Source organism: Marinobacterium iners (assembly GCF_017310015.1).
Lineage (GTDB): Bacteria > Pseudomonadota > Gammaproteobacteria > Pseudomonadales > Balneatricaceae > Marinobacterium > Marinobacterium iners.
This window is the reverse complement of record NZ_CP022297.1, coordinates 3958454-4016124: the sequence shown is the minus strand read 5'-3', so window position 1 is coordinate 4016124 and position 57671 is coordinate 3958454. Positions and strand designations below refer to the sequence as shown.

The following is a 57671-nucleotide window of genomic DNA, read 5'->3' as shown; positions in this document are numbered from 1 at the left end:
ATGCGTGCAAGCAAGGAAGAGGCAGCCGCCATCATTGAACAGGCCAACAAGCGGGCTAACCAGATCATCGAAGAAGCCAAGGAGCAGGCACGTGTCGAAGCCGACCGTGTGAAAGCATCTGCTCAGGCTGAACTCGAACAGGAAGTCAACCGTGCACGCGAAACACTGCGCGCTCAGGTGGCTACACTGGCAATTGCCGGTGCTGAAAAGATTCTGGAAGCCTCTGTTGACGAAAAAGCGCACGCTAAGCTGGTTGAGAAACTGGCAGCTGAGCTTTAAGCGAGGTTTACGATGGCTGAACTCAATACAGTCGCCCGGCCCTACACCAAAGCCGCATTCGAATATGCGCGTGAGAAGGGCAACCTCGATCAATGGTCTCAGACACTGTCACTTGTCGCCATGGCGGCCAGTGACAGCCTGATGACCCGAGTGCTGAGCAATCCGTCCCTGAGCGGCGAGCAAAAAGCTGACGTTGTACTGTCAGTGCTCGATGCCAAGGCGGATGAAGCAGGCAAGAACTTTGTTCGTCTGTTGGCCGAAAACGGCCGGCTGAGCCTGCTGCCAGAGATCTCCGTGCAGTTCGAGCGCCTGAAAGCCAATCTGGAGAAAAAGGTCGATGTTGACCTGACCACGGCTTTCCCGCTCGAAGATGCACAGCAGGAGAAACTGGCCAAGGCCCTCAGCACCAAGTTGGGTCGTGAAGTGAAGCTTACATCCCAGGTGGATAAATCCATCATCGGGGGTGTGGTTGTTCGCTCTGATGACCTTGTGATCGACGGTTCCGTTCGCGCACGACTGGCGAAACTGGCCGAAGCGATGAATTCCTGAGTGTGAGGAATAACAATGCAGCAACTGAATCCATCTGAGATCAGCGAGATTCTCAAGAAGCGCATCGAGAAACTTGATGTGTCTTCTGAAGCCCGTAACGAGGGCACCATCGTCAGCGTATCCGATGGTATTATCCTGATCCACGGTCTTGCCGACGTTATGTACGGCGAGATGATCGAATTCCCGGGCGGTGTCTACGGTATGGCACTGAACCTGGAGCGCGACTCTGTCGGCGCCGTAGTACTGGGCGACTACCAGGGTCTGGTCGAAGGCATGACCGCACGTTGTACCGGTCGTATTCTTGAAGTGCCGGTTGGTCCGGAACTGCTTGGTCGCGTTGTTGACGCGCTGGGTAACCCGATCGATGGCAAGGGGCCGGTCAATACCAAGCTCACCGACGCGGTTGAGAAGGTAGCGCCGGGTGTAATTGCACGTCAGTCCGTAGATCAGCCGGTTCAGACCGGTCTGAAAGCGATTGACGCGATGGTACCGGTTGGCCGTGGCCAGCGTGAGCTGATCATCGGTGACCGTCAGATCGGTAAGACCGCAATTGCGATCGATGCGATCATCAACCAGAAAGGTACCGGCATCAAGTGTATCTACGTTGCGATCGGACAGAAGCAGTCCACCATCGCCAACGTGGTGCGCAAGCTGGAAGAGCACGGTGCGATGGATCACACCATCGTTGTCGCTGCAGGCGCTGCTGATCCGGCTGCCATGCAGTACCTGGCACCGTACGCCGGTGCGACCATGGGTGAATACTTCCGTGACCGCGGTGAAGACGCGCTGATCGTATTTGACGACCTGACCAAGCAGGCTTGGGCATACCGTCAGATCTCTCTGCTGCTGCGTCGTCCGCCGGGCCGTGAAGCATACCCGGGTGACGTATTCTACTTGCACTCCCGTCTGCTGGAGCGTGCGTCCCGTGTAAATGCTGACTACGTTGAACAGTTCACCAAGGGTGAAGTGAAAGGCCAGACCGGTTCTCTGACCGCGCTGCCGATCATCGAAACCCAGGGTGGTGACGTATCTGCGTTTGTACCGACCAACGTAATCTCCATCACCGATGGCCAGATCTTCCTGGAAGCCAGCCTGTTCAACTCTGGCGTACGTCCTGCGATCAACGCAGGTCTGTCCGTATCCCGAGTGGGTGGTTCTGCCCAGACCAAGATCATCAAGAAGCTGGGTGGCGGTGTGCGTCTGGCACTGGCTCAGTACCGTGAGCTGGCAGCGTTCGCGCAGTTCGCTTCCGACCTGGATGATGCTACTCGTAACCAGCTGGAACACGGCCAGGCCGTAACCGAGCTGATGAAGCAGAAACAGTACTCTCCGATGTCCGTCGCCGACATGGGTCTGAGCCTGTACGCTGCCAACGAAGGCTTCCTGAAAGGTGTCGAGCTGGACAAGATCGGTGCATTCGAAGCAGCCCTGGTCGCCTACTTCAACAGCGAACACGCTGATCTGATGGCGAAAGTGAACGAGAAAGGCGGTTACGACGACGAAATCGCGGCTCAGTTCAAGGCTGGCATCGAGAAGTTCAAGTCTACCCAAACTTGGTAATTGCTCGTCAGAGCTGGTGACCGGCCAGATACACCGGCCGGTCCAATACTGATTCAAGTTTAATAGGCGGAACTATGGCAGTCGGAAAAGAGATTAAGACGCAGATTGCGAGCATTGGCAGCACGCGCAAAATCACCAGCGCCATGGAAATGGTTGCTGCGTCGAAGATGCGTAAAGCCCAGGATCGCATGCAGTCTTCCCGTCCGTACGCCCAGAGCATCCGTGGTGTTATTCAGCATCTGGCGAAAGCCAACCCTGAATACAAGCACCTCTACATGCAGGAGCGTGAGGTCAAACGTGTCGGCTTCATTATTGTGGCATCCGACCGTGGCCTCTGTGGCGGTTTGAACGTGAATGCGTTCAAGGCAGCTGTAAGCAAGATGAAAGAGTTCCACGACAGGAATATCGAAGTCGATATCTGTGCACTGGGCTCTAAGGCAATCACCTTCTTCCGTAACTACGGCGGTAACGTCGTTGCTGCGAAGGGCGGTCTCGGCGATGCGCCGGAACTGGAACAGTTGATCGGTTCGGTCAAGGTGATGCTGGATAACTTCGACGAAGGCAAGCTGGATCAATTGTTCATCGTATCCAACGATTTCGTGAACACCATGACCCAGAAGCCTGGCGTAGAGCAGCTGCTGCCGCTGAAGGCGGAAGACGATGACAAGACGCTCAACCATCACTGGGACTATCTGTACGAACCGGACGCGAAGGAGCTGTTGAACGGCCTGCTGACGCGTTACATCGAGTCCCTGGTCTATCAGGCCGTGGTTGAGAACAACGCCTGTGAACAGGCAGCCCGAATGCTGGCGATGAAGAATGCAACCGACAACGCCGGCAACCTGATCGACGAGCTTCAACTGGTATACAACAAGGCTCGTCAGGCGGCGATTACTCAGGAAATTTCCGAGATCGTCGGTGGTGCTGCTGCTGTTTGATGCAGTGAACAGGTTTAAAAGTTAAGAGGATCCGAACATGAGTAGCGGACGTATTGTTCAGATTATCGGTGCGGTTGTAGACGTGGAATTCCCGCGTGACAACGTGCCGAAGGTTTACGACGCATTGACCGTCGAAAAAACCGGCCTGACACTGGAAGTTCAGCAGCAGCTGGGCGACGGTGTCGTACGTGCAATTGCCATGGGTCAGACTGAAGGTCTGAGCCGTGGTTTGGAAACGACCAACACTGGCGCTCCGGTATCTGTACCGGTCGGTACTGCCACCCTGGGTCGTATCATGAACGTTCTGGGTGAGCCGATCGACGAATGTGGTCCGATCGGTGAAGAAGAGCGTTACGCCATCCACCGTAAGGCGCCGTCTTACGCTGACCAGGCAGCTACTAACGAGTTGCTGGAAACCGGCATCAAGGTTATCGACCTGGTTTGCCCGTTCGCTAAGGGTGGTAAGGTCGGTCTGTTCGGTGGTGCCGGTGTAGGCAAGACCGTAAACATGATGGAGCTGATCAACAACATCGCAACTCAGCACTCTGGTCTGTCCGTATTTGCGGGCGTTGGTGAGCGTACTCGTGAGGGTAACGATTTCTACCATGAGATGCAGGAAGCTGGCGTTGTAAACGTTGAACAGTTCGACAAGTCCAAGGTGGCGATGGTCTACGGCCAGATGAACGAGCCGCCGGGTAACCGTCTGCGTGTAGCTCTGACCGGTCTGACCATGGCGGAAAAATTCCGTGATGAAGGCCGTGACGTACTGCTGTTCGTCGACAACATCTACCGTTACACCCTGGCGGGTACCGAAGTATCGGCACTGCTGGGTCGTATGCCTTCTGCGGTAGGTTACCAGCCGACTCTGGCGGAAGAGATGGGCGTTCTGCAGGAACGTATCACCTCTACCAAGACAGGTTCCATCACGTCTATCCAGGCGGTATACGTACCGGCGGATGACTTGACTGACCCGTCTCCGGCAACCACCTTCTCCCACCTTGATGCGACTGTAGTACTGTCTCGTCAAATCGCGGAGCTGGGTATCTACCCGGCGATCGACCCGCTGGACTCCACCTCTCGTCAGCTGGATCCGCTGGTTATCGGTCAGGAACACTACGAAATCGCTCGTGGCGTTCAGCAGACCCTGCAGCGCTACAAGGAGCTGAAGGATATCATCGCGATTCTGGGTATGGACGAGCTGTCTGAAGAAGACAAGCAGACTGTATCCCGTGCGCGTAAGATTCAGCGCTTCCTGTCTCAGCCGTTCTTCGTGGCCGAAGTATTTACCGGTTCTCCGGGTAAATACGTGTCTCTGAAGGAAACCATCCGTGGCTTCGACGGCATTCTGAAAGGTGAATATGATCACCTGCCGGAACAGGCGTTCTACATGGTTGGCACCATCGACGAAGCTGTTGAGAAAGCGAAGGGCCTGTAAGTTCCGCGCGGAACCTTTTAAGAGGTAATCAAGATGGCTATGACTGTTCATTGTGACATCGTAAGTGCCGAAGAGCAGATCTTCTCCGGCCTGATCGAGTTCGTCTCCGTGACAGGTAGCCTGGGTGACCTGGGTATCTATCCGGGTCACGCTCCGCTTCTGACGGAACTGAAACCAGGCCCTGTCGAGCTGCGCAAGCAGGGCGGTGAGGAAGATGTATTCTACGTCTCCGGTGGCTTTATCGAAGTACAGCCGCATAAAGTGACAGTGCTTGCTGATACTGCACTGCGTGCGGGTGACCTGAGTGAAGCTGCCGCGCTTGAAGCCCAGAAGCATGCTGAGCATGCCATGGCTGACAAGACCGGCGAGTTCGAATACTCACGTGCTGCGGCTCAGCTGGCTGAAGCAGCGGCTCAGCTTCGCACTCTGCAGCAGATTCGTCGCAAGATTGGTAAATAACCAACCTTTCGACTGCATGCAAAAAGCAGCCTCAGGGCTGCTTTTTTTTGTTTGCCCGGCGAAGCCGGCAAACCCGGCCACCTGAAAGAAGGTGGCGTCACCCTGACTGAGGGGAAGACAATCCGACTGGCAAGGGCATTGCTGGCCAACGGCAGGGTCTGAAGGAAGCCATAGGACGTTAACGGTACACAACGCAAGTGAACCTGCTTCGGCAGTGCAGGTGGGTAAGCGTGCAAAATAGCGCGAAGCCCGATACTCGGTCAGACCTGTGCTGTGCTTGAGGGTGGAATCGTTAACAGGGAGCCGGTGCAGTAACCGGGGAAGCCTGACACCCTATCCGGCTCGATCGGACGTTGAGGCTCAAGGCGAAAGCCAAGGCCACAGCGGGTGTGAGGTGGCAGATGAAGCCGTAGTAGTGATGAAGTTTCGGCCTGAGAAGCCTGGCAACAGTGTGGAGGATAAAACCGGAACGACCGCTGGCGGAGGTCCAGTGGGCCGGGCAAGGTCAAAAGCCTTGGCTCGGATGCGAAGGGCGGAAGTCATTAATGAGTATGACGCACAACGAAAGGACGGTGGACGCTGTGTTCACAAGCTACCCGACGGGGTGGGGACGTGAGTTGAGGCGCTGCAGGAATGCGGTTGCTTTGGCTTTCACCGAACACGGGAGTAGAACGAGACTGTGGCGGCAGATTGCCCATGTGCTAGTACCCGGACAGATCGCTCGAAACAGACCGGCAGCCAAACCAACCTCCGGAGTCGTCATCACAGAGATGAGCAGGTATGAGGAAATACTACAGTCTTTACGGACGGTTGCTGTCGATGCGGCGTCTGTATCAAGCCTTCAAACACGTCAAACGCAACCGAGGTGCGGCCGGAGTCGATGGGCAGAGCCTGGCTGCGTTCGAAGCGAATCTGGAGGTGGAGCTGTCATGCCTGTTATCTGAACTGAAGGAAAAGCGCTATCGAGCGCAGCCTGTCAGACGCGTTACCATCGCCAAGGACGATGGTGGAGAGCGTCAGCTGGGTATTCCAACGGTTCGAGACCGAGTCGTGCAACAAGCGGTGCGCAGCCTGATTGAACCGATCTTTGATCCGGACTTTCATCCGTCAAGCTACGGGTATCGTCCGGGACGCAGTGGCCATCACGCGATAGGCAAGGCGACGCTGTTTATTCGTCGCTATCGACGTGAGTGGGTCGTGGATATGGACCTGTCGAAATGCTTCGACACGCTAAATCACGATCTGATCATCCGCCAGTTCCGCCGACGGATTACGGACGGCAGTGTATTGTCACTGTTGCGTCAGTTCCTTGAGAGCGGGGTAATGGTGGGCCACCAGTTTGAAAAGACGGATCTGGGCAGCCCACAAGGCGGCGTAATCAGTCCCCTGATTGCGAACGTCTATCTGGAGGCGTTCGACCAGTTCATGAAGGCGCGGGGCCATCGGATCGTCCGCTATGCGGACGACATCCTGATCCTGTGCTGCTCAAAGGCTGGAGCGGAGAACGCGCTGAAAGTGGCTCAAGGGTATCTGGAAGAGGCATTGAAGCTGACAGTGAATGCCACCAAGACCCATATTGCACACAGCGATGATGGGATCAAGTTCCTGGGTGTCGTAATCCATACAGATTACACCCGCATTCAGGACAAGAAGGTGCTGAAACTGAAAGAGAAGTTGAAAGCGCTGACAAAGCGAAACCGTGGCACAGGACTTGCGGACACAATCCGTGAGTTGAATCCCGTGCTGCGGGGCTTCGCCAACTACTTCCGGGTCGCCCACTGTGCGCGCATACTGAAACAGGTAATGGGCTGGCTGAGGCGACGTTTACGCTGCCTTCAGCTCAAACAGTGGAAGAAACCGAGCCGGCTGCATCGTCGACTGAAACAGTTGGGCTATCGTCCGCCGTTCAAGTCGATCAAGATGAATAGCTGGCACAATGCGGCGTCTCCACTGGCCCACCAGTCGATCCCCAACGCTTATCTGCATCAAGAACTAGGGTTAATGGACTTGACCCAAGTGAGAACCGGCATCTCTGTCCCCATGCTCGGGGTCAATTACTGACATGAGCCGTATACGAGGCCCGTACGTACGGTTCTGTGAGAGGGATGAGGCGGCGACGCCTCACCCTACTCGATGTATCTGGATATTACGTGACGGCTATGAAGCGTTGCAGAAATCATGTTGCGTGCTTTCGCTAGAGTAAGCCCCACAGCGTGTTGAATATGATCTGCTGGGCAGCGGCAACTTCACGTGAGTCGATCACCACTGCGGTAGGGTAATTGTCAGAAGCCAACGAAATAATGGCGCAGCGTGGTGGGTAAATTGCAATGTATGCCGCATCAACTGAACCCTCTGTTCGTATCCATTTACGTTCCGAGTACTCGGCGCTCTCACCTCCATCACCGATCGCAATCACCCGCACGCGAATTTTGCGGGCGACCCGCTGAGCCGTGAAGTTGGGAAATGGACGGTACAACAGGGGTCGAATCGGCTTGGAGGAAAACACCGAGTAGACACGTTCATCCTGATCACCAACACGGTTGAGAATATCGCGCAGGACCTGCTCAATCCCGGCATCCCCTTCATAAAACTCCACATTGGCGACGCTGAATTCAGGTTTAAGGTGGTGCAGTTCGGGTATCACACTGCCTTTCAGCTGATTGATCGCCTGATCAAGTTGCTGGCGTCGCTCTTGTGCCAACTGGAGTAATACTTCTGGCTCTCGCGCTGAAAAATAGCGGCGTTTGCCCTTGGGCAGGTAGGTGACGACTCCACGCTGTTGCAGGCTTTTAAGACACTCATAGGTTGTCCCGCGATTGACACCTGCGCGTTCAGCAACGGTTCGTATTGCACTGGGTCCCAATGCAAGCAAGGCCTTGTAAATGCTGACATCACGTTCACTCAGACCGAGCTGTTCAAAAATCTGCTGGTTCATATTGTCAATTTTTGAGTGACAAAAAGGATTGATCGATTTCGAGTATACGCTAAAGTGCCTGACAACTCTTGAATCAATGGGCCCTGACAGGTGTCAGGGCCGCAAACAGACAAGTTGTGGATGATGAAAACGGATGTAGTGATTCTGGCTGCCGGACAGGGCAGTCGCATGAAATCGGCGTTGCCGAAAGTGATGCACCGACTGGCAGGAAAGCCGATGTTGCAGCATGTTATTGATCGTGCCAGGGCACTTCAGGCTGAAGCGCTGCATGTGGTGATTGGACACGGCGGTGAGCAGGTTGAACAGGCAATGAAGGGTCAGGCAGTGAATCTTGTCTGGCAGCATGAGCAGTTGGGGACAGGCCATGCCGTGGCTCAGGCGATGCCGCAGATCGGCAACGACTCGATTGTACTGATTCTGTACGGCGATGTACCACTGACGCGTCCTGAAACGCTTCAGCAGCTGACAGATATCGCTTCACAGGGTGATCTTGGGCTGCTGACAGTGAATCTTGAGGATCCTGCCGGATATGGTCGAATCATTCGCAATGCGGTTGGCGATGTGGTGGCCATTGTTGAGCACAAGGATGCCAGCGAACAGCAAAAGCTGATCCGTGAGGTGAACACCGGTATTCTGGCGCTGCCGTCTGCGGCGCTGCATGAGTGGTTGCCGCGTCTGTCTGCGAATAACGCTCAGGGCGAATACTACCTCACCGATGTGATCGCCATGGCGGCAGAAGAAGGCATGCGAGTGCGCGCCATCCAGCCGAAAGCCGAGCAGGAGGTACAGGGCGTCAATAACCGTCTGCAACTGGCTCAGCTGGAACGCTGGTTCCAGCAGCAGCAGGCCGAAATGCTGATGGCTGAAGGCGTGACCTTAGCCGACCCTGCCCGTATTGATATCCGTGGTGTGCTGAAAACCGGTCGTGACGTGCTGATCGATATCAACGCGGTGTTCGAAGGCGAGGTACTGCTGGGTGATGGTGTTGAAATTGGCCCCAACTGCCTGATCCGTAATGCGGTGATTGGGGCAGGTTGTCGTATAGAAGCCAATTCGATGATTGATGGCGCTACTGTGGGTGACAATGCGCAGATCGGCCCCTTTGCTCGGCTTCGTCCAGGTACCGAATTGGCCAAAGGCGGCAAGATAGGCAATTTTGTAGAAACCAAGAAGGCTCGTATTGGAGAGGGCTCCAAGATCAACCACCTGACCTATATCGGCGATGCTGAGATCGGTCGAGAGGTTAATGTCGGAGCCGGTACCATCACCTGCAACTATGATGGTGTTAACAAGTCCCTTACCCGTATCGGCGATGGTGCCTTTATTGGTTCCAACAGCTCGCTGGTGGCACCGGTCGATATTGGTGCTGGTGCAACCATCGGCGCTGGCTCTACCGTAACCAAAACCGTGACTGACAACCAGCTGGCGGTGGCCCGTGGCAAGCAGATCAATCTTGATAACTGGGCGCGCCCGCAGAAGAAAGGATCCTGAGCATGTGTGGAATTGTAGGCGCCATTGCAGCGCGCTCCGTGGCCGGAATTCTGCTGGAAGGTCTGCGTCGCCTTGAGTACCGTGGTTATGACTCAGCCGGTATGGCGGTGCTGGACCATGGTCAGATCAGCCGCCTGCGCCGTATTGGTAAAGTACAGGCGCTTGCTGAGGCTTGTGAGAAGCAGCCGCTGGCCGGGCATCTGGGTATCGCCCACACCCGTTGGGCGACCCACGGCAAACCATCGGAACAGAATGCCCACCCGCACATGTCCGGCGAGCGTCTGGCGGTGGTACACAACGGCATTATCGAAAACTTCGAGCCGCTCAAACGTGAGCTGCAGCAGAAGGGCTATGTCTTCACCTCGGAAACCGATACCGAAGTGGTTGCCCACCTTCTGGATCGCGAGCTCAAACAAGGTCTGACCTTAGTGGATGGATTGCGCCAGACGTTGAGTTATCTGGAAGGCGCTTTTGCACTGGGCGTGATTCATGCCGATAGCCCGGAGCAACTGCTGACCGCGCGCAAGGGCAGCCCACTGGTGATTGGGGTTGGCATTGGCGAAAATTTCATCGCCTCCGACCAGCTTGCACTGCTGCCGGTCACCGACCGCTTCATGTTCCTTGAAGATGGTGATATTGCGGTGCTGGAGGCTGAGCGCATTCAGGTATTTAATGCCAGTGGAGACGTGGTCGAACGTGCTGTGACCACCTTCGAGCATGGCTTGGGCAATGCCGATAAGGGCGAGTTTCGCCATTTCATGCTCAAGGAAATTTACGAGCAACCGCGGGTTATGCAGGCGGTACTGGAAGGGCGCACCGCCTCGGGCCACTTGCTGGAGCAAGCGTTTGGCAGTGGCGCAAGTGCAGTGTTTGATCAGGTGAAACAGGTGCAGATCGTGGCCTGCGGTACCAGCTACCATGCCGGGATGGTAGCCAAATACTGGATTGAAGATCTGGTGGGCATCCCCTGTATGGTTGAGGTGGCCAGTGAATTCCGTTACCGCCCGGTAGTGTTGCCTGAGGGGACTCTGCTGTTGACCCTGTCCCAGTCTGGTGAAACGGCCGATACCCTGGCGGCACTGCGTGAAGTAAAACAGCGCGTGCTGGCCACACTGGCAATCTGCAATGTGCCGGGCAGTTCACTGGTGCGGGAGTCTGATCTTAGCCTGATGACCAATGCCGGCCCTGAAATCGGGGTGGCGTCTACCAAGGCATTTACCTCCCAGCTGGTTGCCCTGATGTTGACCACCATTGCGTTGGGGCGTCGTCACAGCCTGACCGCTGCGCGTGAAACAGAGCTGATTGCAGCCCTGCAGCAATTGCCTGAACTGCTGCAACAGCTGCTGCAGCTGGATGGTGCGATTGAGCAGATGTCGACGCACTTTGCCGAAAAGCACCATGCATTGTTTCTTGGTCGTAACAGTCTTTATCCGGTGGCAATGGAGGGAGCTCTCAAGCTGAAAGAGATCTCTTACATTCATGCCGAGGCCTACCCGGCTGGTGAACTCAAGCATGGCCCGCTGGCGCTGGTGGATAAGGAGATGCCGGTCATCGCGGTGGCGCCTCGCAATGGCATGCTGGACAAGCTCAAGGCCAATCTACAGGAAGTACGTGCCCGAGGCGGTGAACTGTTTGTGTTTGCCGGTTGCGAGCAAAGCATCCAGCCAGAGGATGGTGTGCATGTGATCCATCTTCCCGAGATGCCAGCCATACTGGATCCGATAGCCTTTACATTGCCATTGCAATTGCTGTCATACCACGTTGCCGTACTCAAGGGTACGGATGTGGATCAGCCACGCAATCTGGCCAAATCGGTTACGGTGGAATAAGAGATACTTGTGTCACAATGAAAAATGCCCTGCAGTGCAGGGCATTTTTGTATCTGCGAAGTGTGGGCCTCTCATGTTGAGTCGCGGTGGTCGTTCCGCTTTAACTCGTGCATAACCGGCTCGGGTCGTGACCAGACAACGACTGCGCCGATGGTGATGAAAACCAGAATGCTCAGGAGCAATACAGGGTGGCGGATACTGATTAGTACGATACAAAGTGCCACAAACATGCCGATACTGGCGGTCCATTTGGTGCGTCGATCGATAAAGCCACCCTGTTCCCAGTTGTGCAGACATGGGCCAAGCAGTCGATGTTGTTCCAACCAGCCGCGCAGGCGGGGTGAGCAGCGCGAAGCACTCCAGGCGGCGACCAGTACGAAGATGGTGGTGGGCAATCCCGGCAACAGGGCGCCGATCAAGGCCAGGGCAATACAGACCCAAGTCAGCAGTAACCAGCCCCAACGCAATGGGGGGCTGATTATTTCAGATTGTGTCTGTCGCCTGACTGAAGGCATGAGTGAGGCTCCGTATCTTGACCATACAGTATGGATAATGGGCCAATACTCACCGAAAGGACAATTTAAAAGCCCGCTGCTTGCCATAGCTCAACTCAATCATCAGCCACAGTCGAGGTTGGTCGTTGCAGTGTTTCAACGATGTAATTCAGTACCCGACGTGAGTAAATCAGGCTGGTGTGAGAGAGGGGAAATACCTTGTGTTCGGTCATGCCGGTGACACGGGTTTCATCAATCAGGACGGTCCCATCGGATATCGAATCCCTGCTCAGCAAAGGCATCAGCCCCACAGGCAAGTCGCCGGCGATACTGTATAGCCGGGCTTTAAAGGGCCAGTGATGATTGTCGGCCAACAAATATTCGATGCTGTTTTTAAGCATCCCCTTGAACCTGGAATCATGAATCTCACGGGCCAGGTGGCTGCCCTTGTGAGGGGTGCCCAGCGTAATGACCGAGTCGACCCAGTGGCTCTGTTTGCTGTTGCGTTCAAGGTAGCGCCGTGCAATCAAACCTCCCATGGAATGGCAGACGAAAGCGGTGGGCTCGTTGTCGATAAACTCATCGATTCGAGTGCAGATCGTATCCAGATCGGGCGACAGTGTGTTGTAGGTCAGGTTGAGTGTCTGATAACCCTGTTTATGCAGGCGCTTGCATAAAGGGCGCATCACCAGTCCTGACATGTAGAGACCGTGCAACACCACAACTTTTTGTACGTGCATAACGGCAGTGGCTCCATCCATCTGTTCGTGTCAGCTTAACCCTTCAGTGAAATGGAGGAAAGACCGCCTTTTGCGCTACCGGACCATGGCTGTTCCTCTGGCTGAGCGGTAGGATAGGTGGCATCAACCAGGCTGACAGGGACTGAAATGAACGAAACCATCTTCATGCTGGCGATCGACTTTATTGCGCTTATTGGTGTTGTCGTGCTGTTGCTGATTGTTGTCCTGCTTATTGTTGGCGTGATTATGTATCAGATAGACAAGCGCCAGACGGCACATACCATACGGCGCAACTATCCCTTGTTGGGGCGATTCCGCTACCTGTTCGAAACACTGGGCGAATTTTTGCGTCAGTATTTTTTTGCCATGGACCGTGAAGAGATGCCGTTCAATCGTGCCCAGCGGTCCTGGGTCTATCGGGCGGCTAAAAATATTGATAATACGGTGGCCTTTGGTTCGACACGGGATCTGCGCAAGCCGGGGACTTATTACTTCCTGAACTGCCCGTTTCCTACACTGAGTGAAGATGCGGCCAGTACACAACCGATGAGGATTGGGCCCTACTGCCGGCAGCCCTACGATGCGCCATCCTTTCTCAATATTTCGGGCATGAGTTTTGGTGCTCTGTCGGCACCTGCGGTACAGGCATTGTCGATGGGAGCAGCAAAAGCGGGTTGCTGGATGAATACCGGTGAAGGCGCCCTGTCGAAGCATCACCTGACCGGTGGCTGCGATATCGTATTTCAGATTGGCACTGCCAAGTACGGCGTCAGGAATGAACAGGGACGGCTTGACGATGCGCGCCTGGCGAAAATAGCCGCGATTGAACAGGTCAAAATGTTCGAAATCAAGCTGAGCCAGGGCGCCAAGCCGGGCAAGGGCGGCATATTACCGGGCGACAAGGTGACAGCCGAGATTGCCGAGGCGCGTGGCATACCGGAAGGGCAGGCCTCGATCAGCCCCAATCGCCACCCGGAAATATCCAGTATTGATGACCTGCTGGATTTTATTGCACATGTGCGTGAAGTGACCGGAAAACCGGTTGGCTTCAAGCTGGTGCTGGGTAGTACGGATTGGCTGGATGCATTCTGTGAAGCTGTGTCAAATCGAGGCAGCGAGTCGGCACCGGATTTCATTACCCTGGACAGTGCTGACGGCGGCACCGGGGCAGCGCCCATGCCGCTGATGGACAGCGTTGGCCTGCCACTGCGTGAGAGCCTGCCACTGCTGGTCAATAAACTCATTCAGCATAACCTGCGCAACCGGGTGCGAGTGATTGCATCGGGCAAGTTGATCAACCCGACCGATGTGGCGGCAGCGATCTGTCTGGGGGCTGACTTTGTTGTGACCGCACGTGGTTTCATGTTTGCGCTGGGCTGTATTCAGGCATTGCAGTGCAACAAAAACAGCTGCCCCACCGGCATTACCACTCACAACCCCAAACTGCACAAAGGGCTGGTACCGGATGTAAAGGCAGAACGGGTAGCCAACTTTCACCACAACCTGGTGCATGAAGTCGAAATGATTGCCCATGCCTGCGGTGTATCAGAACCTCGCCAGCTGACACGTGAGCATGCGGCCGTCGTGGTCGATGGTGGTGGGTCGGTACCGCTGAATATCCTCTACCCCCGCTCCTGAGAGCGGAAAGAGTGAAGCCAGCAATCAAGCTGGCTTCACTATTGGTTCAGCGTTCGTCGTCGAACCAGGATTCGCGGTCAAGCCAGGTCATCAGCTCCTTTTCCTCCTGATGACGCTCAATGGCTCTTCGGTCCTCAAGCAGGCGTTTGGTCGCGTGTTGCTTGCGCCGGATTTTCTGTTCAACATCGTATCCAACCATGATGTCGAAAACCTCAGTCTGAATCGGGTCCAGATCCTGTTCTTTCCGTATCAGCATAGCCTCTCTCCGATCTCAGGGTTGCCGCTATCGGGAGACAGAAGGTGTCTGTCCGATGACAGCAAACACTCCAGGAGTTTTTTATTTACCCTAACCGGCGCCGAATTTCAAATCACCGGTATGCATCAGGGTAGAGGCTTCGTGTTGCAGCGAGATGAATGACGGCTCTATTCGCCGTCATCCTCGCTGTCTGATCCGCGGCGCAGGGTGGGAATCCGCTTGTCGTTCTGGCGCAGGCTGCGCAGGCTGCGTTTGATGGTCTTGAGGTGGTCCAACAGTACCGGTCCCAGTTTCATGGCCACGCCAACGGCCAGGACATCAATGATGACCAAGTGTACGACGCGCGAGGACATCAGCGTGCTCAGATCCTTGTCCTCTTCCACATCGACATGAATGGGAATGGTTGCCAGATCGGCAAGGGGGGTGTTGCCCGGACAGAGGGTAATCACGGTTGCGCCCTTGTCCTTCACCAGTTTGACGGTATGCAGCAGATCCTTGGTACGGCCCGTTTGGGAAATGGCTACAACGGCATCACCTTCACCAAGCGTCAGGGCCGAAATGGTCTGCATGTGAGGGTCGGAATAGGCGGCTGCCGATACCATCAGCCGATAAAACTTGTGCTGGGCATCGGCACAGACCGGTGCCGATGCCCCGAAACCGTAAAACTCGACCCGGTTTGCCTTTGCCAGACAGTCGATCGCCTCTTCCAGGGTGCCGGGATCAAGCTGATCGCGGATATTGATCAAGTTGCCGATCATGGAGTCGAAGATCTTCTGCTTAAACTCGATCACTGTGTCTTTGGAATCGAGTGAGAACTGTTCATAGCTGGCGTTGCTGGCGAGACCCTGGGCCAGTGTCAGCTTGAAGTCCTGAAAGCCATCGTAATCCAGCGCACGACAGAAGCGTACTACGGTCGGTTCACTGACTTGTGCTTCGGATGCCAGATCAACAATACGCATGTGAATTACGTCATTGGGGTTGGCCAGCACATAGTCAGCCACTTTCTGCTCAGACTTGCGCAGGTCAGAGCGGGCTTCAGCAATTGATTTGAGCAGGTTGAAGGAGTTCATCTCCGTCACATCCGATTATCAGCAGAAGGTCAGGAGTATAACAACGAAAACGGTATCGGCCCAATGCTGCTCAAGTGCTGTTCTGGCCTGCATTCAGGTAATTGCAGCCTGTATGAGAGCATGCTAATTTCAAAAACGTTATCCACGCTTAACAACAAATTATAAAGCATAAGGAACAAGAGCCGTGAAACGCAGACAATTCATTCAGGGTGCTGGAGCCGCTACAGTCGCAGCAGGTACCCTGGTATCCGGTAAGGCGATGGCCGCGCCGGAATACAAATGGAAGATGGTCACCACTTGGCCGAAAAACTTCCCGGGCCTGGGCACGGGCGCCAACCATCTGGCCGACATGATCAAGCAGATGACCAATGGCCGCATCGAAGTGAAGGTGTATGGTGCCGGTGAGCTGGTCGGGGCATTGGAGATCTTTGATGCCGTCTCCCGCGGTACGGCGGAAATGGGTCATGGTGCCGCCTATTACTGGAAGGGCAAGAGTACGGCCGCTCAGTTTTTCTCTGCCGTACCCTTTGGTCTGACGGCTCAGGAGATGAACGGCTGGCTCTACCACGGTGGTGGCATGGAGCTGTGGCAGGAAGTGTATGACCAGTTTGGCCTGGTTGCCGGAGCCGCCGGTAACACCGGTGTGCAGATGGGCGGCTGGTTCAACAAGGAGATCAACAGCGTTGAGGACCTCAAGGGCCTGAAGATGCGTATCCCAGGCCTGGGCGGCGAGGTGCTCAAGCGTGCCGGTGGTACTCCGGTACTGCTGCCCGGCGGTGAGATATTCCCGTCACTGCAGTCTGGTGCCATTGATGCTACCGAGTGGGTTGGTCCGTACAACGATTTGGCGTTCGGTCTGCACAAGGCAGCTAAATACTATTACTACCCGGGCTGGCATGAGCCGGGCACCACGCTGGAATGCTTCATCAACAAGGAAGCGTTTGAGGCTCTGCCCGATGATCTGCAGGCAATTGTGCGTGCGGCCCTGCGGGTAGCCAACCAGGATATGCTGGCCGAATCCATGGTGAAGAACAACCGTGCGCTGGAACAGCTCGTGAACGAGCACGGCGTCGAGCTGCGCAACTTCCCGGAAGACGTGATGCGCAAGCTGCGTGAAATCTCTGATGAAGTGGTGGCAGAAGAAGCGCAGAAGGATGCCATCACCAAGAAAGTGTATGACTCCTTCGTGGCCTATCGGGCTCAGGTTGAAAAATGGACGGCTGTGGCTGAGCAGGCCTATATCAATGGCCGTTCGCTGAGCTGATCTGCAGTCTGCTGCACTGAAGAGGATTCAAGGTCGGGTACTGTCCGGCCTTGTTTTTTGGGAGGTATCGTGTCGGATCAACTTCAAACCCTCAGGGACTATTTGACTCGTCACCACGGTGGTGATGGTTCTGTGGCGGCTCAGCGAACGCTGGAGGGACATGCGCGCAACCATGATGACCTGTTCCGCCGCTTCTGGGCAGAGCAGGCAGAGCCTGTTTTGTCCCGTGGCAGCCGGGTGGTAGACCTGGGCTGTGGCCCGGGGCTGTTTCTGCGAGATCTGTCCTTGAGCGGCCCCGAGCTGGATCTGGTTGGGGTTGAAGCAGCCCCTTACATGCTGGAGCAGGCTTGCGAGGACGACTACGACTTCAGCATTCGTGTGGCTGATTTGAATGACCCACCGGCAGATCTGTTTGAAGCCGAATCCATAGATGCTGTGCTGGCGAACCGTCTATTGCACGAACTGCATCAGCCGTTGGTGCTGTTGCAGCAACTGCATGACTGGCTTAAGCCGGGTGGTGTACTGATTCTGGTTGATATGGTGCGCCAGCCGTTGGGCAGTTTTCTGACCCACAAATTTGGTCAGGATCGACTGGATGAAAGGCAGGACGCCAAGGCGATGGCTGCCCTGTTTGAGGATTACTTCGAACACAACCGCTATCACGACTACGACCTGCTGGCGCTGCTGAGTTTGACCGGCTACGAAGTGCTGGCGGATGAATCGATCCGCAGTGGACGGGCGGTACAGATCGCGGCGCGCAGGCCTTTATAGCAAGTTTTGCAGCTATCGGGATGGCGGCGGTACCCTTTGCGTGCGACACGCTTTGCGTCATCCTTGACCGCTCGACTGCCGCCGTCCTTGGCGGCAGACGGTCGCACACAAATGGCACCGCCGCCGAGCAGCTGTCACACCTTGTGATAGATCTCGGCGCCGCTGTCCTTGAACTCTTCCGACTTCTGTTTCATGCCCTGTTCCGCCTGGGCATTGATCGCCGCGACCTGCGCATCGTCCAGCTCACGAACCTCCTGAGAGATCTTCATGGAGCAGAACTTGGGTCCGCACATGGAGCAGAAGTGCGCCACTTTGGCTGATTCCTTCGGCAATGTTTCATCGTGGTAGGCACGGGCAGTGTCCGGGTCCAGACCGATGTTGAACTGGTCTTCCCAGCGGAATTCGAAGCGCGCCTTGGACATGGCGTTGTCGCGGATTTGCGCGCCGGGATGACCTTTCGCCAGATCGGCCGCATGCGCCGCGATCTTGTAGGTGATGATACCGGTCTTGACGTCATCCTTGTTGGGCAGGCCCAGGTGCTCCTTCGGCGTCACGTAGCAGAGCATGGCACAGCCGTACCAGCCGATCATCGCCGCGCCGATACCTGAGGTGATGTGGTCGTAGCCCGGCGCGATGTCGGTGGTCAATGGGCCCAGGGTGTAGAAGGGCGCTTCGTGGCACTCCTTCAGCTGCTTGTCCATGTTCTCCTTGATCATGTGCATCGGCACATGGCCCGGACCTTCGATCATCACCTGCACATCGTGCTGCCAGGCAATCTTGGTCAGTTCGCCCAGGGTTTCCAGCTCAGCGAACTGGGCGGCGTCGTTGGCGTCGTAGACCGAGCCCGGACGCAGGCCGTCGCCCAGGGAAAAGGCTACGTCATACGCTTTGCAGATCTCGCATATCTCTTCAAAATGGGTGTAGAGGAAGTTTTCCTCGTGGTGAGCCAGGCACCATTTCGCCATGATGGAGCCGCCACGGGAGACGATGCCGGTCATGCGCTTGGCGGTCAGCGGCACGTAGCGCAGCAGCACGCCCGCATGGATGGTGAAGTAATCCACGCCCTGTTCCGCCTGTTCGATCAGGGTGTCGCGGAATACCTCCCAGTTCAGGTCTTCGGCGATGCCGTTGACCTTCTCCAGCGCCTGGTAGATCGGCACGGTACCGATGGGAACCGGCGAGTTGCGCAGGATCCATTCACGGGTTTCGTGAATGTTCTTGCCGGTGGACAGATCCATGATGGTGTCTGAGCCCCAACGGGTGCCCCAGGTCATTTTGGCGACTTCCTCCTCAATGGAGGAGGTGACTGCGGAGTTGCCTATGTTGCCGTTGATCTTCACCAGGAAGTTGCGGCCGATGATCATCGGTTCCAGTTCCGGGTGGTTGATGTTGCACGGGATGATGGCACGGCCTTCAGCCACTTCCTGGCGTACGAACTCCGGCGTGATCTCCTCCGGCAGGTAGGCGCCGAAGTTATGGCCCGGATGCTGCTCGGCGACGATGTTGCCCTCAGCCTTGGCCTTGGCCAGCTTCATGTTCTCGCGGATGGCGATGTATTCCATCTCCGGCGTGATAATGCCCTGGCGCGCGTAGTGCAGCTGGGTCACGTTCTTTCCGGGCTTGGCGCGGCGCGGTTGGCGGGTCAGCTCAAAGCGCAGCTCGTCCAGACGCAGGTCGGCGGCACGGGCGCGGCCGTATTCGGAAGTCAGACCGTCCAACTGCTCGGTGTCGTCACGTTCCAGAATCCAGTTTTCACGCAGCGGTGCCAGGCCCTTGCGCACGTCGATGCAGGCGTCCGGATCGGTGTAGGGGCCTGAAGTGTCGTAGACATACAGCGGATCGTTCTTTTCGCCGCCCATGTCGGTCGGTGTATCGTCCAGGGTGATTTCGCGCATCGGCACGCGGATATCGGGGCGGCTGCCTTCAACATAGACCTTGCGGGACTTCGGGAAGGGCTGCACGGAGTCCCTGTCGACCTGTGCACTCTGGTTGAGGGGCATTGAACTCGGCTGTTGGGTACTCATCTCACTCTCCGGTTTTATCGTTTTTTGTGCGTGTCAGGAGGCTTAATCGGCCAGATCCAGGCCCATCTGCCAGAAACTGACTTCCATGCGGGTGGCGGTGCTAAAGCGCTGTTCCAGTGCGGCCAGACGGCTGGCGGAAAGATCCTGCCCCAGCCTGTCCAGCAGCTCACGTTCGGTGGCGGCCGCCTGCTGATATTCCTCGCTCAGGTACATCTCGATCCAGGCGTTGTACGGGTTGCCTTCGCGGAGGGTATCCGGCTGTTCGGTCAGCCAGTTGGCGATTTCGGCATAGCCGATGATGCAGGGCGCCAGCGCCACGTGCAGGTCGAGCAGATCGCCGGCGAATCCTGCATCCAGTACATAGCGGGTGTAGGCTACTGTGGCCGAGGCTTCCGGCAACGCCTGTAACTGTTTTTCGCTGATGCCCCAGTCGCGGCAGTAGTCGACATGCAACCCGATTTCGGTATCCAGCATGGCGTTGAGACCGGCCTGGGCGTAGCGCATGCTGTCCAGGTCTTCGCTTTTGAATACGGCCAGACCCCAGGCACGGCTGAACTGGATCAAAAACAGGTAATCCTGCTTCAGATAGTGCTGGAAACATTCCTTGGGCAAGGTTCCCTGTCCCAGCTGGCGCACGAAGTCGTGCTGGATATAGGCGTTCCAGTCATCGGCACACCGGGTTTTTAGATGGTCGTACAGTGACTTATTCGCAGATACGTTTGCAGACACGGGGTACCTCCTGTTCGGTTACGGCTGCGGGGTCGAGGCTGGCGCTGAAGAACTGGTGTTCCAGCACGCACATCTGGCGGAACAGCCTGGCCAGTTCCTCCAGCGTGGCGTCATTGCGGTCGGTAAAGCTGTCCACCTGGCCGCGCAGCCAGGCGACGAACTGCTCGAACTCGGGCAGCACATGGATGTCGATCCATTCCTGCAGATAGAAACGGCTGCCGCGCGGCTTTTTCGCCTGTTGCTGCGACCAGCTCAAATAGGACCATTCGGCGACGCAGAGGCAGATGATGGCGCGTTCGTAGCTGACTTCGGACGCCTTCATGGTGTCGATGATCGCCCGGCTGACCGGATGCAATGCCGGGTTCAGGTAATCGGCCTCGCTCAGCCCCAGTGCTTCGAAGGAACGCAGGAAATAGGTGTTCTCGTCGCTGGTCAGCGCCGCTAGGAAGCCGGCCAGCACGGCTTTTGGCGGCATCGCCGGGGCGTTGGCGAGGGTGCGGGCGACCAGGTTGACCAGGGTGTCGATGAAGGCGTAGTCCTGCACCAGGTAGCGGGCATAGACCTCGTCGGCCAGGCGGTCATCGCCCAGCGCGTCGGTGAACGCATGGTTCACCGCCCGGTTCCAGTCGGTTTCGGCGTAGCCGCGCAGCTGTTCGCTCAGCGGCTGCTGTGGGTGCTGTTGGCGGTAATCGGCAAAGGTCATCGGGCTTTCCATTTTGTTTGGCTCAAAGCTATCCATGTGGGTGTTCAGGGCACGATGGCGTAGTCGGCCACCGGCGGATTACTTTTGGTCAAGCCCTGCTCCTGCATGAAGGCGCCGACGCGCTGGTAGCGGGCCTTATCCAGTGCTGCCGGACGCAGCGCGAAACGACTCAGGGTGTCGGCCCAGGCGCGACGGTTGAGTTCGGTGTTGAGCTCGTCTGGCTTGTAGCTGACGAAGGCTTTCCAGGCGTCATCCGGGTGGTTGACGATGTACTGGGTCGCCTGTTCCAGTGCGGCCATCACACGGGCGAAGCGTTTGTCACCCCGATCCTGGTTGTTGATCACCAGCACCAGCTCGTCATAGGCGGGGACGCCTTCTTCCTCGACATAAAAGGCGCGACCCGGGTAGCCCTCGATATCCATCTGGTTAAGCTCGAAATTGCGGTAGGCACCGATCACGGCATCCACCTTGCCGGTGATCAGTGACGGCGACAGTGACCAGTTGACGTTGACCATCTCGATATCGTCCAGCGTCAGGCCGTGCGGCTTGAGCATGGCGCGCATCAGCGCTTCCTCGTAGCCGCCCACCGAGTAACCCACCTTCTTGCCCTTGAGGTCGGCCAGGGTCTTGATCGGGCCCTGATCCAGAACCACCAGCGAGTTCAGCGGTGTGGCGATCAGGGTGCCGATGCGGGTCAGTGGCAGTGTTTCACCGACCATCACGTGCAGCTGCGGCTGGTAGGTCAGCGCCATGTCGGCCTTGCCGGCGGCAACCAGCTTGGGTGGCATCGACGGGTCGGCAGGCTCCACCAGATTCACCTCCAGCCCCTGCTCGGCGAAGTAGCCCTTCTGCTGAGCAACGATCAGTGGGCCGTGATCGGGGTTGATGAACCAGTCGAGCAGCAGCTCGACCTTGTCGGCTGCCAGTACCTGTGTTGAGAGCAGGCAGCCACAGAGCAATGCAGTCAATCGTTTCATTATGAAGTACCTTGGGGTGCGGACGACGTGGACTCATCCAGCCAGGGGGTGAGTCGTCGTGCGATCAGGTTGACGGAGAAATAGAGGGCCAGTGCCATGAAGGCCAGCACCAGCAGGGCGGCAAACATCAAATCCACCTGCATGCGGGCGTTGGCGTGCAGCATCAGATAGCCCAGTCCGGTGGAGGAACCGACCCATTCGCCGATCACGGCACCTATGGGTGCCACTGACGCGGCGACGCGCAGGCCGGAGCCAAGGGCAGGCAGGGCAGCGGGCAGGCGGATCTGCAACAGCTGGGCGCGGCGGCTGGCGCCGAGGGTGCGCGCCAGCTGTAGATAGCCGCTGGGCGTCTGGCGCAGGCCGTCGAAGCAGGCGGCGGTCACCGGGAAATAGATGATCAGCGTGGCCATGGCGATTTTGGAGGTCATGCCGTAGCCAAGCCAGAGCATCAAAACCGGCGCCAGTGCAAATACCGGGATCGCTTGGCTGACCACCAAAACCGGCAGCAGCCAACGGCGTAGGCTGCCCCAGGTTACCAGTGAGAGAGCGCTCGCCAGCCCCAGCAGCACGCCGAGCATCAGGCCCAGCAAAATCTCGATCAGGGTGACACCGGCGTGCTTCATCAGTAGTGGAAACTGACTGAACAGAGTTTCCAGCACGCGCAGGGGGCCGGGCAAAATGAATGTGGGGGCATCGGTCAGCCAGACAATCAGTTGCCAGATCAGCAGCAATCCGGTGGTGATGATCAGTGGGCGCAGAACCTGCATCATGCGGCACCTTCCATCAGCAGCTGAAGCAGCTGTGCCTGCAGCTCAAGCAGGGCAGGGTCGGTGACCGGTCTGGGTGTGCTTCCAATCGGCACTATCGGGTCCGACAAGCGTGCTGGGGAGCCTTGCAGCACCAGTACACGATCCGACAGGCGCAGGGCTTCCAGTGGGTCATGGGTTATCATCAGCACGGTTCGATCGGCCAGCAGCCCGGCGGCCAAGTCCTGCAGTTTGAGCCGGTTGATCGCATCCAGTGCAGAGAAAGGCTCATCCATGCAGACCAGTGGCTGATCCTGAAACAGAGTGCGGGCCAGTGCCACACGCTGGCGCTGACCGCCGGACAGCTGCCCCGGCAGGGCAGTGGCTCGATCGTTCAGACCCACCTGCTGCAGCAAATATCCGGCCAGTTCACTCTGTTCGCCTGAGGGTTTGCGGCCCTGCTGCAGCCTGGCGCCAAGCAGCACGTTGTCTTGAAGATTCAGCCAGGGCAGCAGCAGATCCTGCTGGGACATCCAGGCCACGCGGCCAGCCAGCGGCAGGCCATCACTGCAGTGAATCTCGCCACTGATGCTGGCCTCGTCGGCAATGCCGCAGAGCAGCTGCAGCAAGGAACTTTTGCCGACACCGGACTGGCCCAGAATGCAGGTCCACTGCCCACTTGGCAGTGTCAGATTCAGGTCGCTGAATACGCAGTGCTGCTGCCAGTGCAGGCTGGCCTGACGAAGTTCAATATCCAAGGCTCACCACCAGGCGTGGAAGTGATGAGTTGGGCCGTGCCCTGAACCCACCTGTAGCCGATCGGCTGCCGTGATGGCTGCCGTGATATAAGTCTTGGCTTCGGCCACGGCCGTGTGCATATCCCGCCCCCTGGCCAATCCGGCGGCAATCGCGGAGGAAAGAGTGCAGCCGGTACCGTGGGTGTTGGCGGTGGGGATGCGTTTGGCCGGCAGCCAGTGGGTCTGCCCGTCCATCAGCAGCAGATCGGCGCTGTCGTCACTTGCCGAGTCGGTCAGGTGGCCGCCCTTGACCAGTACCGCCTGAGGGCCCAGTGCCAGCAGCTCTCTGGCCTGTGTTAGCATTGCATCCGTATCGGTCGCTTCCGGTGCGCCCAATAATACGGCTGACTCCGGAAGGTTGGGGGTGATCAGGGTCGCCAGCGGCAGCAACTCGCTGCGCAGCGCCTCAACTGACTCGTCTGCCAGCAGCTTGTCGCCGCTCTTGGCGACCATGACTGGGTCAAGCACGATATTGCGAAGGCCACGGTCACGCAGAATAGTCGCGATGGTTGTAATGGTTTCCGGACGGCTGAGCATGCCGATCTTGATCGCATCGATGTGGATATCGTCCAGCACGGTATTAAGCTGATCGGCGATAAAGGCGGGTGGAACGTCGTGGATGGCACGAACTTCACGGGTGTTTTGTGCCGTCAGGGCGGTGATCACCGAGGTGCCAAATACGCCAAGTGCTGAAAAAGTCTTCAGATCCGCTTGAATACCGGCACCGCCGCCGCTGTCGGAGCCGGCGATAGTGAGAGCGATGGGTGTGTGTGCGTGTGCGTGTGTCATGCGGATGCTCCAGTACGGGAGAAAACCGCACCAGCCATGGGCATGCATGGAGTGATAGTAACGGTCATCTCGATTTCCTACGCCGGTACAAGCCGGATCAGGTTCAGCGGGTCTCATCTCAGCCCATCCAGTGTGGGCACCCCGACCAAGAATCTGTGGCTAGTTTAGGCACAAGCGCTACCACTGTCTATGCTGTAACCAGATGCCGGCTGCTTTCAGGTCAGGCCGGCACCTTTTGAGCAGGAGTAGATGCCATGAATCCGCTGGAAAATGTCGATCTGTTGTGCCCCTGGTGCGGTGAGCCGATCAGTCTGATGATCGAAGTGACAGAGCCTGAGCAGGAATACACAGAGGATTGTCCAGTCTGTTGCAGCCCGATTCAGGTTCAGGTCAGCGTAGGTGATCAAGAGCGCCCCGAGGTTAGCGTTGAGCGTGAGGGTGGCTAGTAACAGGGAGTCGTTATGCAACCAGAAATTGAAAAAAGCCGGCAGAGACTGCTGGAGTCGAGTCAACCGCTGGACGTTGAAATACGCTGCAGTGCTCTGCAATTGCTAACCAATATGCGTGACCGACTTGCGCTGCGGGCTGATGCCGATACCGAATCACTGAACGAGATCGTGCACCAGACACGTGTGGACAGTAAGCGCCTGCGTGCGCTCTGGCGTCTGCTGAAGCCTGGGCTGAAAACCACGGACTACAGCAGGCTCGAGCGTTTGAGCAAGGGACTGGCCAAGCCGCTTGCCTCCAGTCGCGATGCGCAGGTCATGAAGGAAACGCTGGATTGGGTGAGTGCAGACCTCCCGCCGGATGTTCGCCAACGATTGTTGCCGGGGTTGGTGCAGGTACTTGGACATGTGACAGTGAATGAACCGGCATTGTTGCAGGTTGTGCAGACACTGCTGAGGCTGGAGCAGGCTATTGTGGCCGTTGATCTGAGTTCAATGAGTAAACGACATCTGCACAAAGGGCTGAAGCAAACCTGCCGCAAGGGCAGTAGCCTTGCCCACGAAGCACTGCAAAAGCATGCCATGAAGCCGATGCACCGCTGGAGGAAGTGGGTCAAGTTACTATTGTTCCAAAGTGGTTGGTTGCTGGATGAAACCGCTCCCAAATGGATTAGCCAGGTTAAAGCGCTCGGAAGTGCTCTGGGACGACTGCATGACCTGGATGTACTGGCTGTACAGATGGAAGAGGCTCGTGCCTGTTTTTGGCAAGAGGATCTGGATCAGGTGAGCACAGGCATTAAGGCAGCCCGCCTAAAAGCGCTTGCCGAGATTGATACCCTTACTGACGAGATTTACGCAAAGCGGGCTCGCAAGCGGGCAAAACAGTTGTATCGGCGCTGGAAGCATTAGGTGTTTAAAGATTAGGCAATATTCATATAAGCATATGATTTAAAGGATCTTTACCTCGATAGACACTATGTTAATCTGTGCGCATTAGGCGACGAAAGTTGCGCAAATTATGAATTAAGCAGGTAGGCCCCCATGTTTTTCAAAAACCTCAGAGTTCGTGCCAAATTATGGCTGTTGATCGGTATTGCCGGTTTTATGTTGCTGTTTCTAACTTCGACAGCACTGCTGGATATGCGCCACTCACTTCAGCAGGAGCGTGAAGCCCAGCTGAATTCATTACTGGACACTACCCTGAGCCTGACAGCTTCCTTGCAGGCACGTGTAGCTGCAGGTGAGCTGAGCAGCGATGAGGCGCGGCAGCAGGCACGTACCCTGTTGGAAAACATGCGCTATGCCGGCAATGAGTATTTCTTTGTTCTGAATGCCAACGCCGACATTCTGGTACATGGGGGCGATACGTCTCAGGCAGGTCGTAATCTGAAATCAGCAAGAACCCCGGATGGGGTACCTGTATTTGCGCAGATGGCAGCGATGATCGGCGGTGGAAAAAAGGTAGAGGCATTTAGTTATCTTTGGCCCAAGGCCGGCAGTACCGAGCCTCAACCCAAGCTGACGCTGGCCAAATCCTTTGAGCCCTGGGGTTGGGTGATTGGCACAGGGGTATATATGGATGACTTGAATGCGGCGTTCATGGAAGACCTCATACACCTTAGTCTTCAGCTGCTCGTTGCCCTGGCCCTTCTGATACTGTGTGCGATTCCTATCGGACGCACGATAATAATGCCTCTTGATATTATCAGTGACGTGATGAAGCGTGCTGCCAATGGTGATCTTCGGGTGCGTACCGAGCTGACCAGCCGGGATGAGCTGGGCAAGGTGGGTCGGCGTATCGATGAAACTCTGGGCGTGTTCCAGGATTTGGTTCATCAGATTGCCGGCTCGGCGACCCAGGTATCAGCCAGTGCTGAAGAGTTGGCCCGCAGTGCCGAGGAAACCAGCGCGGCGCTGGATGCACAGGCGCAGGAAGCTGAGCTGCTCTCCACCGCCATGAACGAGATGGCCGCCAGTGTGCATGAGGTTGCCCGTAGTGCCGGTGAGACGGCGGCGGCGATTGAAAGTGCCGATCATGAGGCTGATGAAGGCAACCATGACGTTGAAGATACCGTTGAACGTATTCAGGCGCTTGCTCGCGAAGTTGATGCAGCGGCTGAGGTGATTCAGGCTCTGGAGGGTGACACGGTTCAGATCGGCCAGGTGCTGGGTCAGATCCAGGCCATTTCCGAACAGACCAACCTGTTGGCGCTGAATGCGGCGATTGAGGCGGCTCGCGCCGGTGAGTCCGGCCGAGGCTTTGCGGTGGTGGCTGATGAAGTCCGCCAGCTGGCGCAGCGGACCCAGGGCTCTACCGAAGAGATTCGCAGCATGAACGATCGTTTGCGTTCGGCTGCTCAGCGGGCTGTTGAAGTGATGGAGCGTTCCAAGGAACGTGCGGATGCCAGTGTCACAACAGCCCAGCATGCGGGCAAGGAGTTGAGCCGTATCGTGGAACAGATGGCGCACATCCGTGACATGGGCGTACAGGTGGCAGCGGCGACCGAAGAGCAAAGTCAGGTATCGGAAGAGATGAACTCCAATCTGCTGCGTATCACCCAAGCTTCTGAAAGCACGGTTGCGGCTGCGAATACCGTGGCAGCCAGTGGTGAACAGCTGCAGCAGCTCTCACGCAGTCTGCAGCAACAGATCAATCGCTTCAGTACCTGATCTGGGCCTGTTGGCAACAGGGGGATATACTGGGGCGAAATGTCTGAACATGCGCGGAGAATTATGAAATATCGCATCATCCCGGTAACCCCGTTCCAGCAGAACTGTACTCTGCTCTGGTGTGAGCAGACCGGCAAGGCAGCCGTGGTCGACCCCGGCGGAGACCTGCCCCTTATCAAGGCTGCCATTGCCGAAGAAGGGGTAACGCTGGAAAAGATTCTGCTGACTCACGCTCATATAGACCATGCTGGTGGAACCGCTGCGCTGTCTCATGAGTTGGGTCTGACCATTGAAGGGCCGGGTCACGAGGATGAATTCTGGATTGAGGGATTGCCCAAGCAGAGTCAGATGTTCGGTTTTCCGAATGTGGATGTGTTCACGCCGGACCGTTGGCTGGAAGAGGGTGATCGTGTCAACTTCGGTGAGGTTCAACTACAGGTGATACACTGCCCGGGACATACGCCTGGTCACGTCGTGTTTTACCACGCAGACTCGTCACTGGCACTGGTGGGTGATGTTCTGTTTCAGGGCTCCATTGGTCGCACGGACTTCCCGCGGGGGGATCATGCCACCCTTATCCGCTCGATCAAGGAAAAGCTTTTGCCATTGGGCGATGAAATACGTTTCATACCCGGGCACGGTCCCATGTCGACCTTCGGTCAGGAGCGGCTGACCAATCCGTTCATTGCCAGTCGGTTTGGCTAATGTTCCCGACTCTTTGAGGAAACACCACCACTGACGATAAAGGTGGTAACGTCCCCGGCCGGCTGGTCCAGAGCTGTAACCCGGTTGGCAGGGACGATAATCAGGTTTCCGGCAAAGTTGTATGATTGTGGCAGGTAAACAGCTACCTCTTCATTCAACCCCCAGTGTGATAAATCCTCAGCTGTGATGAATCCGGCAACACGCACACCTGCTTCTTCGCTCAAGCAAACCAGTACTGGCTTGTTGAAGCGCTTGTCCTCACCCAACAGTGCGTTGAACAGATCTCCTACAGCGTTATAGAGCAGCTTCACCAGCGGTATCCGCTTCATCAGTTGCTCAAATCGCCTGACCAGATAACGGCCAAGGTAGTTATTGGCCAGTATGCCCACTACCGTGATCAGTGTCAGTGTCGAGGCGATAGCCAGAAGAGTGGTGGGCCAGCCAGGCTCGAGCTGGGGCAGCAACTGATGAAACAGTCGGCCAAGCGCCGAGAACAGGGTGTTGTTCAGGGCCATGAAAATGGCATATACCAGATAAAAGGTGATAACGGCCGGCAGCAGTACCAGCAATCCCTTGAAAAACAGCCGAATCAGAGTGTTCATGGATATCCCTTCTATTTGTGCAGCAGCAGCGCCAGTTCGAACAGTTGCGGGTCAAGTCCCTTGCGATAACGGATTACGCTATCGAGAGGAATATCCAGTATGGCACCTTCGGACACGCCTACCATAATGTCGTTATAACCCGCCAGCAGATAGCTTACGGCCATGGCACCCAGTCCAGAGGCCAGTACCCGATCATGCCCACTCGGATGCCCTCCGCGCTGAATATGGCCGAGAATGCAGACCCTTGGGTCTTCGCCCTGCTGCTGCAGCTGCTGAGCCAGCCTGTAGGTAAGGCCGGGCTCACGTCCCTCTGCTACAACAATAATGCCGCTGGAACCCTTGCCTGTTCGGCGATTTTCACATAGCTGGCGCCCCAGTTCTTCGATATTTACCTGGTACTCCGGCACAATCACCATCTCGGCACCGGCGGCAATACCTACATGAGTGGCCAGGAAGCCGGAGTTTCGGCCCATGACCTCTACCAGAAAGTAACGCTCATGCGACGAGGCGGTATCACGGATCTTATCAATGGCATCCAGGGCGGTATTGACGGCGGTATCAAAGCCAATGGTGTCTTCCGTACCGAAGATATCGTTGTCGATGGTGCCAGGAAGTCCGATAACGGCAATGTCACTCTCTTCAGCCAGTAGATGAGCCCCCGTCAGCGAGCCATCCCCACCAATTACGATCAGCGCACCTATTCCGGCATTTTTCAGGTTGGCTGCGGCCTGCTGCCGTATCTCTGGGTCCTTGAACGCCTCACAGCGGTCACTTTTCAAAATGGTGCCACCGCGCTGTACGATGTTACGGACAGAGGACGATGTCATCACGCGCAGGTCTCCGGCTACCAGGCCACTGTATCCTTTTTGAATACCGTATACCTGCACGCCGCTGTTCAGGGCCGCTCGCACGACGCCTCGAACGGCCGGGTTCATGCCGGGCGAATCTCCACCGCTGGTCAGAACCGCTATGGCGTCGAAATCACGGATGGGTTCAAGATCAGGCAGACTGTACATAAACGACTCCCTGGTGAGTGGGCATGCTGACACTATAACTGAATTATTGCGTTATCGTGATAGAAGTGGAAACGATCCATGTTACGGTTTTTGCAGTAAAAAAATTCTGTTGCAGGTTGATGCCGGCGCAATGCTGGCCAATACTGAAAGCTCTGAGTCCGACCCGGCACGGGTGCGTGACCGCAGATTTCCGATCAAACAGGAGAGTTGAACATGGCGTTGAAAAAAACACTGATCTCAGCCGCGATGGCGGCAGGTGTAATGGCTGCAGGGCTGACCGCACCAACAACGGCGAGTGCGGAAAGCTTTATTACCATCGGTACCGGCGGGGTGACGGGAGTTTACTATCCCACAGGTGGTGCCATCTGCCGTCTGGTTAACAAGGACCGTTCTGAGCATGGCATCCGCTGCTCGGTCGAAAGTACGGGTGGCTCCATTTATAACCTGAATACAATCCGTGCCGGGGAGCTGGACATGGGTGTAGCTCAGTCCGACTGGCAATTCCATGCCTACAATGGCACCGATGCCTTTGCCGAACAGGGGGCAAACAAGGATCTGCGCTCCGTTTTTTCACTTCACCCCGAGCCGTTCACTGTGGTTGCGCGAGCCGACGCTGGTATCAAGAACTTCAATGACCTCAAGGGCAAGCGGGTCAATATCGGCAACCCGGGTTCAGGTCAGCGCGGTACCATCGAAGTCATCATGAAGGCGAAGGGCTGGACCAACAGCGATTTTGCGTTGGCATCTGAGCTGAAGGCTTCAGAGCAGGCCAGTGCACTGTGTGACAACAAAATTGATGCAATGGTTTACGTTGTTGGCCACCCAAGCGGCGCAATCAAGGAGGCAACCACCTCCTGCGAAAGCAATCTGGTAGAAGTGAATGACGCGGCCATCGACATGTTGGTGAATGAGAACAGCTACTACCGCAAGGCTGTGATCCCGGGTGGCATGTATCAGGGCAATCCTGATGATGTTGTAACCTTCGGTGTGGGTGCCACGATTGTAAGCTCTGCCAGTGTGCCTGATGATGTGGTTTATAATGTGGTCAAGGCGGTTTTCGAGAACTTCGACACCTTCCGCAAATTGCATCCTGCTTTTGAAAACCTGAGCAAGGAAGAGATGGTACGAGATGCCTTGACGGCACCCCTGCACCCGGGTGCAGAGAAGTACTACAAGGAAGCCGGCCTGCTTTAAGCACCGGCAGCAGGGGGGCGACTCCCCCTGCTCACCCCCTCCTTTCTGTCTGAAACAAGGGTGTAGATCGTGACTCAGGAAGACAAGCAGCAAACCTCCAATGACGATATTCAGGCACTGGTCGCACAGTCCGACAGCGGTGCTCGCTCTCCCAAGGGCCTGCCTGGGCGCCTTCTCTGGGGGGTTGCACTGGCCTGGGCTCTGTTTCAGCTTTGGTATGCCTCGCCACTTCCTTTTATGCTGGACTTCGGGGCCATCAATGATTCCAAGGCTCGTGCCATCCATCTGGCATTTGCCATATTTTTATCTTATACCGCTTACCCGGCGCTGAAACGTTCACCACGTTTCCACATCCCGATCCAGGACTGGATATTTGGACTCCTGGGTGCTTTCTCTGCTGCCTATCTGGTCATTTTTGAAGCGGAACTGGCCGGACGCTCGGGTGCACCGATCACCGCGGATGTGGTGGTAGCTGTTATGGGGATGCTGCTGTTGCTTGAGGCAACTCGACGCGCTCTCGGGCCACCGTTGATGGTCGTTGCGGCAGTATTTTTGACGTATACATTCGCAGGGCCTTACATGCCGGATGTGATTGCCCATAAGGGTGCAAGCCTTAACAAGGCGATGTCGCACCAGTGGTTGACTACTGAAGGGGTGTTCGGGGTTGCATTGGGCGTATCCACCAGCTTTGTGTTTCTGTTCGTGCTGTTTGGCGCTTTGCTTGAAAAGGCAGGCGCCGGCAACTACTTCACCAAGGTCTCGTTTTCTCTGTTGGGGCACATGCGCGGAGGGCCGGCAAAGGCTGCGGTGGTGTCTTCAGGGTTATCAGGCCTTATATCCGGTTCTTCCATCGCCAATGTTGTAACTACGGGTACCTTTACCATTCCATTGATGAAGCGCGTGGGGTTTCCCGCTTACAAGGCCGGGGCTGTTGAGGTTGCAGCATCTACTAACGGTCAGCTTACGCCGCCGATCATGGGGGCAGCAGCCTTCCTTATGGTTGAGTATGTGGGCATTTCCTATATTGAAGTAATTCAGCATGCCATTCTGCCGGCGTTGATCTCCTATATTGCACTGATTTATATCGTGCACCTGGAGGCGTTGAAGGCGGGCATGCAAGGTCTGCCGAAGCGTAATGATGGCGGTACCCTTGCTCAGAGGCTGGCGACCTGGGTTGGTATTGTAGTGGGCGTATGTGTTGTCTCACTTGGACTCTATTATGGTTTTGGTTGGACCAAGAGTTACATAGGCAGTGCCAGTTACTGGATTATGGCCGCAATCGTATTTGTGGCTTATCTCTGGCTGGTTCGCCACTCCGCAGCTTACCCAGATCTGAAACTGGATGATCCTGACTCAGATATAGTCGAACTCCCTGAAACAGCACCGACCGTCAAGTCGGGTCTTTATTTTCTGCTGCCGGTTTTTGTACTCGTGTGGTGCCTGACAGTGGAGCGCTTTTCTCCGGGGCTGTCCGCGTTCTGGGCAACTGTGTTCATGGTAGTGATTGTGCTTACACACAAGCCGATAAAAGCCATGTTCCGGGCCCAGGGTGCGTTTGGACAGGGGGTAAAGGAAGGCTTCTGCGATCTGCTTGATGGGCTGGTGACAGGCTCTCGAAACATGATAGGCATCGGCGTGGCAACTGCAGCGGCGGGTATTGTCGTGGGAACTGTTACGTTGACCGGAATCGGTTTGGTTATGACCGAGTTCGTTGAGTTCATTTCGGCGGGCAATATCATGCTGATGCTGCTGTTCACCGCTGTCATTAGCTTGCTGTTGGGTATGGGGCTGCCAACAACAGCAAACTATATTGTCGTATCCACATTGATGGCTCCGGTCATCGTGACCCTGGGGGCTCAGCAGGGGCTGATTGTGCCACTGATCGCCGTACACCTGTTTGTGTTCTATTTCGGAATATTGGCCGATGACACACCGCCCGTAGGGCTTGCTGCGTTTGCTGCTGCAGCGATAGCACGCTCGGACCCAATCAGAACCGGTGTTCAGGGTTTCACCTATGACATCCGCACAGCGGTTTTGCCCTTTATGTTTATTTTCAACACTGAGTTGTTGCTGATGGGTATAGAGAGCATTCCGCATCTGCTGGTCACCATTGCGACTGCGGTGATTGCCATGCTGATTTTTGCAGCTGCGACTCAAGGCTACTGGCTGGTGAAAAGCCGTTGGTATGAAACCCTGTTGCTGTTACTGATCGCATTTACACTGTTCCGTCCTGGCTTCTGGTGGGATGAAGTTTATCCACCTGTAATCAACGAACCGGCTCAGAAGATTGAATGGCTGGCAGAACAGGTTCCTGCCAATGGCCACCTGATGATTCAAGCGAGGGGAATGACAATAGATGGCGATGAAGTTACTCGACTGATTCGTCTGCCGTTAGAAGAGGGCAGTAGTGGAGCCGAGCGGCTTGAGAATGCTGGCCTGGTGCTCAATATAAATGATGACAGCGTGATTGTTGATCTGGTTGCATTTGGCAGCGCAGCGCAGGACGCAGGCTTCGACTTTGACTGGGAAATTCTGTCCATTCAGGTTGAGGCAGATCGACCGGATAAACAATGGATGTATTTACCAGCTCTCTTGCTGCTGGCTGCATTGGCATGGTTGCAGATACGTCGGAGACGGGCATCTGCACCAGAGACACAGGAGGCATGATGTTTAATAAAATACTGCTGCCGATTGATATGCAGGACCGAAATACAGCGCAGGAAGCGTTGCGTGAGGCAGCACGCTATTTGGCAGGGCCTGAGGCCGAGCTGCATGTGATGTCGGTAATGCCCGGGCTCAATATGCCAATGGTCGCCGCCTACTTTCCGGAAGATACAGTTGAGAAGGCGTTGAAGGAGCTTGAATGTGAGCTTGCGCAATTGATCAAGGAAACCGTTCCGGAGTTGGCTCATTGCCATGAACATATCTGTGAAGGCAATGCGGCCAAGCAGATAATCAAGCAGGCAAATAAGCTGGACGTCGACCTCATCGTTATGCCCAGTCACAACTATTCGCGTATGGAAAACATACTGATCGGCTCGGTTACCTCGCGGGTGGTTGAGCGTGCGCACTGCTCGGTAATGGTGCTGCGATTAGCAAAGCAAAAAAAGTGATATCGAGGCGTTGACAGCGATCCGAATCGCTGTAGAATACGCCACCTCATCAGCGCTGACCGCGCGTTGTTTTCTCCGCCAAAGCAGTGAAAACAAACGAAAAAAACGGTTGACACTGAAACGGGTTGCGGTAGAATATGCGCCTCGCTTGAGACAACAGGTTGCACCGAACGGTGCGGTTGGCCAAGCCCGCTCTTTAACAAATTGATCAGGTAATATGTGTGGGCGCTTGTCAGGATTGAGCACACAAAGCTTAATCAAGGCAAGCAACCTAACTGAATATTCATTTAGCGTTGTGTAATACCTTGAGCCGAATGAAAAGCTGCTTGCAGCTTTGAATTCACAAGATTTTAAACTGAAGAGTTTGATCATGGCTCAGATTGAACGCTGGCGGCAGGCCTAACACATGCAAGTCGAGCGGTAGCACAGAGAAGCTTGCTTCTTGGGTGACGAGCGGCGGACGGGTGAGTAACGCGTGGGAATCTACCTGGTAGTGGGGGACAACAGTCGGAAACGACTGCTAATACCGCATACGCCCTTCGGGGGAAAGTGGGGGATCTTCGGACCTCACGCTATCAGATGAGCCCGCGTCGGATTAGCTTGTTGGTGAGGTAAAGGCTCACCAAGGCGATGATCCGTAGCTGGTCTGAGAGGATGACCAGCCACACTGGGACTGAGACACGGCCCAGACTCCTACGGGAGGCAGCAGTGGGGAATATTGGACAATGGGGGCAACCCTGATCCAGCCATGCCGCGTGTGTGAAGAAGGCCTTCGGGTTGTAAAGCACTTTCAGCTGTGAGGAAAGGCGAGTGGTTAATACCCGCTTGCTGTGACGTTAACAGCAGAAGAAGGACCGGCTAACTCCGTGCCAGCAGCCGCGGTAATACGGAGGGTCCGAGCGTTAATCGGAATTACTGGGCGTAAAGCGCGCGTAGGTGGTTCAGTCAGTCAGATGTGAAAGCCCCGGGCTCAACCTGGGAACTGCACCTGATACTGCTGAGCTAGAGTACGGTAGAGGGTAGTGGAATTTCCGGTGTAGCGGTGAAATGCGTAGAGATCGGAAGGAACACCAGTGGCGAAGGCGACTACCTGGACCGATACTGACACTGAGGTGCGAAAGCGTGGGTAGCAAACAGGATTAGATACCCTGGTAGTCCACGCCGTAAACGATGTCAACTAGCCGTTGGGGGACTTGATCCTTTAGTGGCGAAGCTAACGCGATAAGTTGACCGCCTGGGGAGTACGGCCGCAAGGTTAAAACTCAAATGAATTGACGGGGGCCCGCACAAGCGGTGGAGCATGTGGTTTAATTCGAAGCAACGCGAAGAACCTTACCTACTCTTGACATCCAGAGAACTTTCCAGAGATGGATTGGTGCCTTCGGGAACTCTGAGACAGGTGCTGCATGGCTGTCGTCAGCTCGTGTTGTGAAATGTTGGGTTAAGTCCCGTAACGAGCGCAACCCTTATCCTTATTTGCCAGCGAGTAATGTCGGGAACTCTAAGGAGACTGCCGGTGACAAACCGGAGGAAGGTGGGGATGACGTCAAGTCATCATGGCCCTTACGAGTAGGGCTACACACGTGCTACAATGGCCGGTACAGAGGGCTGCAAACTCGCGAGAGCAAGCTAATCTCACAAAACCGGTCGTAGTCCGGATCGCAGTCTGCAACTCGACTGCGTGAAGTCGGAATCGCTAGTAATCGTGAATCAGAATGTCACGGTGAATACGTTCCCGGGCCTTGTACACACCGCCCGTCACACCATGGGAGTGGGTTGCACCAGAAGTAGCTAGTCTAACCTTCGGGAGGACGGTTACCACGGTGTGATTCATGACTGGGGTGAAGTCGTAACAAGGTAGCCCTAGGGGAACCTGGGGCTGGATCACCTCCTTAAACGATTGCGAAATTCTGGCAAGCGTTCACACATATTACCTGATCGAACTGTTAAAGCTGATTGAGCTTTAAAGACTGTGCTTGTTTGAAGTACATCCTTTAAAGCTTCGGCTTTAAACGCTCTTTAACAAATTGGATCTGAAAGATTGTCTTGTATTGTTTGATACAAGCGCCAATCGGCGATAATCGTTACGAACCATTCATTTGAACAGACGCCTTCGGGTTATATGGTCAAGTGAATAAGCGTGCACGGTGGATGCCTTGGCAGTCAGAGGCGATGAAGGACGTAGTAACCTGCGATAAGGTTCGGGGAGCTGGTAAACAAGCTTTGATCCGAACATTTCCGAATGGGGAAACCCACCCGCTTGCGGGTATCTCTTAGCTGAATACATAGGCTTTGAGAGGCGAACCCGGGGAACTGAAACATCTAAGTACCCGGAGGAAAAGAAATCAACCGAGATTCCCTTAGTAGCGGCGAGCGAACGGGGACCAGCCCTTAAGCTGTGTTGTGGTTAGCAGAACGCTCTGGAAAGTGCGGCCATAGTGGGTGATAGCCCCGTATGCGAAAACCTATATGCAGTGAAATCGAGTAGGACGGGACACGTGTTATCCTGTCTGAATATGGGGGGACCATCCTCCAAGGCTAAATACTCCTGACTGACCGATAGTGAACCAGTACCGTGAGGGAAAGGCGAAAAGAACCCCTGTGAGGGGAGTGAAATAGACCCTGAAACCGTGTACGTACAAGCAGTGGGAGCCGTTTTCGGACGGTGACTGCGTACCTTTTGTATAATGGGTCAGCGACTTACTTTCAGTGGCAAGCTTAACCGTTTAGGGGAGGCGTAGGGAAACCGAGTCTTAATAGGGCGATCAGTCGCTGGGAGTAGACCCGAAACCGGGCGATCTATCCATGGGCAGGTTGAAGGTTGAGTAACATCAACTGGAGGACCGAACCGACTACCGTTGAAAAGTTAGCGGATGACCTGTGGATCGGAGTGAAAGGCTAATCAAGCCCGGAGATAGCTGGTTCTCCTCGAAAGCTATTTAGGTAGCGCCTCATGTCTCACCTTGGGGGGTAGAGCACTGTTTCGGCTAGGGGGTCATCCCGACTTACCAACCCGATGCAAACTCCGAATACCCAAGAGTGCAATCATGGGAGACACACGGCGGGTGCTAACGTCCGTCGTGGAAAGGGAAACAACCCAGACCGCCAGCTAAGGTCCCAAAGTTCTGGTTAAGTGGGAAACGATGTGGGAAGGCTCAGACAGCTAGGAGGTTGGCTTAGAAGCAGCCACCCTTTAAAGAAAGCGTAATAGCTCACTAGTCGAGTCGGCCTGCGCGGAAGATATAACGGGGCTCAAACCAGACACCGAAGCTGCGGATGCCTTAGGGCATGGTAGAGGAGCGTTCTGTAAGCCGTTGAAGCCAAAGGTGTAAACCATGGTGGAGGTATCAGAAGTGCGAATGCTGACATAAGTAACGATAAAGGGGGTGAAAAACCCCCTCGCCGGAAGACCAAGGTTTCCTATCCAATGCTAATCAGGGTAGGGTGAGTCGGCCCCTAAGGCGAGGCAGAAATGCGTAGTCGATGGGAAACAGGTTAATATTCCTGTACCGGCTGTAACTGCGATGAAGGGACGGAGAAGGCTAGGCCAGCGCGGCGATGGTTGTCCGCGTTTAAGGGTGTAGGCTGGGAGAGTAGGCAAATCCGCTCTCCCTTAAGGCTGAGACCTGATGACGAGTCTCCATGTGAGACGAAGTGGTTGATGCCATGCTTCCAGGAAAAGCTTCTAAGCTTCAGGTTACAGACGACCGTACCCCAAACCGACACAGGTGGTCAGGTTGAGAATACCAAGGCGCTTGAGAGAACTCGGGTGAAGGAACTAGGCAAAATGGTGCCGTAACTTCGGGAGAAGGCACGCCGGTGTCGGTGACGAGATTTACTCTCTGAGCTGAGGCCGGTCGAAGATACCAGGTGGCTGCGACTGTTTATTAAAAACACAGCACTCTGCAAACACGAAAGTGGACGTATAGGGTGTGACGCCTGCCCGGTGCCGGAAGGTTAATTGATGGGGTTAGCTCACGCGAAGCTCTTGATCGAAGCCCCGGTAAACGGCGGCCGTAACTATAACGGTCCTAAGGTAGCGAAATTCCTTGTCGGGTAAGTTCCGACCTGCACGAATGGCGTAACGATGGCCACACTGTCTCCACCCGAGACTCAGTGAAATTGAACTCGCTGTGAAGATGCAGCGTCCCCGCGGCTAGACGGAAAGACCCCGTGAACCTTTACTATAGCTTCACAGTGGACTTTGACATTACTTGTGTAGGATAGCTGGGAGGCTTTGAAACCGGGACGCCAGTTCCGGTGGAGCCGACCTTGAAATACCAGCCTGGTACTGTTGAGGTTCTAACTCAGATCCGTTACCCGGATCGAGGACATTGTGTGGTGGGTAGTTTGACTGGGGCGGTCTCCTCCCAAAGCGTAACGGAGGAGCACGAAGGTACCCTCAGGCTGGTCGGAAATCAGCCAATGAGCGCAAGAGTAGAAGGGTGCTTGACTGCGAGACAGACACGTCGAGCAGGTGCGAAAGCAGGTTCTAGTGATCCGGTGGTTCTGTATGGAAGGGCCATCGCTCAACGGATAAAAGGTACTCCGGGGATAACAGGCTGATACCGCCCAAGAGTTCACATCGACGGCGGTGTTTGGCACCTCGATGTCGGCTCATCACATCCTGGGGCTGAAGCCGGTCCCAAGGGTATGGCTGTTCGCCATTTAAAGTGGTACGCGAGCTGGGTTTAGAACGTCGTGAGACAGTTCGGTCCCTATCTGCCGTGGGCGTTTGAGATTTGAGAAGAGTTGCTCCTAGTACGAGAGGACCGGAGTGAACGAACCTCTGGTGTTCCGGTTGTCACGCCAGTGGCATTGCCGGGTAGCTACGTTCGGACGGGATAACCGCTGAAAGCATCTAAGCGGGAAGCCCCCTTCAAGATGAGATCTCACCGGGGCCTTGAGCCCCCTGAAGAGCCGTCCGAGACCAGGACGTTGATAGGCAGGGTGTGTAAGCGTTGTAAGGCGTTGAGCTAACCTGTACTAATGGCTCGTGAGGCTTGACCATATAACGCCCAAGGCGTTTGAAATGAATGGTTCGACTGGAAACAGTCAAAACACGATTATCGGCTCGCAAGAGCACCGATTGAACGCTTGTAGCAACAACACAGACAATCAGAGCAACGTGACATACAGGCACGAGGCTCAATCAGATCCGGTTTGTACCAGTTTCGCCTGGCGACCATAGAGACGTGGAACCACCTGATCCCATACCGAACTCAGCAGTGAAACGCGTCATCGCCGATGGTAGTGTGGGGCTTCCCCATGTGAGAGTAGGTCATCGCCAGGCACTTAATACCAGAAACCCCGGTCTCGTTGAGGCCGGGGTTTTTGCATTGGGGCTAAACACGCGCAGACGGCAGGCAAAAGGTATCCGTCCGGTGAACCCATCTTGAGCTCAACAGGCTGACCATCCGATAGTGTCCACTTATTTTTAAGTGGACACTATCAATGACCCCATCAAGCGCACCCCAAGGCCCACGCAAACGCCGTCATTTTTCACCCGTGTTCAAGGCCGAGATCGTGGCGCAATGCCGCCAGCCGAACGTATCCGTTTCACGGATTGCACTGGATAATGGCCTTAACGCCAACATGGTACGGCGCTGGATGCGAGAAGCCGAACGCGCCAATACACCGCTCCCGATGCCAGCCTTCGTCCCCGTTCAACTCCCTGCACCACATCGGCCAGCTCAGATCGATCACTCTGTTATTCGCATCGAGTGTACAAGACCTTCGGGAACAGTCGTGGTTGAGTGGCCAGTTGATCAAGCCCAGCCGTGCCTTGCCCTGTTGCGCGACCTGTTGTCATGATCCGCATCGATGAGATCTGGTTGGCCACCGAGCCCATGGACATGCGGGCGGGGCCTGATACGGCGCTGGCACGGGTGGTTAAGGTGTTCGGCGAGGCGCGACCGCATGCGGCTTATCTGTTTGCCAACAAGCGCGGTAACCGCATGAAGGTGCTGATCCATGATGGCCTGGGTATCTGGCTCTGTTCGCGCCGACTGCATCAGGGCCGCTTCAGTTGGACCGAGACATGGCGCGGCGACCGTATCGCCTTAACACCCGAGCAACTGCAGGCGCTGGTACAAGGCCTGCCCTGGCAGCGTATGGGTGACGCAGGTGTCATCACCGTCGTCTGAGAGCGGTGCCGAGTCGAACACAGACTCGCCCGATGAGCCATTAGCCGATCCGGGCATCCCCATGACCATTTAATGTGGGCATACTGTCCCGCATGACCACGACACCCGACCTCACCCAGCTCACACCCGAACAGCTCCGTCAGTTGGCCGAGCAGCTGATCAGCCGTGTTGAACAGCAGGAACAGGCGATACAGGAACGTGATCAGGGTATCCAACAGCGTGATCTGAAAATCGGACAGCTGACGCATGAGGTCGCCTTGTTGCGGCGGCACAAATACGGCCAACGCAGTGAACACCTCAACGTGCTGCAGATCAGCCTGCTGGACGAGGTCGTCGATGCAGACATCGCGGCGATCGAGACCGAGCTTGAACGGCTGAAAGCCCCGGCAACCACGCCTTCCGAAAAGCGTCAGCCCAAGCGCTCGCCGTTGCCACCGGAACTGCCGCGTACCGAGATCCATCATGAGCCGGACCACACGGCCTGCCACTGTGGTTGCCAGTTGACCCGCATCGGCGAGGAGGTCAGCGAGAAGCTCGACTATACGCCCGGCGTGTTCACGGTCGAGCGCCACATCCGGGGCAAATGGGTCTGCAACACCTGCGAGACATTGATACAAGCTCCCATGCCACCTCATGTGCTCGACAAGGGGATCCCGACCACGGGGCTGCTGGCTCAGGTGCTGATCGCCAAATATGCCGATCACCTGCCCCTGTACCGGCAGGAACAGATCTTTACCCGTGCGGGCGTTGCGCTGCCACGCTCAACGCTGGCGGAGTGGATCGGTGTCTGCGGTGTGCAGTTGCAACCGCTGGTGGATGCACTGCGGGATACCTTGCTGCAGGAGCCGGTCTTACACGCGGATGAAACGCCTGTCCCCATGCTCACACCGGGCAAGAAGAAAACACACAAGGCCTACATCTGGGCCTATGCCAGTACTGCGTTCTCGCGTCTGCAGGGCGTGATCTATGACTTCACACCGGGACGCGGTGGCCAGCATGCGCGGGATGTTCTCGGGCCCTGGCAGGGCCAGCTGGTCTGCGATGACTACAGCGGCTACAAGGCCAGCTTCGGCACAGGCGTCACCGAGATCGGCTGTATGGCCCATGCTCGTCGCAAGTTCGTTGAGCTGGAGGTGACGGGCAAAAGCCAGATCGCGGCTCAGGCGGTTGAGTACATCGGCCAGCTGTATGGCATCGAGCAGGATGGCCGGGAGATGACAGCGGAGGCACGTTATCAGCTACGACAGACACGGGCCAAACCCATCGCCGAAGCGCTGCATGCATGGATGCAGACTCAGCGTCTAAAAGTACTGGATGGCTCAGCCACGGCCAAAGCGTTGGACTACAGCCTGAAACGCTGGGTCGCGCTGACGCGGTACTTGCAGGATGGTGCCGTCCCCATCGATAACAACCGTGTGGAAAACCTGATCCGTCCCTGGGCTCTGGGTCGCAAGAACTGGTTGTTCGCGGGCTCGTTACGCAGTGGTCGCCGTGCGGCCACCATCATGAGCCTGATCCAGTCAGCGAAGCTTAACGGACATGAACCCTATGCGTATCTGAAAGATGTGCTGGCCCGGCTGCCTACGCAGAAAACCAGTGCGATCCATGAGTTGTTGCCTCACAACTGGAAACCGGTAGATGACGCCTGACAAGGTGTGATCACCGGACGGATACGGCAAAAGAAAGGGCCCGGCGCATTCCCTGCGGCGGGCCCTGTCACTGATCTCAAGCCAGTTGTGCGCGAAACTACGCCATCTCCTCGATCAGCCTCTCCTTCAGGGTCAGATAGTCATAATCGGTTGTCGACAGGAAGCGCAATGCCGGCTGGAGCTGCTCCAGCTGTTGAGCCGACTGAATACGCCAGTAGTAGCGGTATTCAGAGCTGATATCCTGTGCCAGAGCCAGCACGGCCAGCAGGTGTCGTGTCTTCTCGTCAGTATCAACCTTGTCTGCCAGAACATCATCCAGCTGAGGCTGTAAACGGATGGCATCTGCAACGTGCTGAGGCAGGTTCCAGCGCTCAGCCATTCTGGCACCTACCTGATAATGGCTGAAGCCAAAGCTATTACGCTCCTGTTTAGCCAGTTCTGTCACGTTGAAACCGGGTGATGACTGCAGGAACTCACGAAAGCCTGAAAAGGCCTGGATCATCAGTGGCAATCCACAGTCATGCAGCATGCCAAGGGTATATATATCATCCTTGTTCAGATGAAGACGCAGCTTGCGTGCAACACTTAGCGACAGCTGGGACACATCCTTGGCTGTGTCCCAGAAGCGCTCCATACGGCCTGTCTTTTTCAATGTGTTGCGCAGTATCGTTAGCCGTACCAGATTATATATCTGATCTAGCCCCAGCAGACTGATTGCATGCTCTATGGAGGTTACGCTGACGCGCAGGCCATAGTAGGGGCTGTTGATGCTTTTAAGGACTACCGAATAGAGTGCCACATCGGACTTGATCAGTGTTGCGATGTGGGTCAGATCAGGGTTTTCGGCCTTAAGTAGCCGTGCAATGTCAATCAGTACTTCCGGCTGTGGGGGAATGAGTGAGTTAAAGCGGCTGTCATTCATTGTGAAAGTGGCTCTTGCAGGCGTCGTTAACAGAGCTTGTCTGTTCTGGTGGCCTCACAGTATAGTGCCTGCCCGTTCAGGATTCAGCAGGAGAGAGGGTGAAAATCGATAATCCCCCGCGCAAGCCCTTTGTCGCCAGAGGCTCGGGTGTAAAGCGTTGTGATGGTTGCAGGCTGCCGACTGATGTGTGTATCTGCCAGTGGCGCAAGGTTGTTCAATCGCGCTGTGAATTTTGGCTGTTAACGCACTGCTATGAGTTGTACAAGCCGACCAATACGGGGCGACTGATCCTTGACTCAATTGCCAATACCCGTATCTTCGAGTGGTCACGTACCGAGCCGACCCAGGATCTGCTTGATGCACTTCAGAATGACCGCTATGTTCCCTGTCTGGTGTTTCCTGCAGGGGAGGACTACGAGCACCGAATGCTCAAGCAGGTACCGGCTGATGGGCGTATTCCGGTGTTCATTATTCTGGATGGAACCTGGCGACAGGCGCGGCGCATGTTTAGGCACAGCCGTTACCTGCAACACCTGCCGGTGATTGAGCCGGAAACTGATCGACTTAGCCGTTATCAGTTGCGACGCTCTACGGTTGAGGAGCACCTGTGCACGGCTGAAGTGGCGGTTGCGCTGCTTGAGCAGGCAGGAGATCAAGCAGCAGCAGAACATCTGGAGGGTTATTTCGAGCGCTTCAACGCCAGCTATATTGCTTCACGCCGGCGCTGGGCCAAACAGGAGCGGTGAGGCCACCGCTCCTACATGCACTCAGTGAGCCTCTTCTGCTGCGGCAGCCTGTTGCTGCTGCATTTGCTGAGCATAGAGGGCATCAAAGTTCACAGGGGCGAGCATCAGCGGAGGGAAGCTGGCCTTGGTCACAAAGTTGTCTACCGCTTCACGTGCGTAGGGGAACAGCAGGTTCGGGCAGAACGCGCCCAGTGTGTGGTGCAGTTCAGGGCCTTCGATACCTGCAATCAGGAAGATGCCTGCCTGCTGTACTTCAACCAGAAAGGCGGTTTCATCAGCATTCTTGCCGGTGACCGTCAGAGTCAAAACGACTTCATAGTGTTTTTCGTCAAGCTGGCTGGTACGGGTGTTCATTTCAAGGTTGATTTCAGGCTGCCAAGCTTGGGTAAAGGCTTTGGCACCTGCCGGTGTTTCCAGCGAAGCGTCCTTGACAAAAACACGCTGCAGGGCGAACTGGGGCTGAGTAGCTTGCTGGTTGGCGGCTTGAGCGTCAGACATGAATAATTCCTTATTTGAAGATGGGTTCAGGCGTTGATCAGGGAATCCAGCTTGCCCTGTCGTTCGAGGGCGAACAGATCATCACAGCCGCCCACATGGGTTTCACCAATAAAAATCTGCGGTACCGTACGTCGACCGCTGCGCTGCATCATCTCCTGACGCAGGCTGGGGTCGGCATCCACATCAATGGCTTTGTATTCAGCGTTCTTGCTGTCGAGCAGTGCGATGGCACGGGTGCAGAACGGGCACCAGCGGGTCAGGTAAACGGTAATTTCAGGCATGGCTCTCACTTTATGATCGGCATGTTCTGGGCTTTCCATTCGGTCATTCCGCCAGACAGGCGCACAACATGGTTGTAGCCTGAAGCCTTGAGTTTCTTGGCGGCGCTGCCGGCAGCCTGGCCCAGATTGCAGACAACAATAACAGGCTTATCGCGGAATTTGTCCAGTTCGTTGAGGCGGCGATCGAGGTCAGCAAAGGGGATGTGGTGTGCGCCGGTAATGTGGCCGGTATCCCACTCCTTGCGCTGGCGGATATCGAGTACCACGCCACTTTCTTTATTGATCAAGCGAGTGGCTTCTGCTGGTGATACTGATTTGCCGGCCTTGCGCTTCTCGGTCCAGAGCAGCACTGCCAGGGTCACAACCCAGGCAGCGACCAGATAATAGTGCTGTATTGCGAATTCGATCAGGCGTTCCATAGTCGTTCCGGTCAGATGAGCGGGATATCAGGTGAACAAGTATACAATGCTGCCGTGACAGGGATAAGGGCTGAGGCCAAATCCGCGGGTGCTCGGTTAGCTAAACCGACGCCAAGGCAGTAAAATGGTTGCCTGTTTTTTAACCGACCGGACAGAACTGCTGATCATGACAGACGCACGCGCAACCAAGGCACTGATTATTCTCGATGGTTTCGGAGTCGAGTCGACCCCCTCGTCTGCGGTGGATGCCGCCCGCACCCCGACCTGGGACCGTCTCCTGGCATCCAACCCGAACTCTCGCATCCAGACATCGGGCATGGCGGTCGGTTTGCCTGAAGGGCAGATGGGAAACTCTGAAGTAGGCCACATGAACATCGGTGCAGGTCGTACCGTGTACCAGAATTTCACTCGCATCTCCAAGTCGATTGCGGATGGTGATTTTTTTGAAAATCCGGTGCTTTGTGAAGCTATGGATAAAGCCATCGAGCAGGGACGAGCAGTGCATGTGCTGGGGCTGTTGTCGCCAGGTGGTGTGCACAGTCATGAAAATCACATGTTTGCACTGTTGGAAATGGCAGTGAAGCGTGACGCCAAGCAGGTATATCTGCATGCGATTCTGGATGGCCGTGACATGCCGCCACGCTCCGCCGAGCCTTCCATCAACGCAGCCGAGGCGGTTTTTGAACGCCTCGGCACGGGGGCGATTGCAACGGTGGTCGGACGCTACTTCGCCATGGATCGAGACAATCGCTGGGATAGGGTTGAACTGGCCTACAATGCCATGACCAATGGAGATGCACCGCAACAGGCAAACAGTGCACTGGAGGCGCTGCACAATGCCTATGCCCGGGATGAAAGCGACGAATTTGTACAGGCAACCGTAATTGTCGATGAATCCGCTCAACCTGTTGGGCTGATTGCCGACGGTGACACTGTGATCTGTGCCAACTTCCGTCCTGATCGGGCGCGTGAAATAACACGCACTTTTGTTGACGGTGACGTTTTTACCGGCTTTGACCGCAAACAGCGTCCAGACTTGAGCGCCTATGTCATGCTGACCGAGTATTCGGCTGATATTGCTGCTCCGGTAGCCTATCCACCGGAGGCAATTCACAACGATCTGGGTGAGTACCTGTCCAGCCTTGGCAAGACGCAACTGCGTATTTCCGAAACCGAAAAATATGCACATGTGACTTTCTTCTTCAATGGAGGTCAGGAAGCTGTTTACCCCGGTGAGGAACGTATTTTGGTGCCGTCTCCTCAGGTCGCAACCTACGATCTGCAGCCGGAGATGAGTGCGCCTGAGGTGACCGACAAGCTCTGTGATGCCATTCGCAGTGGTCGCTTTGACCTGATCGTATGCAATTTTGCCAATGGCGACATGGTAGGTCATACCGGCAAGTTCGATGCAGCCGTCCAAGCGGTTGAGACCGTTGACCAGTGCCTGACCCGCGTACTTGCAGCACTGAAGGAGGTCGACGGTGAAGCGCTGATTACTGCCGACCATGGAAACGTGGAGTTGATGGTGGATCCTGACAGTGGTCAGCCCCATACCGCGCACACCACATGGCCGGTTGCTCTGATCTATGACGGACCGCGTACAGGCAGTGTAAAACTCAGTGATGGTGCCCTGTGTGATCTGGCACCCACACTGCTGGCATTGATGGGGCTGGAATCGCCCAAAGAGATGACTGGCCACTCACTGGTCAGTCTGGGCTGATTATCTTGAGACAACTCCGCCGTTTGCTGTACGGCCTGTGTCTCTGCCTGCCACTATCGCTGGCGGCACAGGATCCGGTCGCCACGGAAAAGCAGCTGCAGGCACTCAAGCAGCAGATCGAGCGTTTGCAGCAGCAGGTAGGCAAGCGCCAGGATGATCTCAAGAACGCCCAGTCAGAGCTGCGCCGTTTTGACCGTCAGATAGGCGAAGTGACGGCCGAGCTGGATCAGCTGCAACAGCGACTGGAGCAGTTGGAGCAGCATCGCGGTAATCTGGGCGCGGATGAAAGCCGTCTGCTGTCCGGGCTGCAGGAGCGTGAGGCCCAGATCCGAACGTTACTGCAGGAGCAGTACCGGCTGGGGCGGCAGCCCGGTGTTCAGCTGATCCTGTCACAGCAGGATCCGCAAGAGCTGGCTCGCATGCTGCGCTATTATGATAGTGTCAGTTCAGGGCTTGCCAGTCAGTTGGAGCAGTTCAGGCAACAGCTTGAACAGCTGGAGCAAACACGCAGCGAGATTGCGCGTGCCGATACCGATTTGATAACGACCCGTGATGCGTTGGTACAGCGACGGGAAGCGTTGAAGCAGGCCCGTACCGGGCAGGCCAGCGCTCTGGCTCGACTGCAGCGAAGTCTGCAGGAAGAGCAGTCAAAACTGGGTAAGCTGCAGCAGGATCAGAAACAGCTGGAGTCGGTTCTGGCCGAGATTCGTCGGTCACTCGAGAAGATCAGACTGCAGACAGACGGCCTTCAGTTCAGCCAACGCAAGGGCAAGCTGGACTGGCCGCTCAGTGGCTCTGTGAGGAGGCCCTTTGGCAGTCAGGTTGACAATGTCAGCTACGAAGGCATGCTGATTGCTGCTCAGGCAGGTACTCGGGTCAAGGCGGTACACCATGGACGGGTTGTATTTGCAGACTGGTTGCGGGGCTATGGACTGGTCTTGATCCTGGATCACGGAGGTGGTTACCTGTCCCTCTACGGTCACAACGACAGCCTGCTGCGAGAGCCGGGCGAATGGGTTGGTACCGGAGAGGCAGTTGCTCTGGCGGGCAGCAGCGGCGGTAACGGGGAAACGGGACTCTATTTTGCCATCCGACATCAGGGTCGCTCAATCGATCCAATCAGTTGGCTTGGCAAACGCTAATTCACCATGCAGGGAACACACTTATGAAGCTCTACGGGCGTACACCGCTGGCAACTGCCACAGCCATCACGGCGCTGAGTTTACTGCCTTTCTTTGGTCCACTGGCTCAGCAAGCGTCAGCTGAGCCCAGTGCTGCTGCAGAGACGACAGAGAAAACTCTGCCGCTGGAAGAATTGCGGATGTTTGCGGATGTATTTGACCGCATCAAGCAGGCCTATGTGGAGCCGGTTGATGACCGGCAGCTGCTTGAAGATGCCATTCGCGGCATGCTGGCAGGCCTTGACCCGCATTCCGCCTATCTGGAACCTGAGGCGTTCGAAAGCCTGCAGGTTCATACCCGTGGTGAATTTGGCGGCCTTGGCATCGAAGTGGGACAGGAAGACGGCTTCATTCGCGTGATAGCCCCGATCGATGGTACACCTGCACAGCGTGCCGGTGTACGCGCCGGTGACCTTATCATCAAGCTCGACGATGTACCGGTGCAGGGGATGGACTTGAATCAGGCCGTTGAACTGATGCGTGGAGAAGTAGGTACCGGCATCCGCCTGACCATCATGCGTGATGGAGAGGACAAGCCGTTTGAACTGGAAATCGTACGCGACGTGATCAAGGTGACCAGCGTGCGTCATGAACTGCTTGAGCCGGGTTACGGTTATCTGCGGGTATCCCAGTTCCAGTCCCATACCGGTGAAGACCTGGTCAAGGCGATTAATGAGATGCAGCAGGCAGCGCCACTGCAGGGGCTGGTACTGGATCTGCGCAATAATCCCGGTGGGGTATTGCAGGCAGCGGTTGAGGTAAGCAATGCATTCCTTGACTCAGGCCTGATCGTCTATACCGAAGGCCGGCTGCCAAACTCCGAGCTGCGCTTCAATGCCAATGCCCAGACAGCGGCCGCCAATACGCCGCTGGTGGTGCTGATAAACGGTGGTTCAGCCTCGGCGTCTGAAATTGTGGCAGGCGCTCTGCAGGATCACAAACGTGCCATCATCATGGGGACAGACAGCTTTGGCAAAGGATCGGTACAGACCGTGTTGCCATTGGGGGGGGAGCGTGCGATCAAGCTGACAACCGCACGTTACTATACCCCTGGTGGGCGTTCCATTCAGGCGCAGGGTATTACGCCTGATCTGCGGGTAGATGAGGGCAAGCTCACCGGGATCCGTAAGGAGGTGGGTGTAAAGGAGCGCAATCTTGCAGGGCATCTGGAAAATGGAAATGCGGAGAACGTTCAGTCAGAGCAGAGCTCGAGCAGTCGTGATCTTGCTGAGCGAGACTATCAGTTGTACGAATCGCTGAATCTGCTCAAGGCGATGCACATCCTGAAGCGGGAGCCTGCTGAGGCAGGCTCCGAGGGTTGACGCCCTTCGTTATGCCGAGGCGGCGGGTGCGCGGTACAGCCCGGTTCCCAGCCGCGCCCACTGCTCAGGCCAGAACTCGGTCGGACGGCGTTTGAATTCGCTGCGCACAAACTGACGGATACGACCCTCGGCTGCAGCCAGCATCAGGTTGGCAGCCGAGCCGGCAGGGATCTCCGTACGCAGCCCCTCACGCACCTCTGCCTCTCGCATGATCTGCTTCAACTGGGTTTCCAGTCGTTCGAACAACTGGTTGATGCGTACTCGCAGGCGCTCGGTTTCACCCGAAAGGGCGTCACCCGTCAGAATCCGGGCCATGCCCGGGTTCTTTTCCACGAATGCCAGCAGCAGGGTCAGAACCTGCTCACACTGGCGCACGCCGCCCACATCTGACTGAGTGATCAGCGTAATGCGCGAGAACAGAGTCTCTTCGATAAAGCCGATCAATCCTTCGAACATGCGTGCCTTGCTCGGGAAGTGACGGTAGAGGGCCGCCTCAGACACGCCCACCTCACGCGCCAGGGCCGCGGTGGTGATCCGTTGCCCCGGGTTGTTTTCCAGCATCTGTGCCAGCGCCTGCAGAATCTGCTCGCGGCGTGAAATTTTCTGTTCCTTGTCGCTCATCATCCGCCTGTCACAGTGCCTTGTTGGTGATCAGAGTACCGACACCTTCATCGGTGAAGATCTCCAGCATGCAGGCGTGCTCGACCCGGCCATCGATGATGTGTGCACTGCGAACACCGCTTTTCACGGCGCTCAGGGCGCAATCGATCTTGGGCAGCATGCCGCCATAGATGGTGCCATCAGCGATCAGCTCGTCTACCTGCGCAGTGGTCAGTCCGGTCAGAACCTTGCCGTTCTTGTCCAGCAGGCCTGCGATATTGGTCAGCAGCATCAGCTTCTCGGCCCTCAGTACTTCTGCCACCTTGCCGGCTACCAGGTCCGCATTGATGTTGTAGGCATGGCCGTCTTCACCCACACCGATCGGGGCGATGACGGGAATAAAGTCGGAGTTCTCCAGCATCCCAAGCACCTTGACGTTGACGCTCTCGACCTCGCCCACATGGCCGATATCGATGATTTCGGGCGCCTCCATTTCTGGGGTCTTGTGCTTGACCTTCAGCTTGCGTGCCCGCAGCAGTTCACCATCCTTGCCGGTCAGGCCGATCGCCTTGCCGCCGGCGGAGTTGATCAGGCCCACAATTTCCTTGTTGACCATGCCGCCCAGCACCATCTCAACCACGTCCATGGTCTTGGAGTCGGTCACACGCATGCCGTTGATGAAGTGGGACTCGATTTTCAGCTGTTCCAGCAGGCTGCCGATCTGCGGTCCGCCGCCGTGGACCACGATCGGGTTGATGCCGATCAGCTTCATCATCACGATATCGCGGGCAAAGCTGGCCTTGAGCTTTTCGTCGATCATGGCGTTGCCGCCGTACTTGATGACGATGGTCTTGCCGACAAACTGCTGGATGTAGGGCAGGGCGACCGACAGAATGTGAGCGGTCGACATGGCTTGTTCACGGGACAGAGGCATATTCTCTCCTTGCATATATAAGTGCCGGTCAGGCATCGGGAATCAGCAGACCGGGATCGATCGCGCTCAGGCGCGACTGGAATTCATGCTTGATACGGGACAGCGCCGCGTCATTCTCCGCCTCAAAGCGCAGAACCAATACCGGTGTGGTGTTGGACGCACGCATCAGGCCCCAGCCATCAGCATAGTCGACACGCACACCATCAATGTGACTGACATTGCCGCCGGGGAACGCCGCCTGCTGCAGCGCTTCAACCAGCGCGAACTTGTTGTCTTCACGCACCTCGATATTGATCTCCGGGGTGCTGATATCTTCCGGATAGGCGCTGAAGATGGCATCGGCATCCTCATAACGGCCGGACAGAATCTCCAACAGACGAGCAGCGCTGTAGAGGCCGTCATCAAAGCCGTACCAGCGCTCCTTGAAGAAGATGTGGCCGCTCATCTCACCTGCCAGCAGAGCGCCACACGCCTTCATCTGACGCTTGATCAGCGAATGGCCGGTTTTCCACATGGTAGCTTTGCCGCCGGCCTGCTCGATCACCTGCGGCAGCAGGCGGGAGCACTTCACATCGAACAGAATTTCGGCCCCCGGATTGCGGCTTAAAACGTCCTCGGCGAACAGCATCATCACCCGGTCTGGATAGACCACATGGCCGGATGGCGTAATCACGCCAACGCGATCGCCGTCACCGTCAAACGCCAGCCCCAGATCGGCCTGATGTTCATTGACTGCTGCAATGGCATCCTGCAGGTTTTTCAGTTTGCCTGGGTCGGGATGATGGTTGGGAAAGGTGCCATCCACCTCACAGAACAGCGGAATCACCTCGCAGCCCAGCTGTTCCAGCAGATCGGGCGCGATACCGCCGGCGATGCCGTTGCCGCAGTCCACCACCACCTTCATCGGACGCTTGAGATTGATATCCTTCAGGATGAGCTCGCTGTAGGCGCGCTCGATTGCCAGTGGCTGAGCGGCACCGGTGCCGTCCACGTACGCCTGCTGCTCGATGCAACGGGCCAGATCCTGGATCTGATCGCCGGACAGGGTTTCGCCACCGAGCATCATCTTGAAGCCGTTATAGTCAGCCGGGTTGTGGCTGCCGGTGATCATGATGCCGGTCTGGTCGTCACGCTGGTGCGCGGCAAAATACAGTACCGGTGTGGGTACATAGCCGATATCCAGCACCTGACAGCCGCTGTCGGTCAGTCCCTGAATCAGAATCTGCTTCAGTGACGGGCCGGAAAGGCGACCGTCGGCGGCAACGACGACTTCACGAATGTTGCGTGCAGCGGCTGCAGCGGCAAAGGCGCGACCAATGTGATACACGGTTGCATCGGTCAGCGACTGACCAACGATACCGCGGATATCGTAGGCCCGAAAAATGTCACGGTCGAACTGCTGTAACGGATAGGGCATTGATACTGTTCCCTGTCGTGAGTAAGTGTTTACTGATTGATTCAGTGGCGACCGGAAGAGCCGAAGCCACCCGCGCCGCGCTCAGAGTTGCTGAATTCGTCGACAATCTCGAATTCGGCCTGCATCACCGGTACCAGAACCATCTGAGCGATACGCTCACCCGGCTCGATGGTGAAGGTGGTCTGGCCCCGGTTCCAGCAGGACACAAATAGCTGGCCCTGATAGTCAGAGTCGATCAGACCGACCAGGTTACCCAATACGATGCCGTGCTTGTGGCCGAGGCCCGAGCGCGGAAGGATCATGGCACACAGGCCCGGGTCCGCGATGTGGATCGCCAGTCCCGTAGGAATCAGCTCGGTCTGCCCCGGCTCCAGCGTCAGTGCCTGATCAAGGCAGGCGCGCAGATCGAGACCGGCGGAGCCTTCAGTGGCGTAGGCGGGCAGGGGGATGTCACGACCGATGCGGTCGTTCAGAATCTTGACTTGCAGTGCTTTCATTCTGTTCTCTGGCTCTTGCGGTGGAAATGCTCGGCGATCTGATCAATCAGCTGGCGTGCCAGCAACCGCTTCGGACCCAGTGGCAGGGTCAGGGTCGTGGCTGTACTGACCAGCGTAACGGCGTTGTCATCGCTGTTGAAACCGATATCGGGATTGGACACGTCATTGGCAATGATAAGATCCAGCCCCTTGCGTTCCAGCTTGCTGCGGGCATATTCGAGTACGTCACGGGTTTCGGCGGCAAACCCCACGGTAAAGGGGCGCTGCCGTTCCAGCCCGGCAACCGTGGCAACGATATCCGGGTTCTTGATCAGGCGCAGCTCCATGATCTCTTCACTGCCTTTCTTGATCTTGTGTTCGGCGACCGCCACCGGGCGATAGTCGGCCACGGCAGCGGCGGCGATAAAAATATCGCACTGCTCAACGCCGTCCAGCGAAGCGGCCAGCATCTGTTCGGCGCTTTCCACCTGAACACACTCCACTCGCGGGGGGGATGGCAGATTGACAGGACCGCTGATCAGGCGCACATCAGCACCGGCATCGGCAGCGGCTTCCGCCAGCGCATAGCCCATTTTGCCGGAGCTGTGATTGGAGATGAAGCGCACCGGGTCCAGGGGCTCTCGAGTGGGGCCGGCTGTGATGAATACCCGTTTGCCACTGAGTGCACCGTGCTGAAACTGCTCGGCGGTCAGTTCGGCTAGCTCTTCCGGCTCCAACATGCGTCCGGGGCCGGTATCGCCACAGGCCTGAGCACCAACCCCAGGACCAAACACCTTGACGCCCTGATGGCTCAGCTGCTGGATATTGTGCTGGGTGCGCGGGTCGCGCCACATCGCCTGATTCATCGCCGGTGCCAGGCAGATGGGTGCATCGGTGGCCAGACACAAGGTAGTCAGCAGATCGTCACCCATGCCGGCGCTGAAGCGGGCGATGAAGTCCGCACTGGCCGGTGCGATCAGAATCAGGTCGGCCCATTTGGCCAGTTCGATATGGCCCATGCCCGCTTCGGCTTCGGGGTCGAGCAGATGTTGATGTACCGGGTGTCCAGACAGTGCCTGCAGTGTCAGCGGGGTGATGAATTCGGTTGCCGCGGCGGTCATGACAATGCGTACATCGGCCCCGGCGCCCTTGAGCAGTCGGGTCAGTTCGGCACTTTTGTAGGCGGCAATGCCGCCGGTGATTCCGAGCAGAATCTGCCGGTTAGTGAGTCTGTGCATACCCTGAATGTCCGATAGTTTCTCATTCTGGTTTGGAGCGTTAAGATACCACTTCAGCCGGGCAATGCGTAGACGATTCAGCCCGGATTCACACTCACAGGGAGGTGAGCATGGCGATCAGTGACTGGCCGGCAGAAGAGAGGCCGAGGGAAAAACTGCTGGCGCGGGGTGCCGCCGCGCTGTCAGATGCAGAGCTGCTGGCGATCTTTCTGCGCACCGGTGTGCAGGGCTGCAGCGCGGTAGATCTGGCGAGACAACTGCTGGAGCATTTCGGCGGCCTGCGACCGCTGATGGAGTGCAGTCAGGCGGATTTCTGCACAGCGCATGGTCTGGGGCCGGCCAAGTATGTTCAGCTGCAGGCGGTGCTGGAGATGTCGCGGCGTCACCTGGAAGCTCAGCTGGTGCGGGAGTCGGCGCTGGAGAGCCCGACCATGGTGCGTCAGTATCTGGCCAGTCGTCTGCGGCATGAGCCGCGTGAAGTGTTCGCCTGCCTGCTGCTGGATAACCGCCACCGGGTGATCCGCTACGAGGCGCTGTTCTATGGCACCATCAATGCCGCCAGTGTGCATCCGCGCGAAGTGGTCAAACTGGCGCTGGCGCATAATGCCGCGGCGCTGATCCTGGCGCACAACCACCCTTCCGGCGTGGCCGAGCCCTCGCAGGCCGACCGGCAGATTACCGATCGGCTGGTTCAGTCGCTGGGACTGGTTGATATCCGGGTGCTGGATCATATGGTGATCGGTGACGGTGAAACGGTTTCGTTCGCCGAACGCGGGCTGCTGTGACCGCTGGTGAAAAATTCAACAATTCGCTGGCGTGGCTGCATTGGCTTCTGTATGATATGCGGCCTTCTGTTCCTTAATGGTACGGTATTCTGTCCGGCTTATTCGTATGGGACGCTCCGCCTGAGGTCGCATCGGTTGTGTGGCCAATAAACATCGAACAGAAGTAAACATAACCCTTGTTAGAAAGGTTTAGTCACTATGTCTCGAGTTTGCATGGTAACGGGCAAAGGCCCGGTAACCGGGAACAACGTTTCCCACTCAAACCGTAAAACGCGTCGTCGCTTCCTGCCGAACCTGCATTGGCACCGTTTCTGGGTAGAAAGCGAAAACCGTTTCGTACGTCTGCGTGTTTCCTCCAAGGGCATGCGTATCATCGACAAGAAGGGTATCGATTCGGTTCTGACCGAACTGCGTGCCCGTGGCGAGAAAGTCTGAGGAGATTTGAATCATGGCTAAAGGCGCACGCGAGAAGATCCGTCTGGTTTCCTCTGCAGGAACCGGTCACTTCTACACCACCGACAAGAACAAGCGTAACACCCCGGACAAGTTCGAATTCAAGAAATACGACCCGGTTGTTCGCAAACACGTGATCTACAAGGAAGCCAAGATCAAGTAATTGGTTCTGGACCGGAGATCCCGGAACCCCGCAGTGCTGAATGTGCTGCGGGGTTTTTTATTTTCTGGCATGCTGTATACCCGACCGTTGTTGTATGGTTTGTTTCCTGTGCAGAAGGCCCCTGAATGTCTGTTCCTCCCGCGTTGATTCGTTTTGTGCCCCTGGCGTTTGTACTGCTGTGGAGTACCGGTTTTATCGGTGCCCGTTACGGCCTGCCGTACATCGAGCCATTCAACCTGTTGCTGATCCGCATGCTGCTGACGCTGGGCGTGTTCCTTGCGTTTATCTTCATATTCCGTGCCCGCTGGCCTTCGCCGTCGCAGGCGATGCATCAGCTCGTTGCAGGGGCGCTGGTGCATGGATGCTATCTGGGCGGTGTATTTGCCGCCATCAAATGGCAGCTGCCGGCGGGTGTGACCTCCATTCTGGTCGGGCTGCAACCGGTTCTGACAGCGGTTTTGGCCTGGATGATGACCGGGCAGACCCTGCGCCGGCCCCAGTGGGGCGGGCTGCTGCTGGGGCTTTTGGGTGTGGTGCTGGTGCTGGGCAGCGGGCTGCAGCCGGGCAACTTTGAGGTGCGCATTGAGGCCGTTTTGGCAGCGATGGTGGCGTTGGTGGGTATTTCGGTAGGCACGCTGTACCAGAAGCGCTTCGGGGCGGGGACGGACCTGCTGACGGGATCTTTTTTCCAGTACCTGTCCACGGCGTTGATGATGGCGCTGTTGAGTTTTGGTCTGGAAACGCGAGAAGTTGAATGGCACCCGGAGCTTATTGGTGCCCTGCTGTGGCTGGTGTTTGGTCTGTCGGTCAGTGCCATTCTGCTGCTGATGTTGATGATCCGAGAGGGCGAAGTGGCACGTGTGGCCAGCTACTTCTATCTGGTGCCGCCCGTAACGGCACTGGAAGCCTGGTGGCTGTTCGGTGAAGAGCTGTCGGTGCTGGCGCTGGGTGGCATGGCGCTGGCGGTATTCGGTGTTTATCTGGTACTGCGCCCTGCCAAGCCTTCACGGGAGAAGGGTCATGCCTGAGTTGCCAGAAGTTGAAACCACATGCCGTGGGATTGCGCCCCATATTGTTCATCAGCGTGTCACGCGGCTGGAGGTGCGTCAATCCAGACTGCGCTGGCCCATTCCCGAGCAGTTGGCACAATGGGTTGAAGGTGATGAGGTGCGGTGCGTCGAGCGGCGTGCGAAGTATCTGCTGCTGAGTTTCAGTCGAGGACAGATGATCGTGCACCTGGGTATGTCAGGCAGTCTGCGCATCCTGCCGCAGGGGACGGTTCCGGGCAAGCATGACCATGTGGATCTGGTGCTGGCGTCCGGGCAGCTGCTGCGGCTGACTGATCCACGTCGCTTCGGTGCCGTGCTGTGGCAGGAAAACGGTACCGAACACAGCCTGCTGGCCCATCTGGGGCCGGAGCCGCTGAGCGAGGACTTTACCGCCGAGTATCTGCAGACCGCCTGCAAAGGGCGCAGAACAGCAATCAAGGCCCTGATCATGAATGCGCAGGTTGTGGTCGGGGTCGGTAACATTTATGCCAATGAAGCCCTGTATCGTGCCGGAATCGATCCACGCCGAGCGGCGGGGCGTATCTCTGCAGAGAGGCTGTCGGTACTGGTTGAAACCATCAAGACTGTACTTGCAGCCGCCATTGAACAGGGAGGCACCACTTTGCGCGACTTTGTGGGGGGCGATGGCAAGCCTGGCTACTTCAGTCAGGTGCTGGATGTGTATGGCCGAGGTGGTCAGCCCTGCAATGGTTGTGGCGAGCACCTTACCGAAATAAAGCTGGGTCAGCGCAGTACTGTATTCTGTCGCCGCTGCCAGCGTTGAGGAGTTACATGAACAGTTGCTATAACCCGCCCGTTGATCTTCAGCGTACCGAGCTGCGCCGAAAGCTGGGTATTGAGTCTCGGCTGGAACTGCGTCGATGTGTTCGTATCGGCACGTTACCGCTGCATACCGAGCTATACTCCTGTGCTGATGAGACGGCACCCCTGCTGCTGTTCATTCCCGGCATCGGCACGTATTCCGAGCTCTACGCCGAGCTGCTGTCCGATCTTTCCGCTCAGGGCCTCAATGTGGTCGGTGTGGACCTGCGTGGCCATGGCTACTCCGGTGGCGAGCGTGGCCTGTACACAGTAGACCAAGTCTGTACCGATCTGAGCGAGATCCTCGACTATTACCAGCAGACTTTCAGTGGCCCCGTATACTTATACGGCTATTCCATCGGAGCATTGCTGGGGCTGGCCTGTGCCGAGCGGGAGTCACGTATTGAACGATTGGTTTGCGGTACGCTGCTGGTACCCGAAATGGCACCGGATATGCTGCATCAAGTCGGCTGGTCATGGATCTGGAGCAGTGCGTTGCTGCTGCCGGGCTTACAGCTGCCGATGAAGAATTTCATCGACTACGATCGTCTACTGGCCGGTCACCCTGCCGGCGAAGAGATCAACAGCGATCCCCTGATTGTCTTCGACTATCCGCTACGCACCCTGTCCA

Annotated in this window: 55 protein-coding genes, 3 rRNA genes and 1 riboswitch (2 of these 59 running past the window's edge); of the genes, 35 read left to right on the top strand and 23 right to left on the bottom strand. The window is 56.4% G+C overall.

What is annotated here, in order from left to right; translation table 11 throughout:
• From CFI10_RS18930 to ltrA, 7 genes are all read left to right on the top strand, one after another.
• Positions 1-279: the 3' portion of a F0F1 ATP synthase subunit B gene (locus CFI10_RS18930; protein ID WP_091827877.1), read on the top strand. 192 nt of this gene lie to the left of the window's left edge; 279 of the gene's 471 nt are visible here — the last part of the coding sequence; its start codon lies beyond the left edge, outside the window; the stop codon is at positions 277-279.
• A 12-nt stretch (positions 280-291) separates the two neighbouring features.
• Positions 292-828 carry a F0F1 ATP synthase subunit delta gene (locus tag CFI10_RS18925; RefSeq protein ID WP_091827876.1) on the top strand — a complete coding sequence of 179 codons (537 nt, stop codon included), beginning with the start codon at positions 292-294 and terminating at the stop codon, positions 826-828.
• Positions 829-843: 15 nt separating this feature from the next.
• The gene (gene atpA / locus CFI10_RS18920; protein WP_206837611.1) at positions 844-2388 is read left to right on the top strand and encodes a F0F1 ATP synthase subunit alpha; all 1545 of its coding nucleotides are present in this window, start codon (positions 844-846) and stop codon (positions 2386-2388) included.
• A 74-nt stretch (positions 2389-2462) separates the two neighbouring features.
• Entirely contained in the window at positions 2463-3326 is an 864-nt protein-coding gene (atpG, locus tag CFI10_RS18915; protein ID WP_091827874.1) for a F0F1 ATP synthase subunit gamma, read from the top strand.
• A 37-nt stretch (positions 3327-3363) separates the two neighbouring features.
• Positions 3364-4761: a F0F1 ATP synthase subunit beta gene (gene atpD / locus CFI10_RS18910; RefSeq protein ID WP_091827873.1), complete on the top strand. Its 1398-nt coding sequence runs from the start codon at positions 3364-3366 to the stop codon at positions 4759-4761.
• Between the two features lie 33 nt (positions 4762-4794).
• Positions 4795-5220, top strand: a complete 426-nt coding sequence (locus CFI10_RS18905; RefSeq protein WP_091827872.1) for a F0F1 ATP synthase subunit epsilon — start codon at positions 4795-4797, stop codon at positions 5218-5220.
• Between the two features lie 780 nt (positions 5221-6000).
• Complete coding sequence (ltrA, locus tag CFI10_RS18900) at positions 6001-7281, top strand: group II intron reverse transcriptase/maturase (protein WP_206837609.1); 1281 nt, start codon at positions 6001-6003, stop codon at positions 7279-7281.
• Positions 7282-7414: 133 nt separating this feature from the next.
• On the opposite strand, the gene CFI10_RS18895 is transcribed toward ltrA, so the two are convergent.
• A complete protein-coding gene (locus CFI10_RS18895; RefSeq protein ID WP_091827871.1) occupies positions 7415-8155 on the bottom strand; it encodes a TrmB family transcriptional regulator in 741 nt (246 codons plus the stop codon).
• A gap of 123 nt (positions 8156-8278) precedes the next feature.
• Between CFI10_RS18895 and glmU the strand changes: the two genes are divergently transcribed.
• Entirely contained in the window at positions 8279-9646 is a 1368-nt protein-coding gene (gene glmU / locus CFI10_RS18890; protein ID WP_206842311.1) for a bifunctional UDP-N-acetylglucosamine diphosphorylase/glucosamine-1-phosphate N-acetyltransferase GlmU, read from the top strand.
• Between the two features lie 2 nt (positions 9647-9648).
• Entirely contained in the window at positions 9649-11475 is a 1827-nt protein-coding gene (glmS, locus tag CFI10_RS18885; RefSeq protein ID WP_206837606.1) for a glutamine--fructose-6-phosphate transaminase (isomerizing), read from the top strand.
• A 71-nt stretch (positions 11476-11546) separates the two neighbouring features.
• Here the strand turns inward: glmS and CFI10_RS18880 are convergent, their stop codons facing one another.
• Positions 11547-11990: a YbaN family protein gene (locus tag CFI10_RS18880; protein WP_206837604.1), complete on the bottom strand. Its 444-nt coding sequence runs from the start codon at positions 11988-11990 to the stop codon at positions 11547-11549.
• Positions 11991-12085: 95 nt separating this feature from the next.
• The gene (locus CFI10_RS18875; RefSeq protein WP_242530059.1) at positions 12086-12730 is read right to left on the bottom strand and encodes a PGAP1-like alpha/beta domain-containing protein; all 645 of its coding nucleotides are present in this window, start codon (positions 12728-12730) and stop codon (positions 12086-12088) included.
• A gap of 126 nt (positions 12731-12856) precedes the next feature.
• Between CFI10_RS18875 and CFI10_RS18870 the strand changes: the two genes are divergently transcribed.
• Positions 12857-14347 (top strand): FMN-binding glutamate synthase family protein, encoded by a 1491-nt coding sequence (locus CFI10_RS18870; protein WP_206837602.1) that lies wholly within the window; start codon positions 12857-12859, stop codon positions 14345-14347.
• A gap of 46 nt (positions 14348-14393) precedes the next feature.
• On the opposite strand, the gene CFI10_RS18865 is transcribed toward CFI10_RS18870, so the two are convergent.
• Both CFI10_RS18865 and CFI10_RS18860 read right to left on the bottom strand, forming a co-directional pair.
• A complete protein-coding gene (locus CFI10_RS18865) occupies positions 14394-14603 on the bottom strand; it encodes a PA3496 family putative envelope integrity protein (RefSeq protein ID WP_206837598.1) in 210 nt (69 codons plus the stop codon).
• A gap of 167 nt (positions 14604-14770) precedes the next feature.
• The gene (locus tag CFI10_RS18860) at positions 14771-15673 is read right to left on the bottom strand and encodes an SIS domain-containing protein (protein ID WP_091827864.1); all 903 of its coding nucleotides are present in this window, start codon (positions 15671-15673) and stop codon (positions 14771-14773) included.
• Positions 15674-15857: 184 nt separating this feature from the next.
• Here CFI10_RS18860 and CFI10_RS18855 point away from each other — a divergent pair, with 184 nt between their 5' ends.
• Both CFI10_RS18855 and CFI10_RS18850 read left to right on the top strand, forming a co-directional pair.
• Complete coding sequence (locus CFI10_RS18855; RefSeq protein ID WP_206837596.1) at positions 15858-16937, top strand: TRAP transporter substrate-binding protein; 1080 nt, start codon at positions 15858-15860, stop codon at positions 16935-16937.
• Positions 16938-17006: 69 nt separating this feature from the next.
• Complete coding sequence (locus tag CFI10_RS18850) at positions 17007-17708, top strand: class I SAM-dependent methyltransferase (RefSeq protein WP_206837594.1); 702 nt, start codon at positions 17007-17009, stop codon at positions 17706-17708.
• Between the two features lie 134 nt (positions 17709-17842).
• Here the strand turns inward: CFI10_RS18850 and thiC are convergent, their stop codons facing one another.
• The 7 genes from thiC to thiD form a co-directional block, all read right to left on the bottom strand.
• Entirely contained in the window at positions 17843-19708 is a 1866-nt protein-coding gene (thiC, locus tag CFI10_RS18845; protein WP_206837591.1) for a phosphomethylpyrimidine synthase ThiC, read from the bottom strand.
• 66 nt (positions 19709-19774) lie between these two features.
• The gene (gene tenA / locus CFI10_RS18840) at positions 19775-20461 is read right to left on the bottom strand and encodes a thiaminase II (RefSeq protein WP_425270419.1); all 687 of its coding nucleotides are present in this window, start codon (positions 20459-20461) and stop codon (positions 19775-19777) included.
• Positions 20436-21200, bottom strand: coding sequence for a TenA family protein (locus CFI10_RS18835; protein WP_206837587.1), 765 nt, complete (start codon positions 21198-21200; stop codon positions 20436-20438). Before CFI10_RS18835 ends, tenA begins: the two co-directional genes overlap by 26 nt.
• Before the next feature lie 8 nt (positions 21201-21208).
• Positions 21209-22141, bottom strand: a complete 933-nt coding sequence (locus tag CFI10_RS18830; protein ID WP_206837584.1) for an ABC transporter substrate-binding protein — start codon at positions 22139-22141, stop codon at positions 21209-21211.
• On the bottom strand, positions 22141-22908 hold the full coding sequence (locus tag CFI10_RS18825) for an ABC transporter permease (RefSeq protein ID WP_206842303.1): 768 nt from the start codon (positions 22906-22908) through the stop codon (positions 22141-22143). Before CFI10_RS18825 ends, CFI10_RS18830 begins: the two co-directional genes overlap by 1 nt.
• Entirely contained in the window at positions 22908-23645 is a 738-nt protein-coding gene (locus CFI10_RS18820; RefSeq protein WP_206837581.1) for an ABC transporter ATP-binding protein, read from the bottom strand. Before CFI10_RS18820 ends, CFI10_RS18825 begins: the two co-directional genes overlap by 1 nt.
• A 3-nt stretch (positions 23646-23648) precedes the next feature.
• Positions 23649-24473: a bifunctional hydroxymethylpyrimidine kinase/phosphomethylpyrimidine kinase gene (gene thiD / locus CFI10_RS18815; protein WP_206837578.1), complete on the bottom strand. Its 825-nt coding sequence runs from the start codon at positions 24471-24473 to the stop codon at positions 23649-23651.
• Between the two features lie 57 nt (positions 24474-24530).
• A riboswitch (TPP riboswitch) is annotated at positions 24531-24627 on the bottom strand.
• Between the two features lie 100 nt (positions 24628-24727).
• On the opposite strand from thiD, the gene CFI10_RS18810 reads away from it, so the two are divergent.
• From CFI10_RS18810 to CFI10_RS18795, 4 genes are all read left to right on the top strand, one after another.
• Positions 24728-24919 (top strand): CPXCG motif-containing cysteine-rich protein, encoded by a 192-nt coding sequence (locus CFI10_RS18810; RefSeq protein WP_206837575.1) that lies wholly within the window; start codon positions 24728-24730, stop codon positions 24917-24919.
• Between the two features lie 15 nt (positions 24920-24934).
• Positions 24935-25828, top strand: coding sequence for a CHAD domain-containing protein (locus tag CFI10_RS18805; protein WP_206837572.1), 894 nt, complete (start codon positions 24935-24937; stop codon positions 25826-25828).
• A 132-nt stretch (positions 25829-25960) separates the two neighbouring features.
• The gene (locus CFI10_RS18800; RefSeq protein ID WP_206837569.1) at positions 25961-27589 is read left to right on the top strand and encodes a methyl-accepting chemotaxis protein; all 1629 of its coding nucleotides are present in this window, start codon (positions 25961-25963) and stop codon (positions 27587-27589) included.
• Positions 27590-27652: 63 nt separating this feature from the next.
• Entirely contained in the window at positions 27653-28294 is a 642-nt protein-coding gene (locus CFI10_RS18795) for an MBL fold metallo-hydrolase (RefSeq protein ID WP_206837566.1), read from the top strand.
• Here CFI10_RS18795 and CFI10_RS18790 read toward each other — a convergent pair.
• Both CFI10_RS18790 and pfkA read right to left on the bottom strand, forming a co-directional pair.
• Complete coding sequence (locus CFI10_RS18790; RefSeq protein ID WP_091827851.1) at positions 28291-28896, bottom strand: DUF502 domain-containing protein; 606 nt, start codon at positions 28894-28896, stop codon at positions 28291-28293. The genes CFI10_RS18795 and CFI10_RS18790 overlap by 4 nt on opposite strands.
• Positions 28897-28907: 11 nt before the next feature.
• The gene (gene pfkA, locus CFI10_RS18785) at positions 28908-29912 is read right to left on the bottom strand and encodes a 6-phosphofructokinase (RefSeq protein ID WP_091827850.1); all 1005 of its coding nucleotides are present in this window, start codon (positions 29910-29912) and stop codon (positions 28908-28910) included.
• 213 nt (positions 29913-30125) lie between these two features.
• On the opposite strand from pfkA, the gene CFI10_RS18780 reads away from it, so the two are divergent.
• The 9 genes from CFI10_RS18780 to tnpC all read left to right on the top strand — a co-directional run bounded on the left by CFI10_RS18780 (position 30126) and on the right by tnpC (position 42014).
• On the top strand, positions 30126-31106 hold the full coding sequence (locus CFI10_RS18780) for a TAXI family TRAP transporter solute-binding subunit (RefSeq protein ID WP_091827849.1): 981 nt from the start codon (positions 30126-30128) through the stop codon (positions 31104-31106).
• 69 nt (positions 31107-31175) lie between these two features.
• Positions 31176-33773, top strand: coding sequence for a TRAP transporter permease (locus CFI10_RS18775; RefSeq protein ID WP_206837563.1), 2598 nt, complete (start codon positions 31176-31178; stop codon positions 33771-33773).
• On the top strand, positions 33770-34219 hold the full coding sequence (locus CFI10_RS18770; RefSeq protein WP_206837560.1) for a universal stress protein: 450 nt from the start codon (positions 33770-33772) through the stop codon (positions 34217-34219). Before CFI10_RS18775 ends, CFI10_RS18770 begins: the two co-directional genes overlap by 4 nt.
• A gap of 352 nt (positions 34220-34571) precedes the next feature.
• Positions 34572-36114 (top strand): 16S ribosomal RNA (locus tag CFI10_RS18765).
• A 229-nt stretch (positions 36115-36343) separates the two neighbouring features.
• Positions 36344-39230, top strand: a 23S ribosomal RNA gene (locus CFI10_RS18760).
• Between the two features lie 166 nt (positions 39231-39396).
• Positions 39397-39512, top strand: a 5S ribosomal RNA gene (gene rrf, locus CFI10_RS18755).
• The 16S, 23S and 5S rRNA genes sit together here, the layout of an rRNA operon.
• 161 nt (positions 39513-39673) lie before the next feature.
• Entirely contained in the window at positions 39674-40033 is a 360-nt protein-coding gene (tnpA, locus tag CFI10_RS18750; RefSeq protein ID WP_206835530.1) for an IS66-like element accessory protein TnpA, read from the top strand.
• Positions 40030-40365, top strand: a complete 336-nt coding sequence (gene tnpB, locus CFI10_RS18745) for an IS66 family insertion sequence element accessory protein TnpB (protein WP_206836653.1) — start codon at positions 40030-40032, stop codon at positions 40363-40365. The genes tnpA and tnpB overlap by 4 nt, the downstream gene beginning before the upstream one ends.
• 92 nt (positions 40366-40457) lie before the next feature.
• Positions 40458-42014 carry an IS66 family transposase gene (gene tnpC, locus CFI10_RS18740; RefSeq protein ID WP_206841919.1) on the top strand — a complete coding sequence of 519 codons (1557 nt, stop codon included), beginning with the start codon at positions 40458-40460 and terminating at the stop codon, positions 42012-42014.
• 97 nt (positions 42015-42111) lie between these two features.
• On the opposite strand, the gene CFI10_RS18735 is transcribed toward tnpC, so the two are convergent.
• Positions 42112-42936, bottom strand: a complete 825-nt coding sequence (locus CFI10_RS18735) for an HDOD domain-containing protein (RefSeq protein WP_206837556.1) — start codon at positions 42934-42936, stop codon at positions 42112-42114.
• 98 nt (positions 42937-43034) lie between these two features.
• On the opposite strand from CFI10_RS18735, the gene CFI10_RS18730 reads away from it, so the two are divergent.
• Positions 43035-43682, top strand: coding sequence for a tRNA-uridine aminocarboxypropyltransferase (locus CFI10_RS18730; protein WP_206837553.1), 648 nt, complete (start codon positions 43035-43037; stop codon positions 43680-43682).
• Positions 43683-43703: 21 nt separating this feature from the next.
• Here the strand turns inward: CFI10_RS18730 and secB are convergent, their stop codons facing one another.
• From secB to CFI10_RS18715, 3 genes are read right to left on the bottom strand one after another with little or no spacing between them, the layout of a single operon-like run.
• Positions 43704-44180, bottom strand: a complete 477-nt coding sequence (gene secB, locus CFI10_RS18725) for a protein-export chaperone SecB (protein WP_091826204.1) — start codon at positions 44178-44180, stop codon at positions 43704-43706.
• Positions 44181-44206: 26 nt separating this feature from the next.
• The gene (gene grxC / locus CFI10_RS18720; protein WP_206837549.1) at positions 44207-44461 is read right to left on the bottom strand and encodes a glutaredoxin 3; all 255 of its coding nucleotides are present in this window, start codon (positions 44459-44461) and stop codon (positions 44207-44209) included.
• Positions 44462-44466: 5 nt separating this feature from the next.
• Complete coding sequence (locus CFI10_RS18715) at positions 44467-44880, bottom strand: rhodanese-like domain-containing protein (protein WP_091826201.1); 414 nt, start codon at positions 44878-44880, stop codon at positions 44467-44469.
• A 166-nt stretch (positions 44881-45046) separates the two neighbouring features.
• On the opposite strand from CFI10_RS18715, the gene gpmI reads away from it, so the two are divergent.
• From gpmI to CFI10_RS18700, 3 genes are read left to right on the top strand one after another with little or no spacing between them, the layout of a single operon-like run.
• Positions 45047-46600 (top strand): 2,3-bisphosphoglycerate-independent phosphoglycerate mutase, encoded by a 1554-nt coding sequence (gene gpmI / locus CFI10_RS18710; protein ID WP_206837546.1) that lies wholly within the window; start codon positions 45047-45049, stop codon positions 46598-46600.
• Between the two features lie 5 nt (positions 46601-46605).
• Positions 46606-47742: a murein hydrolase activator EnvC family protein gene (locus CFI10_RS18705; protein ID WP_206837544.1), complete on the top strand. Its 1137-nt coding sequence runs from the start codon at positions 46606-46608 to the stop codon at positions 47740-47742.
• A gap of 23 nt (positions 47743-47765) precedes the next feature.
• Positions 47766-49103 (top strand): S41 family peptidase, encoded by a 1338-nt coding sequence (locus CFI10_RS18700; protein WP_206837540.1) that lies wholly within the window; start codon positions 47766-47768, stop codon positions 49101-49103.
• Positions 49104-49112: 9 nt separating this feature from the next.
• Here CFI10_RS18700 and slmA read toward each other — a convergent pair whose 3' ends face one another.
• The 5 genes from slmA to coaBC are packed head-to-tail and all read right to left on the bottom strand — an operon-like array spanning position 49113 to position 53768.
• Complete coding sequence (slmA, locus tag CFI10_RS18695) at positions 49113-49724, bottom strand: nucleoid occlusion factor SlmA (protein WP_206842301.1); 612 nt, start codon at positions 49722-49724, stop codon at positions 49113-49115.
• A gap of 10 nt (positions 49725-49734) precedes the next feature.
• A complete protein-coding gene (gene argB, locus CFI10_RS18690; RefSeq protein WP_091826195.1) occupies positions 49735-50637 on the bottom strand; it encodes an acetylglutamate kinase in 903 nt (300 codons plus the stop codon).
• Positions 50638-50665: 28 nt separating this feature from the next.
• Positions 50666-52054 (bottom strand): phosphomannomutase/phosphoglucomutase, encoded by a 1389-nt coding sequence (locus CFI10_RS18685; RefSeq protein ID WP_206837537.1) that lies wholly within the window; start codon positions 52052-52054, stop codon positions 50666-50668.
• Positions 52055-52095: 41 nt separating this feature from the next.
• Positions 52096-52551 (bottom strand): dUTP diphosphatase, encoded by a 456-nt coding sequence (gene dut, locus CFI10_RS18680; protein WP_091826192.1) that lies wholly within the window; start codon positions 52549-52551, stop codon positions 52096-52098.
• A complete protein-coding gene (coaBC, locus tag CFI10_RS18675; protein ID WP_091826190.1) occupies positions 52548-53768 on the bottom strand; it encodes a bifunctional phosphopantothenoylcysteine decarboxylase/phosphopantothenate--cysteine ligase CoaBC in 1221 nt (406 codons plus the stop codon). The genes dut and coaBC overlap by 4 nt, the downstream gene beginning before the upstream one ends.
• A gap of 110 nt (positions 53769-53878) precedes the next feature.
• Between coaBC and radC the strand changes: the two genes are divergently transcribed.
• The 6 genes from radC to CFI10_RS18645 all read left to right on the top strand — a co-directional run.
• On the top strand, positions 53879-54553 hold the full coding sequence (gene radC, locus CFI10_RS18670; protein ID WP_206837534.1) for a RadC family protein: 675 nt from the start codon (positions 53879-53881) through the stop codon (positions 54551-54553).
• A 198-nt stretch (positions 54554-54751) separates the two neighbouring features.
• A complete protein-coding gene (rpmB, locus tag CFI10_RS18665; RefSeq protein WP_091826187.1) occupies positions 54752-54988 on the top strand; it encodes a 50S ribosomal protein L28 in 237 nt (78 codons plus the stop codon).
• Between the two features lie 13 nt (positions 54989-55001).
• On the top strand, positions 55002-55169 hold the full coding sequence (gene rpmG, locus CFI10_RS18660; RefSeq protein WP_027854336.1) for a 50S ribosomal protein L33: 168 nt from the start codon (positions 55002-55004) through the stop codon (positions 55167-55169).
• A 125-nt stretch (positions 55170-55294) separates the two neighbouring features.
• The gene (locus CFI10_RS18655) at positions 55295-56197 is read left to right on the top strand and encodes a DMT family transporter (protein WP_206837530.1); all 903 of its coding nucleotides are present in this window, start codon (positions 55295-55297) and stop codon (positions 56195-56197) included.
• Positions 56190-57002 (top strand): bifunctional DNA-formamidopyrimidine glycosylase/DNA-(apurinic or apyrimidinic site) lyase, encoded by an 813-nt coding sequence (gene mutM / locus CFI10_RS18650; protein WP_091826184.1) that lies wholly within the window; start codon positions 56190-56192, stop codon positions 57000-57002. The genes CFI10_RS18655 and mutM overlap by 8 nt, the downstream gene beginning before the upstream one ends.
• An 8-nt stretch (positions 57003-57010) precedes the next feature.
• Positions 57011-57671 carry the 5' portion of an alpha/beta hydrolase gene (locus tag CFI10_RS18645; RefSeq protein WP_091826181.1) on the top strand. It continues 227 nt past the right edge of the window, so only the first 661 of its 888 coding nucleotides appear in the window; the start codon lies at positions 57011-57013; its stop codon lies off the right edge, out of view.

Coding starts and splice junctions, on each gene's coding strand:
- rpmB (WP_091826187.1), top strand. CDS start 54,752: ATGTCTCGAGTTTGCATGGTAACGGGCAAAGGCCCGGTAACCGGGAAC.
- CFI10_RS18825 (WP_206842303.1), bottom strand. CDS start 22,908: ATGCAGGTTCTGCGCCCACTGATCATCACCACCGGATTGCTGCTGATC.
- CFI10_RS18800 (WP_206837569.1), top strand. CDS start 25,961: ATGTTTTTCAAAAACCTCAGAGTTCGTGCCAAATTATGGCTGTTGATC.
- argB (WP_091826195.1), bottom strand. CDS start 50,637: ATGCCTCTGTCCCGTGAACAAGCCATGTCGACCGCTCACATTCTGTCG.
- rpmG (WP_027854336.1), top strand. CDS start 55,002: ATGGCTAAAGGCGCACGCGAGAAGATCCGTCTGGTTTCCTCTGCAGGA.
- pfkA (WP_091827850.1), bottom strand. CDS start 29,912: ATGTACAGTCTGCCTGATCTTGAACCCATCCGTGATTTCGACGCCATA.
- glmU (WP_206842311.1), top strand. CDS start 8,279: ATGAAAACGGATGTAGTGATTCTGGCTGCCGGACAGGGCAGTCGCATG.
- tnpB (WP_206836653.1), top strand. CDS start 40,030: ATGATCCGCATCGATGAGATCTGGTTGGCCACCGAGCCCATGGACATG.
- CFI10_RS18655 (WP_206837530.1), top strand. CDS start 55,295: ATGTCTGTTCCTCCCGCGTTGATTCGTTTTGTGCCCCTGGCGTTTGTA.
- CFI10_RS18895 (WP_091827871.1), bottom strand. CDS start 8,155: ATGAACCAGCAGATTTTTGAACAGCTCGGTCTGAGTGAACGTGATGTC.
- CFI10_RS18715 (WP_091826201.1), bottom strand. CDS start 44,880: ATGGAACGCCTGATCGAATTCGCAATACAGCACTATTATCTGGTCGCT.
- CFI10_RS18700 (WP_206837540.1), top strand. CDS start 47,766: ATGAAGCTCTACGGGCGTACACCGCTGGCAACTGCCACAGCCATCACG.
- radC (WP_206837534.1), top strand. CDS start 53,879: ATGGCGATCAGTGACTGGCCGGCAGAAGAGAGGCCGAGGGAAAAACTG.
- CFI10_RS18860 (WP_091827864.1), bottom strand. CDS start 15,673: ATGAACTCCTTCAACCTGCTCAAATCAATTGCTGAAGCCCGCTCTGAC.
- atpA (WP_206837611.1), top strand. CDS start 844: ATGCAGCAACTGAATCCATCTGAGATCAGCGAGATTCTCAAGAAGCGC.
- CFI10_RS18875 (WP_242530059.1), bottom strand. CDS start 12,730: ATGGATGGAGCCACTGCCGTTATGCACGTACAAAAAGTTGTGGTGTTG.
- atpD (WP_091827873.1), top strand. CDS start 3,364: ATGAGTAGCGGACGTATTGTTCAGATTATCGGTGCGGTTGTAGACGTG.
- CFI10_RS18795 (WP_206837566.1), top strand. CDS start 27,653: ATGAAATATCGCATCATCCCGGTAACCCCGTTCCAGCAGAACTGTACT.
- CFI10_RS18870 (WP_206837602.1), top strand. CDS start 12,857: ATGAACGAAACCATCTTCATGCTGGCGATCGACTTTATTGCGCTTATT.
- CFI10_RS18790 (WP_091827851.1), bottom strand. CDS start 28,896: ATGAACACTCTGATTCGGCTGTTTTTCAAGGGATTGCTGGTACTGCTG.
- ltrA (WP_206837609.1), top strand. CDS start 6,001: ATGAGGAAATACTACAGTCTTTACGGACGGTTGCTGTCGATGCGGCGT.
- CFI10_RS18810 (WP_206837575.1), top strand. CDS start 24,728: ATGAATCCGCTGGAAAATGTCGATCTGTTGTGCCCCTGGTGCGGTGAG.
- CFI10_RS18780 (WP_091827849.1), top strand. CDS start 30,126: ATGGCGTTGAAAAAAACACTGATCTCAGCCGCGATGGCGGCAGGTGTA.
- CFI10_RS18735 (WP_206837556.1), bottom strand. CDS start 42,936: ATGAATGACAGCCGCTTTAACTCACTCATTCCCCCACAGCCGGAAGTA.
- thiC (WP_206837591.1), bottom strand. CDS start 19,708: ATGCCCCTCAACCAGAGTGCACAGGTCGACAGGGACTCCGTGCAGCCC.
- CFI10_RS18925 (WP_091827876.1), top strand. CDS start 292: ATGGCTGAACTCAATACAGTCGCCCGGCCCTACACCAAAGCCGCATTC.
- CFI10_RS18805 (WP_206837572.1), top strand. CDS start 24,935: ATGCAACCAGAAATTGAAAAAAGCCGGCAGAGACTGCTGGAGTCGAGT.
- glmS (WP_206837606.1), top strand. CDS start 9,649: ATGTGTGGAATTGTAGGCGCCATTGCAGCGCGCTCCGTGGCCGGAATT.
- dut (WP_091826192.1), bottom strand. CDS start 52,551: ATGAAAGCACTGCAAGTCAAGATTCTGAACGACCGCATCGGTCGTGAC.
- CFI10_RS18685 (WP_206837537.1), bottom strand. CDS start 52,054: ATGCCCTATCCGTTACAGCAGTTCGACCGTGACATTTTTCGGGCCTAC.
- mutM (WP_091826184.1), top strand. CDS start 56,190: ATGCCTGAGTTGCCAGAAGTTGAAACCACATGCCGTGGGATTGCGCCC.
- CFI10_RS18830 (WP_206837584.1), bottom strand. CDS start 22,141: ATGAAACGATTGACTGCATTGCTCTGTGGCTGCCTGCTCTCAACACAG.
- thiD (WP_206837578.1), bottom strand. CDS start 24,473: ATGACACACGCACACGCACACACACCCATCGCTCTCACTATCGCCGGC.
- gpmI (WP_206837546.1), top strand. CDS start 45,047: ATGACAGACGCACGCGCAACCAAGGCACTGATTATTCTCGATGGTTTC.
- secB (WP_091826204.1), bottom strand. CDS start 44,180: ATGTCTGACGCTCAAGCCGCCAACCAGCAAGCTACTCAGCCCCAGTTC.
- tnpA (WP_206835530.1), top strand. CDS start 39,674: ATGACCCCATCAAGCGCACCCCAAGGCCCACGCAAACGCCGTCATTTT.
- tnpC (WP_206841919.1), top strand. CDS start 40,458: ATGACCACGACACCCGACCTCACCCAGCTCACACCCGAACAGCTCCGT.
- CFI10_RS18905 (WP_091827872.1), top strand. CDS start 4,795: ATGGCTATGACTGTTCATTGTGACATCGTAAGTGCCGAAGAGCAGATC.
- grxC (WP_206837549.1), bottom strand. CDS start 44,461: ATGCCTGAAATTACCGTTTACCTGACCCGCTGGTGCCCGTTCTGCACC.
- CFI10_RS18835 (WP_206837587.1), bottom strand. CDS start 21,200: ATGGATAGCTTTGAGCCAAACAAAATGGAAAGCCCGATGACCTTTGCC.
- atpG (WP_091827874.1), top strand. CDS start 2,463: ATGGCAGTCGGAAAAGAGATTAAGACGCAGATTGCGAGCATTGGCAGC.
- CFI10_RS18865 (WP_206837598.1), bottom strand. CDS start 14,603: ATGCTGATACGGAAAGAACAGGATCTGGACCCGATTCAGACTGAGGTT.
- CFI10_RS18880 (WP_206837604.1), bottom strand. CDS start 11,990: ATGCCTTCAGTCAGGCGACAGACACAATCTGAAATAATCAGCCCCCCA.
- CFI10_RS18770 (WP_206837560.1), top strand. CDS start 33,770: ATGATGTTTAATAAAATACTGCTGCCGATTGATATGCAGGACCGAAAT.
- slmA (WP_206842301.1), bottom strand. CDS start 49,724: ATGAGCGACAAGGAACAGAAAATTTCACGCCGCGAGCAGATTCTGCAG.
- coaBC (WP_091826190.1), bottom strand. CDS start 53,768: ATGCACAGACTCACTAACCGGCAGATTCTGCTCGGAATCACCGGCGGC.